Genomic DNA, 57,671 nt, shown 5'->3' with positions numbered 1-57,671 from the left:
TGGCACCGGCTCGTCGGCCACCATGACGACGGCCTCGAGCGCGGCACGGGCACCTCCCGGCAGCGCGTCGACGTCGAGACCCTCCTGCAGGCTCATCGCTCCTCCTCCTCGGTGTCGTCCGGCGGCGCGCCCGGACCTGCGGGTCGCAGGAGCCGGACCGACAGCTCCGCGAGGGGCCCCGCCTGCTCGAGGCCCACGTGCTCCTCGCGGTACAGCTCGAGGACCGCGAGGAAGCGTGCCACGACGACCGCTCGCGACCCGGCGTCGGCGACGAGCACGCGGAACGGCGTCGCCCGGCCGCCGGCGAGCGCGTCGAGCAGGTGCCGGCGCTGCTCGGCGACCGAGACCTCCGGGGCGTGGAGGTGCTCGAGCCCGACCGTGGGGACGGGCCGGGGCCGCAGGGCGTCGGCCGCGAGCCGCGCGAACTGCTCCGCGGGCATCGACCACACGAGGTCCGGCAGCAGGTCGGCGCCGAGCGGGTCGTCGCCGCGGCGACGCGGGTGGCGCCCGGCCTGCTCCTCGAGGCGGCGACCGAGGTCCGCCGCGGCGGTCCGGAACGCCCGGTACTGCAGGAGGCGGGCGAACAGCAGGTCGCGGGCCTCGAGCAGCGCGAGGTCCTGCTCGTCCTCGACGTGGGCGCCGGGCAGGAGACGGGCCGCCTTGAGGTCGAGGAGGGTGGCGGCGACGAGGACGAAGCCGCTCGCCTCGTCGAGGCTCCACTCCGTCATGCCCCGGATGTGGGCGAGGAACTCGTCGGTGACGCGGGCGAGCGCGACCTCGGTGACGTCGAGGCGGTGCTTGGCGATGAGGCCCAGCAGCAGGTCGAACGGGCCGGTGAAGACGTCGAGGTGCACCTCGAACCCGCTGACCCGCTCCTCGGGCTCGGGGGCCCCGGCGGTCACGGCGGGGCTGCTCAGGCGACGAGGCCCCGCGCCACGAGCTCGCGGGCGAGCTGGCGGTACGCCTGCGTGCCCGGGTGCGTGGGGGCGTACGTCGTCATGGGCTGCGACGCGGCGGAGGAGTCGGGGAACTTGACCGTGCGCGAGATGACGGTGTGGAACACCTTGTCGCCGAACACGTCGACGAGCCGCGCGACGACCTCGCGGCTGTGGAGGGTGCGCGGGTCGTACATCGTCGGGAGGACGCCGTCGATCTCGAGGCCGAAGTTGAGGCGGTCCGTCACCTTCTCGATCGTCTGCTGGAGCAGGGCGACACCGCGCAGGGCGAAGTACTCGCACTCGACGGGGATCAGCACCCCGTGCGCGGCGGTGAGCGCGTTGACGGCGAGCAGACCGAGGGAGGGCTGGCAGTCGATGAGGACGGCGTCGTAGTCGTCGAGGACGGGTCGCAGCACCCGCGCGAGCGCCATCTCCCGGGCGACCTCGTTGACGAGGTGGACCTCGGCGGCCGACAGGTGGATGTCGGTCGGGAGCACGTCGACGCCGGGCACGTCGGTGGTGCGCAGGACGTCCCGGACGTCGGTCTGCTTGTCGACGAGCAGCTGGTACAGCGACGGCTCGTCGTCACCGGGACGCACCCCGAGACCCGCGGACAGGGCGCCCTGCGGGTCGAAGTCGACGAGCAGGACACGACGGCCGTACTCCGCGAGCGCGGCACCGAGGTTCATCGTCGTCGTCGTCTTGCCGACGCCGCCCTTCTGGTTGCACAGCGCGATGACCCGCGCCGGCCCGTGGGACGCGAGCACGGGTGGCACCCCGAAGTCCGGCAGCGGGCGCCCGGTCGGGCCGAGGCCGTCGGTCCCCTGGGGGTCCTCCCCCGCCACTGCGTCGCTCGCGGTCGTCACAGCGGCGACCCTAGTCGGGCGCGGGGGGTGACCCGCACCTCCCACGCCGCCCGGCGCCCCCGCGCGGCTCAGCGGGCGCGCGGGTGGCTGGTCGCGTACACCTCGCGGAGGGCGTCGACCGAGACGTGCGTGTAGACCTGCGTGGTCGCGACCGAGGCGTGCCCCAGCAGCTCCTGGACCACCCGCACGTCGGCGCCCGCCTCGATGAGATGGGTGGCGAAGGAGTGTCGCAGCAGGTGCGGACCGACCGGGGGGCCTCCCGGCTCCGGCAGGCCGGCGGTGTCGGCGGCGCGGCGCAGCACCGCCCACGCGGACTGCCGGCTGAGCCGCCCGCCCCGGGAGTTGCGGAACAGGGCGCGCGCGTCGCTGCCGCCCAGGGCGGGCCGGCCGCGGACGAGGTAGGCGTCGAGGGCGGCGCGGGCGTGGCTGCCGACCGGGACGGCGCGCTGCTTGCCGCCCTTGCCGGTGAGCCGGACGACGTGGACGACCTCGCCGTCGGAGCCGACGACGTCGTCGACGTCCAGCTGGACGATCTCGGAGATACGGGCCCCGGTCGCGTAGAGCAGCTCGAGGAGGGCCCGGTCCCGCAGGCCGAGGGGGGTCGTGGTGTCCGGGGCCTGGACGAGGCGGAGCACCGCGTCGACCGCGATGGCCTTCGGCAGCCGGCGCGGCAGGCTGGGGGCGCGGACCTCGCGGGTGACGTCGGCGTCGACCGTGCCCTCGGCGAGCAGGAAGCGGTGGAGGCCGCGGACGGCCGCGAGGGCCCGGGCCGTGCTCGCGGCGGACAGGCCGACCTCGGTGCGCAGCCCGACGACGAACGCCGACACGTCGGCCTCCGTCACCTCGGCGGGCGCTCGGCGCCCGCTCCGTCGCACGAAGTCGCACCAGCGCCGGACGTCGCGCCGGTACGCCGCGAGCGTGTTCCCCGCGACGCCCCGCTCGACACCCAGGTGGGCGAGCCACGCCTCGGCCGCCGCGGCCAGCGCGTCGCGCACCTCGGGCGAGCCGGGTCCGGGGGACACGTCGGGCTCGGCACGGCGCGGTGGCACGACGGCCACCGGGTGCGCCCTCGTGCCCACGTCGACCCGCCCCGGCGCGCTCAGGCGAGCGCCTCCGCCACCTCGGTGGCCGGCATGCCGTGCGCGGCGGCGACGGGCTCGTTCGTCACGGTCCCGGCGTGCGTGTTGAGCCCGAGCGCGAGGGCCGGGTCCGCGCGCAGCGCCTCGCGCCAGCCGAGCGTCGCGATGGCCGAGGCGTACGGCAGGGTGACGTTCGTCAGGGCGTAGGTGGAGGTGTTGGGGACCGCACCCGGCATGTTCGCGACGCAGTAGAACACCGAGTCGTGGACGCGGAACGTCGGGTCGGCGTGGGTGGTGGGTCGGGTGTCCTCGAAGCAGCCGCCCTGGTCGACGGAGATGTCGACGAGGACGCTGCCCTCGCGCATGCGGGACACGAGCTCGTTGCTCACGAGCTTGGGCGCCTTGGCGCCCGGCACGAGGACCGCGCCGATGACGAGGTCCGCGGAGAGCACGGCGCGCTCGAGCTCGAGGGTGTTGGAGGCGACGGTCTGCACCCGGCCCTGGTAGATGCGGTCCGCGGCCCGCAGCCGGGACACGTCCCGGTCCATGAGGGTGACGTCGGCCTGCATGCCGACGGCGGTGGCGGTCGCGTTGAGCCCGGCGACCCCGGCGCCGATGACGACGACCTTGGCCGCGTACGTGCCGGACACCCCGCCCATGAGGACGCCGCGCCCGCCCGAGGCCCGCATGAGCGTGTGCGCGCCGACCATCGGCGCGAGCCGGCCGGCGACCTCGCTCATGGGGTACAGCAGCGGCAGCGCGCGGTCCGGGGTCTGGACGGTCTCGTAGGCGATGGCGGTGACCTTGCGGTCGACGAGCTCCTCGGTGAGGCGCCGGTCGGCGGCCAGGTGGAGGTAGGTGAAGAGCGTGAGCCCCTCGCGCAGCCGGTGGTACTCCTGCTCGACGGGCTCCTTCACCTTGAGCACGAGGTCGGCGCGTCCCCACACGTCGTCGGCGTCGTCGAGGATGGTCGCGCCCTCGGCCCGGTAGTCGTCGTCGCTGATCGACGAGCCGGCGCCCGCCCCGGACTGCACGAGCACCTCGCAGCCGTGGGTGCGCAGCTCGTGGACGCCCGAGGGCGTGAGGGCGACGCGGTACTCGTGGTTCTTGACCTCGGAGGGGACCCCGACGACGGTGGCGGGGCGCGCGGTAGCAGTCACGACGGAACTGTAGGGCCCGTACGGTGGCCCGGTGGAGGAGCCCACCGACGTGTCGCGGCCCGGCCCGCCGGCGGGCCCCGCCCCCGGGACACCGCTGCGCTGGTACGCCGACGTCCCCGCGATGCGGGCCCGGCAGCTGCTCGGCGACGCCCTCGTGGCCGGGTGGTGCGTGCTGTGGGTCGCGGTCGGCCTCGCGGTGCACGCCGCCGTCTCGGCGCTCGTGCCCCCGACCCGCGAGCTCGCCGCCGGAGCCGACCGCGCCGCCGGACAGCTCGGGCGCGGCGGCGAGGCGATCGGGCGGGTGCCCCTCGTCGGCGACGAGGCCGCCGCGCCCCTCGACGGTGCGGCCGACGCCGTCGCCGGGATCTCCGAGCAGGCGCTGCGCCTCGCCGACCTCGTCGGCGACCTCGCCGTCGCCCTCGGGGTCCTCGTCGCCGTCACACCCGTGGCCCTCGTCGTCGCCGTGTGGCTGCCGCTGCGGCTGCGCGCGGCCCGGCGCACGGGGGCCGCGCACGCGCTCCTCACCGCCGGCGCCGACCCCGACCTGTTCGCCCTCCGGGCGCTGGCGACCCGGCCCGTCCACGCCCTCGCGACCGTCTCCGGCGACCCCGTCGGCGAGTGGCGCCGGGGCGAGCCGGGGGTCGTCCGGGCGCTCGCGGCGCTCGAGCTGGAGTCCGTGGGCGTCCGGATGCCGCAGGGCCGCCGCCAGGTCGGCGGCGCCTCTGCCGGACCGTCGTGAGCGTCCCGTGAGGGCACCGTGACCGGACCGGAGTCGCGCCACCTCGCCCAGCACGTGGGCCGCGCGCCGGACGTCGTCCACCGCTTCGTCCGCGACCCGCGGAACCTGCCGCGCTGGGCCGCGGGCCTCGCCGGCGCCGTGGAGGCCGCGGACGACGGCTGGTGGCGGTGCGAGTCGCCGATGGGCCCGGTGCGTGTCCGGTTCGCGCCCGACAACGACCTCGGGGTCCTCGACCACACCGTCGTGCTGCCGGACGGGACCGCGACGCTCAACCCCCTGCGGGTGCTGCCGCACGGCGACGGCGCGGAGGTCGTCTTCACGCTGCGGCGCGCACCCGGACAGGACGACGAGGCGTCGCGGGCGGACGAGGCGGCAGTCCGGGCGGACCTCGCCCGCCTCGCCCGGCTCCTGGAGGCGGACGAGGTCGGGTGAGTCAGGGGTGGTGGACCGGGACCACCTGCTGGTACCGGTCGGCGCTGGGCGGCTCCCACGTCGCCGCGTCGGCGACCACCTGGTCGCCGGAGCGGATGTCCTTCACCTCGTCGGGATCTCCCGCGGCGCCGGGGAACCACACGAACGGAACCCCGAGGCGGTCCGCGTGGCGGATCTGCCGGCCGAACTTCGCCGCGGTCGGCGCGGTGTCGGACGGGATCCCCCGGGCGCGGAGGGCCCGGGCCACGGCGTCGGAGCGGGATCGGGTTGCCTCGTCGGACACCGCGACGAGGACCGCGGTCGGCACGGGCCGGCTGGCGCGGACCACGTCGTCGCGCAGCAGCCGCGACACCAGTCGGCTCACGCCGATGCTGAGGCCCACCCCCGGATGGCGGGTGGCGCCGTCGCTCGCGAGGTCGTCGTAGCGCCCGCCGGAGCACACGGACCCCAGGTCCTCCTGCCCGACGAGCTCGGTCTCGTAGACGCTGCCCGTGTAGTAGTCGAGCCCGCGGACGACCGACAGGTCGGCGACGACGGCGCCGGGGGCGACCTCCTCGGCGGCGTCGAGCAGGCGCTGGAGGTCCCCGACGGCCTCGTGGAGCGCGTCGGAGCCGGCGCCGTGCCGGGCGACCAGGTCCGTCAGCGCCCGGGCGGCGCCCGGCCCGGACACGCCCGCCATCTCGAGGACCGCGTCGACCTGCGCGGCGCTCGCTCCGGCGCGCTCCCGCAGCAGGTCCCCGACCGCGTCCGGCCCGATCTTCGCGAGCTTGTCGACCGCGGCGAGGACAGGGGGGACGTCGTCGAGGCCGAGGCCGCGCACGAGACCCTCGGCGACGCGGCGGTCGTTGACGCGCATGCGGACGTCGCCGACGTCGAGGGCGCGCAGCGCCTCGACCATCACGAGCGGGACGTCGACCTCGTGGTGCCGGGGCAGCGTGTCGCGTCCGACGACGTCGACGTCGGCCTGGACGAACTCGCGGAACCGGCCGTCCTGGGGCCGCTCGCCGCGCCACGAGCGCTGGATCTGGTAGCGCTTGAATGGGAAGACGAGGTGCCCGGCGTTCTGCAGCACGTACCGCGCGAGCGGCACGGTGAGGTCGAAATGGAGGCCGAGGGTGTCGTCGTCGGGGGCGCCGGCGTCCCCCGGCTCGTCGGCGTGCAGGCGCCGGACGACGTAGACCTCCTTGTCGATCTCGCCCTTGCGCAGCATCTGCGAGAGCGGTTCGACCGAGCGCGTCTCGATGCCGGCGAAGCCGTGGAGCTCGAAGACGCGGCGAAGCGTGTCGACGACGTGGACCTCGACGGCCCGTTCCGCGGGCAGCCACTCCGGGAAACCGGAGAGCGGGGCGATGCGCGCCATCAGAGGACCTGGCCGGCCGCGACGGCGCGGAGGAAGGGGTTGCGGGCCCGCTCGTCCGCGAGGGTCGTCGTCGGGCCGTGGCCGGGCAGGACGCGGGTCGCGTCGTCGAAGCGCGGCAGGACCTCGCGCAGGGACCGCGCCATGGCGACCGGGTCGCCACCGGCGAGGTCGGTCCGTCCGATGCTCCCGGCGAAGAGGAGGTCGCCGCTCATGAGCAGCCCCGCGCCGGGCTCGGGTGCGACGGCGAAGACCACCGAGCCCTCGGTGTGTCCCGGCGTGTGGTGGACGACGAGGTCGAGTCCGGCGACCTGCAGCGCGGCGGGAGCACCGGCCGGGGGCAGGTCGAGCACGTCCTCGGGCTCCTGCCAGCGCTCCTGCGGCCCGAACTGAGCCGCGAGCATGTGGCGGAGGCCGGGGTCGAGGGTCGCCAGCGGGTCGGCGAGCCGGTAGCGGTCGTCGGGGTGGACGTGGACGGCGACGGGCGTTCCCGCGCTCCTGCACACCGGTGTCACCGACCACACGTGGTCGGCGTGGCCGTGCGTGAGCAGCACCGCGGCGGGTCGCAGCCGGTGCTCGGTGAGGACCTCACGCAGCCGGTCGACGACCCCGAAACCGGGGTCCACGACGACGCACTCCTCACCCGCGCCGGTCGCGAGGACCCAGCAGTTCGTGCCGAAGGCGGTGGCCTCGACCGCGCGTACGAGCATGCGCGCCACCCTAGATGCCTATGCTGTCGTCCCTGTCCGCGGCAGGACGGGTGCCGTGCCCGTCGCCACGCCGACGGCCCACGGGAAGGACGCAGGGGACGGTGTCGTCGAAGCGCGAGCGCGAGCAGGAGCGCCGCCGCCAGGAGAAGTTCGAGCAGCGGGTCGCGGCCAAGGAGCAGCACCGGCGCGCGGCGACCCGGCGGAACGTCGTCGTCGCCGCGGTGGTCGCCGTCGTCGCCGCGGGCGCCGTCGTGGGCGCGAGCCTCCTCGGTGGCGGGGACACCGCCGGCGACCCGGTTGCGGCCGAGCCCACCGCCCCCTCGAGCGCCGACGCCCTCCCCTCCCCCGCCGAGGCGACCGTGGCCGCGCCCGTCGACGAGACGAACCCGTGCCCGCCCGGCCCCGGTCCCGTCGCGCAGCCCGTCGTCGTCGACGAGCAGCCGCCCCCGGCCGAGGGCCGCGTCGCCGTCACGCTCGCGACCACGTGCGGGGACATCGAGGTCGTCATGGACGGCGACGCCGCCCCGGAGGCCGTCGGCAGCTTCGTCGGGCTCGCGGAGGCCGGGTACTACGACTCCACGCCCTGCCACCGCCTCACCACCGCAGGGATCTTCGTCCTCCAGTGCGGCGACCCGACCGCCACCGGCCAGGGCGGACCCGGCTACTCCTACGGCCCGGTGGAGAACGCGCCGGCGGACGACGTCTACCCCGCCGGGACGGTCGCCATGGCGCGGGTCGGCGGCGACGGGGAGAGCATGGGCAGCCAGTTCTTCGTCGTGTACGAGGACTCGACGATCCCGTCCGACGCCGCCGGGGGCTACTCGGTCCTCGGGCAGGTGACGAGCGGCCTCGACATCGTCGAGCAGGTCGCGGAGGGTGGGCTCGCCGCCGACGGCACGGCCCCCGCCCGCAGCATCGGCATCACCAGCGTCACCGTGGAGGAGTCAGCGTGAGCACCGAGGACACCCGACCCGACGAGACCCTCGCCGAGCCCGGCACGGGCGCGCCCGAGCCGGCGACGGCAGGCGTCACCGAGCCGGGGACGACGGTGACGACCGAGCCCGAGGCCACCGAGCCCGAGGCCACCCAGCCCGAGCAGCCCGAGGCCACCCAGCCCGAGCAGCCCGACGCCACCCAGCCCGAGGCCACCACCGAGCCGGGCGCCGCGGCAGAGGCCGACGCCGCGCAGGCCGCCGAGCAGGCGCCCGAGCAGGCACCCGAGCAGGCACCCGAGCAGGCGCCCGAGCAGGCGCCCGAGCAGGCACCGGAGCAGCCGAGCGCGGCCGCCCCGCACGCACCCAGCCCCATCGACCTCGCCGCGCACCGGCACGCACCCAGCCCCGTCGCTCCGGCAGCGGATCCCGTCGCCCCGCTCGCCGTCGACGCGACGAGCTACGGCTGGGTCGACGAGGACGGCACCGTCCACGTCCGCGACGGCGAGGAGCAGCGTGAGGTCGGGCAGTACCCCGACGTGCCCGCCGACGAGGCGCTCGCCTTCTACGTCCGCAAGTTCGAGGACCTCGCCGCGCAGGTGCTGCTGCTGGGCCAGCGCCTGGACAACGGCACCGTGCCGGCCAAGGAGGCCCGCTCGGCGCTCGGTGGTCTCCGCGAGGCCGTGACCGAGGCCAAGGTCGTCGGCAACCTGCCCGCCCTGCGCACCGAGCTCGACCGGCTCGACGCCCTCGTCGCCGAGCGCAGCAAGGCGGAGGACGCCGAGCGTGCCGCGGCCCGCGCCGCCGCACTCGCCGAGCGCGAGCGGATCGTGTCCGAGGCGGAGTCCATCGCGGCCACACCCGCGGAGACGATGCACTTCAAGCACGCGGGCGAGCGGATGGCCGCGCTGCTCGACGAGTGGAAGTCGGCGCAGCGATCGGGCACGCGGCTCGACAAGCGCACGGAGGACCCGCTGTGGAAGCGGTTCGCCGCGGCCCGCTCGACCGTCGACCGGCTGCGGCGCGCGCACTTCGCGCAGGTCGGTGAGCAGCGCGCGGCGACGAAGGCGGCGAAGGAGAAGCTCATCGCCCGCGCCGAGGCCCTGCAGGACTCCACGGACTGGCGTGCGGCCAGCGACGAGTACAAGGCCCTCATGGACCAGTGGAAGTCGGCCGGTCGCCTGAGTCGCAAGGACGACGACGCCCTGTGGGCGCGCTTCCGCGCGGCGCAGGACGTGTTCTTCGAGGCGCGGTCGTCCGCCAACGCCGCACAGGACGAGGAGTACCGCGGCAACCTCGCGAAGAAGGAGCAGCTCCTCGCCGAGGCGGAGGCCCTCCTCCCCGTCAGCGACCTCGAGAAGGCGCGCCGGGCCCTCTCCTCGATCCAGGACCGGTGGGACGAGGCCGGCCGGGTGCCGCGCCGTGACCTCGACCGGATCGAGAACCGGCTGCGGGCGGTCATCGACAAGGTCCGGGAGGCGGACTCCGCCCGGTGGGGCAAGGGCAACAGCGAGGTCGTCGCGCGGGGCTCCGGGCTCGTCAGCCAGCTGGAGGACCAGCTCGCCGAGCTCGAGGCGAAGGTCGCCGCCGCCGAGGCACGTGGCGACGCGAAGGCCGCGTCACGGGCCGCACAGGAGCGGGACACCAAGCGCGCGTGGCTCGCCCAGGCGAGGAGCAGCCTCAGCGACCTGTCCCGCTGACCCGACGACCCACAGGCCGCTCCCGCGGCGTGTCGTCCCCAGCCCGGGTGTCGCCGGGACCGTGGACGACCCTCGGACGTCAGGGTGGCGCCGTGGACGTCCCCTGGTTGCGAGACCCCTGCCCGCCCGCCCCCTTCCTCGACCTCGGGATCCGGGTGCGCGCCGGGGTCGTCGAGGTCGTGCCCGGCGTGCTCGCCGCGGGCGGTCCGGGCTGGGCGGAGGGGCGGGCCGGGATCGCGCCGCGGGCGCGGGCGGTCGCGCTCGGCACGGCCCTCCGCGACGGCGTCCTCGTCCGGGTCACGGCCGCCTGGGTGTGGCTCGGTGACCCCGGCCTGCGCCCGGGACCGGTGCGGGTCGCCCCGGCGCCCGGCCGCCCGGTCACCACCGGGCGCGTCGGCTCCCGGCATCCCGCCCGTGCGCCCGTGCTGTCACCGGTGCGGTGGTGCAGCGGCGGCGCGTGGGTGCGGGTCGGTGGCGTGGCGGTGACGGACCCCACGACCACGGCGGAGGAGTGCCTGCGGCTGGAGCGCGGCGAGCGGGCGCGACTCGCCGTCGTCGGCCTCCTGCGCAGCGGCCTCACCGACGCGGCGGCAGTGCGCACGCGGCTCGACGCGCAGCGCGGCCACCGCGGCCGGACATCCGCCCTCGACCGGCTCGACCGGCTCGACGAGCACGCGGACGCGGCCCCCGGCGCGGCCTAGGGCCCGCTGACCTCGCGCTGCACCCCGCTCGTCACGCGGTACACGTCGAAGACGCCCTCCACGCGGCGGACCGCGTTGAGGACGTGGTCGAGGTGCTGGGTGTCCCCCATCTCGAAGGTGAACTTCGAGATGGCGACACGCTCGTCGCTCGTCGACACCGACGCGGAGAGGATGTTGACGTGGTGGTCCGACAGGGCCTTCGTCACGTCGGACAGGAGCCGGCTCCGGTCGAGCGCCTCCACCTGGATCTGCACGAGGAAGACGCTCGCCGACGTCGGCGCCCACTCGACGTCGAGGAGCCGCTCGGGCTCCCGCTCCAGCGCCGCGACGTTGCCGCAGTCGGAGCGGTGCACCGAGACCCCCTGGCCCTTCGTCACGAAGCCGACGATGTCGTCGCCGGGCACGGGCGTGCAGCATCGGGCGAGCTTCACCCACACGTCCGCCGCGCCCTTCACCACGACCCCGGACTCGCTGAAGCGGGGTCGGGCCACCCGTCGGCTCGGCGTCGTGACCTCGGCGAGGTCCTCCTCCGTGCCCTCGGCGCCGCCGAGGCTCGCGACGAGCTTCTGCACGACGGACTGGGCGCTGGTGTGCCCCTCCCCGACCGCGGCGTACAGCGCCGACACGTCGGGGTAGCGCATCTCCTGGGCGAGGGCGAGGAGCGTCTCGTGCGACAGCATCCGCTGCACCGGCAGGTTCTGCTTGCGCATGGTGCGGGCGATGGCGTCGCGGCCGGCGTCGATCGCCTCCTCGCGGCGCTCCTTGGAGAACCACTGCCGGATCTTGTTCCGGGCCCGGGGCGAGGCGACGAAGCCGGCCCAGTCCCGGCTCGGGCCGGCACCCGCGGCCTTCGAGGTGAAGATCTCGACGACGTCGCCGTTCTGCAGCGTGCTCTCCAGCGGCACGAGGCGGCCGTTGACCCTCGCCCCCATGCACCGGTGACCGACCTCGGTGTGCACGGCGTAGGCGAAGTCGACCGGGGTCGAGCCCGCTGGCAGGGACATGACGTCCCCCCGCGGGGTGAAGACGAAGACCTCCTGCGCGGCGACCTCGAATCGGAGGCTGTCGAGGAACTCGTCGGGGTCGCCGGTCTCGGCCTGCCAGTCCAGCAGCTGCCGCAGCCAGGCCATGTCCGTCGGGTCGCTGCCGGGCCTGCCCGCACGGGCGCCGCCCTTGCCGCCGGTGTCCTTGTACTTCCAGTGCGCGGCGACGCCGTACTCGGCGCGTCGGTGCATCTCGAACGTGCGGATCTGCACCTCTACGGGCTTGCCACCCGGCCCGATGACCGTCGTGTGGAGCGACTGGTACATGTTGAACTTCGGCATCGCGATGTAGTCCTTGAACCGCCCGGGTACGGGGGTCCAGCGGGCGTGCAGCGCGCCCAGCACCGCGTAGCAGTCGCGCAGGGTGTCGACGAGCACCCGGGCGGCGACGAGGTCGTAGATGTCGGCGAAGTCCCGGCCCCGCACGATCATCTTCTGGTAGATCGAGTAGTAGTGCTTCGGCCGGCCGGTGACCGTCGCCTTGATCTTGGCGGCGCGCAGGTCGGCGGCGACCTGCTCGCGGACCTTCTCGAGGTACTCCTCGCGGGCCGGCGCGCGCTCCGCGACGAGGCGGACGATCTCGTCGTACACCTTCGGGTAGAGCGCGGCGAAGGACAGGTCCTCCAGCTCCCACTTGATGGTGTTCATCCCGAGGCGGTGCGCGAGCGGAGCGTAGATCTCGATGGTCTCGCGGGCCTTGCGCTGCGCGGACTCGGCGCTGACGAACCGCCACGTGCGGGCGTTGTGGAGCCGGTCGGCGAGCTTGATGACGAGGACGCGGATGTCCCGGGCCATCGCGACGACCATCTTGCGGACCGTCTCGGCCTGGGCCGCGTCGCCGTACGTGACCTTGTCGAGCTTCGTCACGCCGTCGACGAGCTGCGCGACCTCGTCCCCGAAGTCGGTGCGGAGGTCGTCGAGGGAGTAGGCGGTGTCCTCGACCGTGTCGTGGAGCAGCGCCGCCGCCAGCGTCGACGTCGGCATCCCCAGCTCGGCGAGGATCGTCGCGACCGCCACGGGGTGGGTGATGTAGGGGTCGCCGCTCTTGCGCGTCTGGCCCGCGTGCGCCCGTTCCGCCACCGCGTACGCCCGCTCGAGCAGGGAGGTGTCGGCCTTCGGGTCCGCCGCGAGCACCGTCACGAGCAGCGGCTCGAGGATGGGGCTGACCTGGGTGCGGGAGAGGCCGCGGCGTCCCCAGCGGGACAGGATGCGGCCGGACCCGGACACACCGCCCGCTGCGGCGTACCCGGTGGGCGCCGGGGGCGCGCCGGGCGCGGTCGGGGGCGGCGCGGTCGCCGCGCTCGGCTCCTGCGGCGCGGGGCCCGGGTGCGTGGCCGGACCGGCCCCGGCGCCGTGCACCTCGGGCGCGCGCCCGTCACCGGCTCCCGGTCGGTCCTCCACGCGCACCTCCCGCGCCCGCGACGTCCCGGCCCGCGACGAGCCGGTCGTCCCAGTCTAGGAGCAGGCGGGCGTCCCGCTCGCCGCGCGCCCGGACCCCGGTCCGGACGCCGGGAGCATCAGCCGCGCTTGTCGCGCGGCAGTCGCCGCGGCTGCTGGCGCTGCCCCTGCTGCCGCGACTGCGCGAGGACCGCGGAGCGGGGGCCGGACCAGTCGTGCTCGGCGACGTCGACCGACGGGCCGGCGGGCGCGGCCACGGGCGTGCGCCCCTCGCGACGACGGAGGACCGCCGTGTCGTGGGCGACGATGCCCTCCTCGCGCTCCCGCAGCTGCACGAGCAGCGGGGTCGCGACGAAGATCGAGGAGAACGTCCCCACGGCCGTGCCGATCGCGAGGACGAGGGCGAGGTCGAGCAGCGTGCTCGCGCCCAGCAGCGCGACGCCGATGACGAGGACCGCGAGCACCGGCAGGATCGCGACGACGCTCGTGTTGATGGAGCGCACGAGCGTCTGGTTGACGGCGAGGTTCGCCCCCTCGGCGAACGTCTGGGTGTCGCCCTCGAGCGCCTCCCGCGTGTTCTCCCGCACCTTGTCGAACACGACGACGGTGTCGTAGAGGGAGTACGCGAGGACCGTGAGGAAGCCGATGACCGTCGACGGCGTCACCTCCAGGCCCGTGGCCGCGAAGATCCCGACCGTGAAGACCATGTCGAGGACGAGCGCGGCCAGCGCGGCCACGGCCATCTTCCACGTGCGGAAGTAGAGGGAGATGACGACGGCGACCAGGGCGAGGAACACGAGGAGGCCCTGCAGCGCCCGCACCGAGATCTGCTCGCCCCACGAGGCGCCGACGAACTGGGAGGTGACGGCGGAGGTCTCGACCCCGTACGTCTCGGCGAGCGCCTCCGCGACCGCCTCCGTGTCGGCGGTGCTGAGCTCCCCCGTGCGGACGCGGACGTTGTCGCCGTCGATGATCGTCGTCTGCACCTGGGTGTCGCCGACGACGCCCGTCACGGCGTCCTCGGCCGCGAGCGTGCTCACCTCGCCCGGGACCGCGCTCACGCGGAACTCGGACCCGCCGGTGAAGTCGATGCCGAGGTTGAGCCCGCGCAGGAGCAGCGCGGCGACGGCGAGCGCCACGAGGACGCCGGTGAGGACGTACCAGCGGCGGCGGTTGCGGACGATGCCGTAGGAGCGGGCGCCGGTGTAGAGGTCGTTGCCCCAGCGGTCGAACTTCACAGGACTGCCCCTTCGTTGGCGGCGGCCGCGGCGCGCTTGCGCTCGGCGACGGTGGTCCCCGTCGGCACGCCGCGCGTGCCGCTGCGGATGGCGTTGCGGGCGACGACCGAGCCGAGGTGCTCGGCGTCGAAGCCGGACAGCGTGTGCCCCTCGCCGAAGAAGCGGGTCCGCGACAGCAGCGTGACGACCGGCTTCGTGAAGAGCACGACGACGATGAGGTCGATGACCGTCGTGAGGCCGAGGGTGAACGCGAAGCCGCGCACCCCGCCGACCGAGACCGTGTAGAGCACGACGGCGGCGAGCAGCGACACGGTGTCGGAGATGAGGATGGTCCGCAGCGAGCGTTCCCAGCCCCGCTCGATCGCCACGGCGACGCTGCGCCCGTCGCGGATCTCGTCGCGGATGCGTTCGAAGAAGATGATGAACGAGTCGGCGGTGATGCCGATGGCGACGATGAGGCCGACGACGCCGGGCAGGCTCAAGCGGTAGCCCTGCCGCCAGGAGAACAGCAGCAGCAGCCCGTACGCCAGCAACCCGGCGATGGCGAGCGACGCGATCGTCACCAGCCCCAGGGCCCGGTACTGCACGAGCATGTAGACGACGACGAGACCGAGGCCGATGAGGCCCGCGAGGACCCCGAGGCGCAGTTGCTCGTCGCCCAGCGTGGCGGAGATCGACTCCGTCGACTCCACCGTGAACGACAGCGGCAGGGCGCCGTAGCGCAGCTGGTTGGCGAGGACCTCGGCGGTCTCCTGCGTGAAGTTGCCGGAGATCTGGGCCTGGCCGTTGGGGATGATGCCGTTCATCGTCGGGGCGGAGATGACGACGCCGTCGAGCACGATCCCGAAGCGGTTGCGGTCACCGGTCAGGTCGAACAGGCGCCGCGAGACGTCGGCGAACTGGTCGGTGCCCGTGCCGTCGAACTGCAGGTCGACGACGATCTGGCCGGTCGACAGACCGGTCTGGCCGGTGCCGAAGCCCCAGCCGGCGTCGGCGACGTTCTCGCCCTCGACCTCGACCGGACCGAGGACGTACTTCTCGAAGCCGTCCTGGCTGCAGACGACGAGGGGTTCGTCGTCCTGCGACTCCGACACGCGCGTCACCGCGCCGGTCTCCGGGTCCAGGCACGACAGCTGCTCGAACTCCGCGAGCACCTCGGGCGTGAGGTAGGCGGGGTCGGAGGCGTCGGTGGGCTCGACCGCGGGCTCGGCCACCGGCTCGGCTGTCGGCTCGGCGACCGGCTCGACCGGTTCGGCGGTCGGGGCGCCGGTCGGCTCCCCGGTGGGGGCGGCCGCGAGGGCGTCGGCGACGTCGCCGCGCGGCACGGCGCGGCCCTGGGCCGACGGCGCCACGGAGGGCTCGGCCGTCGCGTCCGCGGGACCGGCGGACGGGACCGCGGACTCCTCGGCGGCCGGGGCCGTCGCCTCGCCCACCGGTGCCGACGGGTCGCCGGACGGGGCCACGGAGGGCTCGAACAGGCTCGGGTCGACGCCCGTGCCGGCGAGCAGGACGGGGCGGAACTCCAGCTGCGCCGACGCCCGGACGAGGTCGAGGGTCTCCTCGTCGGCCTGCCCGGGGATGCTGACGACGATGTTGCTGCTGCCCTGACGCACCACCTCGGCCTCGGTGACGCCGGTGCCGTTGACGCGCTGGCGGATGATCTCGACCGCCTGGTCGATGGACTCCGACGGGATCTCGGCGCCCTCCTCCGCGACCGGGGTGAGCACGACCTGCGTGCCGCCCTCGAGGTCGAGCGCGAGCGACGGCGACCAGCGTGCGTCGTCGAGGAAGTAGCCGCCGGTCACGGTCCCGAAGACGAGCGCGACGATGACGGCGAGGAGGACGAGGGCGCGCCGTGGGCGCGACCGACGTGTGGTGGTGGTCACGGGTGATCTCTCGGTCTCAGGTCGTGGGGGTGGGCGGCTGCTCGTCGCCGGGTGTCTCGGCGGCGGGCTGGTCCGGCACGACCCGGACCACGGAGCCCCGCACCCACTCGGTGCGGTGACCGTCCTCGCTCGCGAGCGTGACGGTGTCGTCGGTGAGCGCGGCGACGGTGCCGAGCATCCCCGACGCGGTGAGGACCTTGCGTCCGACGGCGAGGGAGGACTGCACGTCGCGGACCTCCCGGCGCTGCCGGCTGAAACGGCTGAACTGCAGGACGAGGATGACCGCGAGCCCGAGGAGCAGGATCAGGGCAGGGTCCACAGCAGTCCTTCCGATCGGCCGGTGGCCCCTCCGGGCGCACACCGGCGAGCCCCCAGCGGCAGGAGCCCCGGAGGAGTCTAGGCGAGGCGGCCGCCCTCCCCGTACGCCCGCCAGAAGTCGTCGTCCGTGCCGGTGCCGTCGTCACCCGCCCGCAGCACACCGGTCGCGGGGACCGCGCCCACCTCCGCGCCCACCTCCCGGACGGGCGGGGTGAGCCCGAGGTGCTGCCATGCGGGGGGCAGCGCGACCCGGCCGCGCGGGGTGCGCGCGAGGAAGCCGCGCCGCAGGAGGAACGGCTCGCACACCGTCTCGACGGTCTCGGGCTCCTCCCCCACGGTGGTCGCCAGGGTCGACAGCCCGACGGGACCGCCTCCGAAGCGGCGGCACAGCGCGTCGAGGACGGCCTGGTCGAGCCGGTCCAGCCCCAGCTCGTCGACCCCGAACAGCGCGAGCGCCTCGCGGGCGTGGTCGAGCGTGACGACGCCCCCGTCGGCGACGTCGCCGTGCACCTCGGCGTAGTCGCGGACCCGCCGCAGCAGCCGGTTGGCGATGCGGGGGGTGCCGCGGCTGCGCCGGGCGACCTCGTGGGAGACGTCGGGCTCGAGGCGGATGCCGAGCAGGCGGGCGCTGCGGCGCAGCACCCGCTCGAGGTCGGCGTCGTCGTAGAAGTCGAGGTGGCCGGTGAAGCCGAAGCGGTCGCGCAGCGGGGAGGGCAGCATGCCCGCGCGGGTCGTCGCCCCGACGAGGGTGAAGCGCGGCAGCGGGAGCGGGATCGCCGTCGCGCCGGGGCCCTTGCCGACGACGACGTCGACGCGGAAGTCCTCCATCGCGACGTAGAGCATCTCCTCCGCGGCCCGCGACATGCGGTGGATCTCGTCGAGGAAGAGCACCTCGTGCTCGTCGAGCGAGGACAGGATGGCCGCGAGGTCGCCGGCGTGCTGCAGCGCGGGACCGCTCGTGACGCGGACGGGCACGCCCATCTCCGCGCCCACGATGTACGCCAGCGTCGTCTTGCCGAGCCCGGGTGGTCCCGCGAGGAGGACGTGGTCGGGGCTGCTGCCGCGGCGCCGTGCGGCCTCGAGCACGAGCCCCAGCTGCCGCCGCACGACGGGCTGACCGACGAACTCGGCCATCGCCCGCGGCCGGAGCGCGGCCTCCTCGGCGAGCTCGCCCGTGGCGGCCACCGGGTCGACCTCCCGCTCCGGCCCGCTCACGCCGGCGCCAGCCCGCGCAGGGCGGCCCGCAGGAGCACGGCGGCCTCGACGGTCTCCTCCCCCTCGGCGGGGACGACGCGGGCGACGGCGTCCTCGGCCTGCCGCTGCTGCCACCCGAGCCCCACGAGGGCCGTCACCACCTGCGCGGGGACGCCGTCCGGCGCCTGCGCGGGGGCGGGGAACGTGGCCGTCGTCGCCGCCCCGGCGCCGGTTCCCGCCGCTGGGCCGGAGGGCACCCCCAGCCGGTCGCCGAGCTCCAGCAGCATGCGCTGCGCCCCCTTCCGACCGATACCCGGGACCGCCGTGAGCGCCTTCTCGTCCTGGGCGGCCACCGCGGTGCGCAGCGCGTCCGGCGACAGGACCGCGAGGACCGCGAGCGCGAGCCGCGGCCCCACCCCGGAGACGCTCTGCAGCACCTCGAAGACGTCGCGCTCGTCGTCGTCGGCGAACCCGAAGAGCGTGAGGGAGTCCTCGCGGACGACGAGGGACGTCGCGAGGCGGCACTCCGCACCGGGTCGCAGGCCCGCGAGCGTGCGGGGGGTCGCCCGGGCGAGCACCCCGAGACCACCGACGCCGACGACGACCCGGTCGAGGTGGACCGCGAGCACGCGCCCGCTCACCTCGGCCAGCACGAGCACCTCCGCACGGGCACTACGACACCTGCGCCGACCTCTGCGCCCATTCCTGCGCCGACTCCTGCTGCACCGAACACGTGTACGAGGGTAGCGAGGGGCTCCGACGTCACGGGGAGGCGCGCCGCGACGACGCGCCCTGGCGGACGAGCTCGGCGTAGCGGCTGCGGGGGGCCGCGTCGGCGGCCGCCCGGCGCCGCACGTCCGCGGTCCCCCGCCACAGCTGGCACAGCGCGAGGGCGACGGCGTCGGCGGCGTCGGCCGGTCGGGGCGCCGCCGCCAGGCCGAGGATCCGCGCCACCATGAGCCCGACCTGCGCCTTGTCGGCGCGGCCGTTGCCGGTGACGGCCGCCTTCACCTCCGACGGGGTGTGCGTCGCGACCGCGAGGCCGACCTGCGACGCCGCGAGCATGACGACCCCGGCCGACTGCGCGGTGCCCATGACGCTGCGGACGTTGTGCTGGGCGAAGACCCGCTCGACGGCGACGACGTCGGGCCGGTGCTCGTCGAGGAGCGCGACGACCGCGGCGTGGACCGTGACGAGCCGGCGTGCGACGTCCTCCCCGGGGTCGGTGCGGACGACCCCCGCGTGGACGAGCCCGGCGCGCCGACCGCCCTGACCGTCGACGACGGCGACACCGCAGCGGGTGAGGCCGGGGTCGACTCCGAGCACGCGCACCGGGCCACTGTGCCCGGGGAGCCGGCGCGCACCGGGCAGGCGCGCCCGGCGGAGGGCAGGTCAGGCGGGCTCGAGCTCGGCGAGGACCTCGTCGGACACGTCGAAGTTCGCGTAGACGTTCTGGACGTCGTCGGAGTCCTCGAGCGCCTCGATGAGCCGGAACACCTTGGCGGCGTGCTCGGCGTCGAGCGGCACCTGCGTGGCGGGCACGAAGGAGGCCTCGGCGGACTCGTAGTCGATGCCCGCGTCCTGCAGGGCCGTGCGCACCGCGACGAGGTCGGTGGCCTCGCTCAGGACCTCGAACGTGTCGCCGAGGTCGTTGACCTCCTCCGCGCCGGCGTCGAGCACGGCGGCGAGGACGTCGTCCTCCGACAGCCCGCCGTTCTGGTCCTTGCCGACCACGACGACGCCCTTGCGGGTGAAGAGGAACGACACGCTGCCGGGATCGGCCATCGTGCCGCCGTTGCGCGTGACCGCGACCCGCACGTCGCTGGCCGCGCGGTTCCGGTTGTCCGTCAGGCACTCGATGAGCACGGCGACCCCGCCGGACGCGTAGCCCTCGTACATGATCGTCTGGTAGTCGGCGCCGCCGGCGTCCTCGCCGGAGCCCCGCTTGACCGCGCGGTCGATGTTGTCGTTGGGGACGGAGGACTTCTTCGCCTTCTGGATGGCGTCGTACAGCGTCGGGTTGCCCGCCGGGTCCCCGCCGCCGGTGCGTGCGGCGACCTCGATGTTCTTGATGAGCTTCGCGAAGAGCTTGCCGCGGCGAGCGTCGATGGCCGCCTTCTTGTGCTTGGTCGTCGCCCACTTGGAGTGACCCGACATACGCTGTGCCTCCTACCGTCCGTCGTGGGGGGCCTGCGTCGAGGCGACCGTCGCCTCCGCCGAGCGCACGAGCAGCCGGTGCACCCGGTCGTCGCCCGACAGCTCCGGGTGGAACGCGGTCGCGAGGAGCGGCCCCTGCCGCACCGCCACGATCGTATCCCCCTGGCCGGGGCCCGCCGTCGCGCCGGGCACCCGGGCGAGCACCTCGACGCCGGGTCCCACCTCCACCGCCCGGGGCGCCCGGATGAACACGGCGTGCACGGGGCCGCCCTCGACGCCGACCACGTCGAGGTCGCACTCGAAGGAGTCGACCTGCCGGCCGAAGGCGTTGCGCCGGACCGTCATGTCGATGCCACCGAGGGTCCGCTGGCCCGCGGCCGGGCCCTCGATCCGGTCGGCGAGCAGGATCATCCCGGCGCACGAGCCGAGCGCGGGCATCCCCCCGGCGAGGCGCTCCCGCAGCGGCTCGGCGAGGTCGAAGGCACGCACGAGCCGGTCGATCGTCGTCGACTCCCCGCCGGGCAGGACGAGCGCGTCGACCTCGTCGAGCTCGCCGGGCCGCCGGACGGTGCTGACGCGGGCGCCGCAGCGCTCGAGCGCGGCAAGGTGCTCCCGCGTGTCGCCCTGGACGGCGAGCACTCCGACGCGTGGGGCGTGGGACCCTCCTGCTGTGGCGTTCGCGACGTTCCTCACCATTGTCGGCCTCCTCGTCGGCACTGCGGTGCTCCTGCTGCGGCCGAGCACGGCGCTGCTGGTGGTGCGCTCGCTCGGCGACGACGCGCCGCCGGCGGCGGACGTGCGCCTGCTCGCGGGGACCGTCGTGACCGCGGTCGTGCTGCTCGCGGTGGGGACGGTCGCCCTCACCGGTGCCTCGGCGGCCGTCCCGCTCGTCGTCACCGCGGTCGTCGCCGTGGTGGGCGCCGAGGCGCTGGGCCGGGCACTCGACCGGCCCGAGGTGCGCGCGCGGCTGGTCCGGGCGGGCCTGGCGGCCGCCCGTCGCGTCTCCGGGCTCGCTACCAGCCTCGTTCGGCGAGCCGGTGCGGAGCCGGCAGCTCGGCGACGCTGATCCCGACCATGGCCTCCCCGAGGCCGCGCGAGACCTTCGCGACGACGTCGGGGTCGTCGTGGAACGTCGTCGCCTTGACGATGGCGGCCGCCCGCGAGGCGGGGTCGCCGGACTTGAAGATGCCGGAGCCCACGAAGACGCCGTCGGCGCCCAGCTGCATCATCATCGCCGCGTCGGCGGGCGTCGCGATGCCGCCCGCGGTGAAGAGGACGACCGGCAGCCGACCGGCCTGCGCTACCTCCCGCACGAGCGGCAGCGGCGCCTGGAGCTCCTTGGCGGCCACGTAGAGCTCGTCCTCGCGCATCGCCGACAGCCGGCGGATCTCGGCGCCGATGGTCCGCATGTGGGTGGTCGCCTGGCTGACGTCGCCCGTGCCCGCCTCGCCCTTGGAGCGGATCATCGCGGCGCCCTCGGAGATGCGCCGCAGGGCCTCGCCGAGGTTCGTCGCGCCGCAGACGAAGGGGACGGTGAAGCCCCACTTGTCGATGTGGTGGGTGTAGTCGGCGGGCGACAGCACCTCCGACTCGTCGACGTAGTCGACCCCGAGGCTCTGCAGGACCTGCGCCTCGACGAAGTGCCCGATGCGGGCCTTCGCCATGACGGGGATGGAGACCGCGCCGATGATCCCCTCGATCATGTCGGGGTCGCTCATGCGCGCGATGCCGCCCTGGGCGCGGATGTCGGCCGGGACCCGCTCGAGGGCCATGACGGCGACGGCGCCGGCGTCCTCGGCGATCCGGGCCTGCTCCGCGTCGACGACGTCCATGATGACGCCGCCCTTGAGCATGTCGGCCATGCCGCGCTTGACGAGGTCGGTGCCGGTGGTGCCGGTCGGGGCGGGACCGGTCGAGGGGGTGGAGGTGCTCACCCCCCGATGGTAGATCCGTCGTCCGGTGCGCTCGTCACGCCCTCCGGCGCCGACGGGGACGCCGGCGTCGGTTCGGGCGCGGGTTCCGGTGCCGGCACCGCCGTGAGGCGCGGGGCCGTCGCCACGGGGACGGGGGCGTCGCTCGGGGCGACGACCGCGGGCTGCGGCGGGTCCGCGTCGTCGCCGCCGAGCAGGCTGCACCCTGGCAGACCCACGGCGAGGAGCGCGGTCCCCGCGACGAGCCCGACCCGGGTCCGGCGTCGCGTCGTCAGGGGCACCCGGCGAGCCTAGGCGCGGACCGGGCGGGCGGTGGGACCTGCGACGAGGCGGGCGCCGCGTCGTCGAGCTCGACGGTGGGGCGGCGCCCGCGCCTCGCGAGGTCGTTGACGACCAGCCGGGTCCGTGCGACGCGGCTCGTGGCCCCGGCGAGCGCCTGCCGCACGGCCGGAGGCAGGTCGGGGTCGCGGGCGAGGACGCTCAACCGGTTCTGCGCGGCCAGGTCGGTCGGGTCGAGCGCGGCGCCGGCCGCCGCCGCGAGCGTCCGCAGCACCCCCGGCGTCCCGTCGTCCGCGTGCCGCGCCGTGAGCCGGACGGCGAGCGCCGCCCGGTCGGTCAGGGCGTCGTGCAGCGCCTGCCGCGCCCCGGCGGCAGCATCGCCGGGCGGTTGCAGGCGCAGGGCGAGGTGGTAGGCCTCCTCCCAGCCCGCGGCGACCGCGGGCCACGCGAACTCCTCGGCCCGCACCCGGGCGGCAGGCGCCCCCGCGCGGGCCGCCGCCGGGTCCTCGAGCACGCCGACGAGCGCCGCGGCGAGCGCGACCGGGTCCCCGACGGGGACGAGCCGCCCGCTGCCGGCGAGCACGTCCCGGAAGGCCGGGAGGTCCGAGGCGACGACGGACGTCCCCGCCGCCATCGCCTCGACGAGGACGAGCCCGAAGCTCTCCCCGCCGCGGTGCGGGGCGACGAGGACGTCGGCCTCCGCGACGAGACGGCGCTTGTCGGCCTCGGGCACGGCACCCGTCGCCTCGACCCCGGCTCCGAGGGGCAGCCGCGCCCCGTCGCGGGGCCCGACGACGAGCAGGCGCGCGTCGGGGACGGCGCGCCTCACGGCGGGCCAGGCCGCCAGGAGGACGTCGACACCCTTGCGAGGCTCCCCCGCCCGTCCGAGGACGACCGCGGTGGGCGCCCGGTCGTGGGTGGCCGGGGAGGTGTCGGCCGCCGCAGCCCACCCCGCGACGTCGACGCCGTTCGGCAGGACGAGCGCGTCACGGCCGAGGTGGTCGACGACGGTGCGGCGCGCGTGGTCGCTCACCGCGCTCAGGAGGTCGACACCGCGCAGGACGCCGCGCACGTGCCGGGCGGCCGTGCGCAGCGCGCGGGACCGACCGGCCGGGTGCGGGCTCATGGCGACGTGCACGGTCGCGACGACCGCGGGCGGACGCCTCGCGTGGGGGCCGGCGGCGGCGCGGTCCTGCGCGAGCCGCCGCAGGACGGAGTGCCCGATCCCCGGCGGGATCGGCTCGTGGACGTGGACGACGTCGAAGCCGCCACCGGCGACCCGGGCCGCAGCCTCCGACCGGGCGCCGGGTCCGAGGCCGAGGCGGGCCGTCGAGCCGTTCGTCGGCACCCCGACCGCCCGGCCGACCGGCCGCACCCGCTGCCCGGCCCGGTGTCCGACCAGGTCGCCCGGACCGGTGCCGGGTCGCGCCGAGCGGGGACCGACGACCTCGACGACGTGACCGCGGGCGGTGAGGGCGTCGGCGAGGCCGAGGACCTGCTCACGGACCCCGCCGACGGCGTCGAGGTCGTAGGGGCAGACGAGGGCGACCCGCAGGGGGCGGCTCACGGGCGTGGGCCCTCGAGGTCGGCGACGAAGACGCGCTGGAGCATGTGCCAGTCCGCTGCGGCGAGCCTGATGTCCTCCCCCAGCTCGGCCGCGACCGCGGCGGTCGCGGCCGCCACGGCCTCGGGTCCGTCGTCGGGGACGGGGACGGGTGGGTGGAACCTCACGTGCAGCCCGTACCCCGACGGGGAGCGGCTGCTCGGTCGGTACGTGATCCCCACGGGCACGAGCAGCGCCCCCGTGCGGGCCGCGAGGACCGCCGGGCCGCCGGCGACGCGGGCGGGCTCCCCGAGCAGCGGGACCGTGACCCCGCGGCGGCCGAGGTCGCGGTCGGCGAGCAGCGGCACGAAGCCGCCGCCGCGCAGCACCCGCTCGAGCTCGGCCGTCACCCCCGGCTCGTCGTGCGCGAGGACGCGGATGCCGATCGAGCGTCGGAAGGCGACGAAGCGCTCGTAGACCTCGGCGGGCCGCAGCCGCTCGGCCACGGTCACGACGGGGGCCAGCCGCAGCGCGGACCACGCCCCCGCGTGGTCCCAGTTGCCGAGGTGCGCGAGCCAGCACACGACGCCGCGGCCCTCGGCGAGCGCGGCACGGACGGGCCCGTCCCCCTCGCTCGTCACGTGGTCGACCACGCGCGCCTCGTCCCAGTCGGGCAGGCGGAAGGCGTCGACCCAGTAGCGGACGTAGGAGCGGACGGCCTCGCGGACGAGCGCCTCCTCGCTCGCCGGGTCGAGGTCGACGACGACGCGGCGCAGGTTCGACCGCAGCCGCACGACCCCACGTCCACCGCCGCTCGCGACGCGGTCCGCGACGACGTCCCCCCACCGGTACGCCCACCGCTCGGGCAGCAGCCGGACCAGCCGCCAGGCGAGCAGGTACGCGGCCGCGACCGCGCGGTCGCGGAGGGAGCCGTCCCCCTCGTGCGGGGGCGGCGTCACCGCCGTGGCGGGGCGGCGCCCGGCGCCGGCCCGGGGACGACGCGGGGGTCCGGTTCCGTCCCGAACGCCTGCAGGACGCGCACCGCCCGCTGGGCGGTCGTGACGACGCTCGCGAGGAGCAGGAGCGCGAGGACGCCGTGCAGCACGGCGACCGGCACCCCGAGGGCCTGCACCGACCACGTCGCGAAGATCCCGAGGGCGAGCCGGTCGCCGCGCTCCGCGATCCCGTTGCTCGCGTCCACGCCCATGCTCTCCGCCTTCGCCCGCGCGTACGGCACGAGCGCGCCGAAGCCCACGACGAGCACGGCGAGGACGAGGCCGGTCGTGTCGCCCTGCAGGTGGAACCAGATCGCGAGCGCTCCGAAGATGCTGGCGTCGGCGACCCGGTCGAGCGTGGAGTCGAGGAAGGCGCCCCACCGGGTGCTCCGCCCGGACAGGCGCGCGACGGTCCCGTCGAGGCTGTCGAACATCGCGAAGGCGAACAGCAGCCACGCCCCGAGCTCGAGGCGCCCCGCGGGCCAGAACACGAAGGCGCTGACGACGACCCCGAGGGTGCCGACGACGGTGACGACGTCGGGTCCGACGCCGAGCGCGACGAGGCCACGCGCGGGCACGAGCATGACGGCGCGGACCACGCCGCGCAGGCGACGGGCGATCACGTCCCGGCCGCCCCGTCGTCCCCCGCGTCGTCCCCCGCGTCCTCCCCCGCGTCGTCCCCCCCGTGGTCCCACGCGTCGGCGAGCAGCCGGCGGGTGTCGTCGAGCAGCACGGGGACGGCCTTGGTGCGCGCGACGATGGGGAGGAAGTTGCTGTCCCCGCCCCACCGCGGCACGACGTGCTGGTGCAGGTGCGCGGCGACGCCCGCACCGGCAACGGGCCCCTGGTTCATGCCGAGGTTGAACCCGTGCGGGTGCGACACCCGCCGGAGCACGTGCATGGCCGCGCGGGTGAGCGACGCGACCTCCGCCACCTCCGCCTCCGTGAGGTCGGTGTAGTCGGCGACGTGCCGGTACGGGCACACGAGCAGGTGACCCGGGTTGTACGGGTAGAGGTTGAGGACCACGTACGCGTGCGCGCCGCGGGCGACGACGAGGCCCTCGTCGTCCGCGAGGGTGGGCGCGCGGCAGAACGGGCACGCCCCGGCGGAGTCGTCGGCGGGCTTGTCCTGCCCGGCGATGTACGCCCACCGGTGAGGGGTCCACAGCCGCTCGAACCCGTCCGGGACACCGGCGACGAGCGCCGGGTCCTCGGCGGCGGGGGTCCCGTCCACCTCTCCGCTCACACGCCCGTTCACACCTGCACGCGGTCGCGGACCGCCTGCACCACGCGCGCCACCGCCGCGTCGACGGGCACGCCGTTCTCCTGCGAGCCGTCGCGGAAGCGGAACGACACCGAGCCCGCGGCCCGGTCGTCGTCGCCCGCGATGAGGAGGAAGGGCACCTTCTGCTTCGTGTGGGTGCGGATCTTCTTCGGCATCCGGTCGTCGGAGGCGTCGACCTCCACCCGGATCCCCTCGGCGCGCAGGCGGTGGGCGACGTCCTCCAGGTAGTCGACGTGGGCGTCGCTCACGGGGATGCCGACGACCTGAACGGGCGCGAGCCACGGGGGGAACGCGCCCGCGTAGTGCTCGGTGAGGACACCGAGGAACCGCTCGATCGACCCGAACTTCGCCGAGTGGATCATCACGGGGCGCTGGCGGCTGCCGTCGGCCGCGGTGTACTCGAGCCCGAACCGCTCCGGCTGGTTGAAGTCGAGCTGGACCGTCGACATCTGCCACGTGCGGCCGATGGCGTCACGCGCCTGGACGGAGATCTTCGGGCCGTAGAACGCGGCGCCGCCCGGGTCGGGCACGAGCTCGAGGCCGGTGCCCTCCGCGACGCGGCGCAAGGTCTCCGTCGCCTGCTCCCACGCCTCGTCGGAGCCGATGAACTTGTCGCCCTCGCCGCGCGTCGACAGCTCGAGGTAGTAGTCGTCGAGGCCGAAGTCGGCGAGCAGGCCGAGGACGAACCGGAGCAGCTTCTCGATCTCCTGCGGCGCCTGCTCCGCCGTGCAGTAGCTGTGGGAGTCGTCCATCGTGAGCCCGCGGACGCGCGTGAGGCCGTGCACCACCCCGGACTTCTCGAACCGGTACACCGACCCGAACTCGAACAGCCGCAGCGGCAGCTCGCGGTAGGAGCGCCCCCGGCTCCGGAAGATCAGGTTGTGCATGGGGCAGTTCATGGCCTTGAGGTAGTACTGCGAGTTCTCCAGCTCCATGGGCGGGAACATCGTGTCCGCGTAGTACGGCAGGTGCCCCGAGGTCTCGAACAGGTGCTGCTTGGAGATGTGGGGCGTGCCGACGTACTCGAAGCCCTCCTCGACGTGCCGTCGCCGGACGTAGTCCTCCATCTCGCGCTTGACCACGCCGCCGCGGGGGTGGAACACCGGGAGGCCGGAGCCGATCTCGTCCGGGAAGCTGAACAGGTCGAGCTCGGTGCCGAGGCGGCGGTGGTCGCGCCGCTCGGCCTCCGCGAGGCGGTCGAGGTAGGCCTGCAGGTCGTCCTTCGTCGGCCACGCCGTCCCGTACACCCGCTGCAGCTGCGGGTTCCTCTCGCTCCCCCGCCAGTACGCCGCAGCCGTGCGCATGAGCTTCCAGGCGTTGCCGAGCACGCGCGTGCTCGGCACGTGCGGGCCGCGGCACAGGTCCTTCCACGCGACGCTGCCGTCGCGGCGGACGTTGTCGTAGATCGTCAGCTCGCCGGCGCCGACCTCGGCGCCCGCCCCCTCCGCGGCCTCCGCCGCATCGGCGCCCGCGCTGCCCTTGAGCCCGATGAGCTCGAGCTTGTACGGCTCGTCGGCGAGCTCGGCGCGGGCCTCGTCGTCGCCGACGACGCGGCGCCGGAACGTCTGGCCCTCCTTGACGATCCGCTGCATCGCCTTCTCGAGCGCCTTCACGTCGTCCGGGGTGAACGGCTCGGCGACGTCGAAGTCGTAGTAGAAGCCGTCGCGCACCGGCGGGCCGATGCCGAGCCTCGCCTCGTCGCGCGTCGCCTGGACCGCCTGCGCCAGGACGTGCGCGCACGAGTGCCGCAGCACCGCGAGGCCGTCCTCCGACGCCACGTCGACGGCCTCGACCCGCTCGCCCGGGCCGGCCTCGCGGTGGAGGTCACGGAGCTCGGGGCCATCGGGGGTGTCGACGCGGACGACGACGACCTCGCGCGGCGGGTGCTCGGAGCCGGCGGCGCGGGCGACGAGCTCGCCGTACGTCGTGCCCTCACCGGTCGCCTGGGTGCTCTCGGTGCCGTCGAGGGAGACCACGGTGACGGGCAGGGTGCCGGCGGGTGCGCTCACCCCGCAGACGGTAGCGACTGGTCGGCCCCTGGCCCGACGCGGTCCGCGCGGCCCCGCCGGCGCCTCGTCACGTGACCGTGACAGGAACGTCACCGGCACGACCCGCGGGGGTCCGCTGGTCGGACGTCCGTTCATCCAGCGGACACACGGCCTCCCTACCGTCCGGTCACCTCTTCCCTCCGGGACCACCTAGGAGCACCCATGCCCGGTTCCACCCGCCGACCGCTGTCCGTCACCGGTCTCGTCGCCGCCACCGCGCTCGCCCTCGCGGGCGTCGGTGGTGTCGCCCTTCCCGTCGCCGCGCGTGACGCGGCCACGAGCGCCGTCGCCCCGCCCGCGCCGTCGCGACCCGCCCTCGCCGCCCTCGACCTCGAGACGGCGACGGCCGTCGACCTCCAGCAGCTCATGACGTCCGGCGGGGCCTCGAGCGAGCAGGTCGTCCGCGCCTACCTCGACCGCATCGCCCTGCTCAACACCGACGGACCGGGGCTCAACGCCGTCCGCTCGCTCAACCCCGACGTCCTCGCCGACGCCCGCGCCCGGGACCGCGAACGCCGCCGCGGCGACGTCCGGGGCCCGCTCCACGGTGTCCCGGTGCTCATCAAGGACAACATCGACCTCGCGGGCTCCCCCACCACCGCCGGGTCCATCGCCCTCGAGGACAGCTACCCCGCCGGCGACGCCCCGCTCGTCACGGCGCTGGAGAGCGCAGGCGCCGTGGTCCTCGGCAAGACCAACCTCAGCGAGTTCGCGAACTTCACCACCAGCGGCATGCCGAGCGGGTACAGCTCCCTCGGCGGCCAGGTCCTCAACCCCTACGACGCGAGCGTCACCCCGAGCGGGTCGAGCTCCGGCACGGGCGCGGGAATCGCGGCCGGCCTGGCGCCGATGGGCATCGGCACCGAGACGTCCGGATCGATCCTCAGCCCGGCGCAGGCGAACTCCCTCGCCGCCGTCAAGCCGATCGTCGGACTCATCAGCCGCACCGGCGTCATCCCGATCTCGGCGACGCAGGACACCGCCGGTCCCATGACGACGACGGTCACCGACTCCGCCCTCCTGCTGTCGGCGCTCGTCTCCGTCGACCCGGAGGACCCCGCCACCGCGGGTGCTGCCCCCTACGTCGACGTCGACTACGCCGCCGGCCTGTCCACGACGTCGCTCGAGGGCGCACGCCTCGGCGTTGTCGCCTCCTCGAACCCTCTGTTCACCGACGCGCTCGCGGCCCTGGAGGCGGAGGGCGCGACCCTCGTGCCCGTCACCGTGCCGAACACGTCGGCGCCCGGGATCCTCTTCGACGAGTTCGAGCGGGACATCGACGCCTACCTCGCCCGCCTGCCGGAGTCGGCGCCCATGGACAGCCTCACCGACATCGTCGCGTTCAACGAGGGCCGTCCGGAGATGAAGTTCGGGCAGACGATCCTCGTGGAGTCGGAGTCCCGGGACCTCACGGACCCCGCCCAGCTCGCGACGTACGAGGCGAACCGCGACCGCGGCCTCGCCGAGAGCCGGGCGAGCATCGACGGGGTCCTCGCCGCGAACGACCTCGACGCGATCGTGTCGCTGTCGGGCACCACAGGCGTCGGCGCGCGCGCCGGCTACCCCAGCGTCTCGGTGCCCGCCGGCTACTCCGCCGCCAACGGGCGGCCGAGCAACGTCGTGTTCCTCGGCACCGCGTGGTCGGAGGCGACGCTGCTGTCCCTGGCCTACGACTACGAGCAGGCGACGCTGCTGCGCCGTCCACCGTCAATCGTCAACCCGACGCTGTTCCAGTGCCTGGAGCCCGTCCGGCTCCGCGAGGCGAGCTGCGCGCCCTGACCGGCGCACCGTCGGCCGCCGTCACCACCGGGTGGCGGCGGCCGACCTACGCCCCGGGCAGCAGGCCGGTCCGCGCGAGGTCCGCGAACCAGCGGCCGCTGTCCTTCACGACCCGCTCCTGCGTGTCGTAGTCGACGCGGACGATGCCGAACCGCTTGGCGTAGCCGTAGCCCCATTCGAAGTTGTCGAGCAGCGACCACACGACGTAGCCCCGCAGGTCGACGCCGGCGGCGAGCGCACGGTGGCAGGCGGTGACGTGGCGGCGCAGGTAGTCGACGCGGTCGGCGTCGTGGACGGCCGGCCGTCCGTCGGGACCGGTGACGACCTCGTCGGGGAACGCCGCTCCGTTCTCCGTCACCATGAGCGCCTGGTCGGGGTAGGTGCGCGACAGGTGCCGCAGCACCTCCTCGAGCCCGGCCGGGTCGATGTTCCATCCCATGTCGGTGTACGGCCCGGGCGAGGCCGGGAACTCCACCCGTTCGTCGACGCCCGGCCACGGCGAGCCGCCGACGTCCTTGTGGCCGTCAGCGCGCTCGCGCGTCCCGGCCCCGTCCCACAGCCGCACGCGGGTCGTCGAGTAGTAGTTGACGCCGAGGACGTCGAGCGGCTGGCGGACGGTCTCCGCGTCACCGTCGCGGACGAAGGACCAGTCGGTGAGCGCCGCGGTGTCGTCGAGGACGTCCTGCGGGTACCCGCCGACGAGCATCGGCTGGAGGAAGACGCGGTTCGCGAGCCCGTCGACCATGCGGACCGCCTCCGCGGCGCCGTCGCCGACGCCCCGGAAGACGTGCATGTTGAGGGTGACCGACATCTCGGGGGTCCCTGTCGAGGTCTCCCGCAGGGCCCGGACCGCGAGGCCGTGGGCGAGGTTGAGGTGGTGGACGGCGGCGAGCGCCGCCGCGGGCTCGGTCCGACCGGGCGCGTGGGCCCCGGAGCCGTACCCGAGGTAGGCCGAGCACCACGGCTCGTTGAGCGTCGTCCACGTCGCGACCCGGTCCCCGAGCGCCGAGCCGAGGACGCCCGCGTACTCCTCGAACGCCTCCGCCGTCGCCCGGACCGGCCAGCCGCCGGCGTCCTCGAGGGGCTGCGGCAGGTCCCAGTGGTAGAGCGTCGCGACGGGCCGGATGCCGCGGGCGAGGAGCCCGTCGACGAGGCGGGAGTAGAAGTCGAGACCGGCGCGGTTCACCGGCCCCCGCCCGGTCGGCTGGACCCGGGGCCACGCGACGGAGAACCGGTACGCGCCGAGACCGAGGGAGGCCATGAGGTCGAGGTCGGCCTCGAGGCGGTGGTAGAGGTCGGCGGCGACGTCACCCGTGTCGCCGGCCCACACCTTCCCGGGCGTGCGGCTGAAGGTGTCCCAGATGCTCGGCCCGCGCCCGTCCTCGGCCGCCGCGCCCTCGACCTGGTAAGCGGCGGTCGCGGAGCCCCACACGAAGCCGTCGGGGAACTGCAGGCCGCTGCCTCTGTAGTCGTCGCGGGAGTCGTCGCTCACAGCACCACCCTGCCCGCGACGGCGTCGACCGGCTCGTCGCCGGGCCGGGAGGCGGAGAAGGCGGTGACGGGCTCGCTCGTCACGGTCGTCGTCCCGTCCTCCGTGACCACGGTGAAGACGGTCTCGACCCCCGTGACCGGTGAGGTGACCCGCGCACGGCGGACGGCGGGCGACGTGCCGTGGACGGTGACGACCGCGCCGTCGGCGTAGTCGTGCTCGGGCGTGTCGTCACGGGCGCCCGTCACGAGCACGGCGCCGTCGCGCACCCACAGCGGGACGCTGTCGAAGCCGTGCCGCTCCCGGCGCCACCCCGGCCCGGCCGTCTCGCCGGTGAGGAGGTTCGTCCACTCCCCCGCCGGCAGGTAGTAGGTCACGTCGCCGTCGGCGCTCATCACGGGCGCGACCAGGAGGTCGGGCCCGAGCATGTACTGCCGGTCGAGGTGCTCCACGGCGGGGTCGTCGGGGAACGCCAGCACCATGGGTCGCATGACGGGCAGGCCCTGCTCGTGCGCCAGCCGCCCCGCCTCGAACAGGTACGGCATGAGCCGGAGCTTGAGCCGCGTGAAGGCGCGCGTGACGGAGACCGCGCTCTCCGGGTCGGCCTCCGGGCGGGCCTCGGCCTCGTCGAACGCCCACGGCACGCGGTAGCTCTGCGAGCCGTGGAGTCGCGAGTGGCTCGACAGCAGCCCGAACGCGAGCCACCGCTTGAAGACGCCCGGGTCCGGGGTGCCCTCGAATCCGCCGATGTCGTGGCTCCAGAACCCGAACCCGGACAGCGCGAGCGAGAGCCCGCCGCGCAGCGACTCCGCCATCGACTCGTAGCTCGAGGAGCTGTCCCCGCCCCAGTGCACGGGCAGCCTTTGGCCGCCGGCCGTCGCGGAGCGGGCGAAGAGCACCGCCCGGTCGCGACCGTGCTCCTGCTCGACCGCCTCGAAGACGGCCCGGTTGTACAGGTGGGCGTACCAGTTGTGCATCGCCTGGGGGTCGGAGCCGTCGTGCCACACGACGTCGGTGGGCACCCGCTCGCCGAAGTCGGTCTTGACGGCGTCGACGCCCTGGCGCAGCAGGCCGCGCACCTTGTCCTGGTACCAGGCGGTCGCCGCAGGGTCGGTGAAGTCGACGAGGCCCATCCCGGCCTGCCACATGTCCCACTGCCACACGCTGCCGTCGGCGCGGCGGACGAGGTAGCCGGCCGCAGCCGCCTCGTCGAAGAGCGCGGAGCGCTGGGCGACGTACGGGTTGAGCCACGCGCTCACCCGGAGGCCGCGCTCGTGGAGGCGGGCGAGCATGCCCTCGGGGTCGGGGAAGACCGCCGGGTCCCACTCGAAGTCGGTCCAGCGGAACTCGCGCATCCAGAAGCAGTCGAAGTGGAAGACCGACAGCGGCAGGTCGCGCTCGGCCATGCCGTCGATGAAGCCGCTGACCGTCGCCTCGTCGTAGTCGGTGGTGAACGACGTCGACAGCCACAGCCCGTACGACCACGCGGGCACCTGCGCGGGCCGGCCGGTCAGTGCGGTGTAGCGCCGGAGGACGTCGGCGGGGGTGGGTCCGTAGACGACGAGGTACTCCAGGGCCTGGCCGGGCACGGAGAACTGGACCTGCTCGACGGCCTCGCTGCCGACCTCGAACGACACGTGCTCGCGGTGGTTGACGAGGACCCCGTAGCCGCGGTTCGTGAGGTAGAACGGGACGTTCTTGTACGCCTGCTCGCTGCTCGTGCCGCCGTCGGCGTTCCAGATGTCGACGCTCTGGCCGTTCTTCACGAGGGGCCCGAAGCGCTCCCCCAGCCCGTACACGAGCTCGCCGACGCCGAGCTGGAGCTGGCAGCGGACGTAGGAGCGGTCGGGCGCGAGACCGGTGCCGCTCACGCCGGCGACGCCCGCGGGCTCGGCGGTGACCGTCGCGTCGGGGGCCAGGGACAGGTGCGCGAGGGACTTGTGCCCGCTGCGGGTGAGGAGCCGGTCCGCGGCCTCGAACGCGAGGTCCCACGGCGCACCGCGGGCGATCCGGGCCCGCAGCGGCCCCGCGTCGAGGACCCCGTGGGTGTCGTCGAGCTTCGCGGTGCCGCGCCCGCTCTCCGCCCCGACGAGGTCGAACCCGGCCGACGCCGGCCGGCCCCGGTGGTGCTCGGTGCGCACCCGGACGACGCCGTCCATGGGGCTGGAGAGCGTGACCGTGAGGACCGGCCGGTTGAGGGTGTCGCCCCGGCCCGTGACGACCCGCGTCGGCGCCGTCACGACGAGGGCCTCGCCGTCCTCGTTGCGGCCGACCTCGAGGGTGCGCGCCTCGGCGGCGAAGCCGGCGTCGACGCCGGGTCGCAGGTGCCAGAACCCGTCGGTGAACTTCATTACTTGACTGCTCCTGCGGTGATGCCCCGGGTGAGGGTGCGTTGGAAGAGGAGGAAGAAGACGAGCGTCGGGAGGAGGCCGAGCAGCGCGGAGGCGCTCGTCGTCGTGACGTCCATGAGCCGGTCGCCCTGCAGCACGGTGATCGCGACCGGGACCGTCTGCGTCTCGTTGCTCACGAGGAACGTGAGCGGGATGAGGAACTCGTTCCACGTCCAGATGAAGAAGAAGATCGCGAGGACGCTGAGCGTGGGGCGGGAGATCGGGAGCACGACGCGCCAGAGGATCTGCCAGCGGCTGGCGCCGTCGAGCGCGGCCGCCTCGAGGACCTCCTTGGGGAACGTGCCGTAGACGCTGGCGAGCAGGTAGGTGCCGAAGGCGCTCTGGATGACGGTGAAGATGATGATCACCGACCACACCGTGTTGTAGAGCCCGACCTCCTTGAACATGAAGTAGAGGGGGTAGAGCAGCACCTCCTGCGGGAGCATGTTGGCCAGCAGGATGAGCAGGACGATCCCCGTGCGCCCCTTCACCCGGCCGATGCCGAGGGCGAAGGCGTTGAGCACCGACAGCAGCACGGCGAGGACCGCGACGGAGCCGGAGATGAGGACGCTGTTCCACAGCTTCTCCGGGAAGTCCACCCGCTCCCAGAACGCGACGATCCCGTCGACGTAGAGGCTGCTCGGCAGCGAGAGCGGGCCCTCGCTGCTGTACTCCGCCGGCGACTTGAACGAGTTGACGAGGATGAGGAGGAACGGGACCGCGACGAGCAGCCCGACGAGCACGGCGACGGCGAGCGTCGCCCAGTCCGCGCCGGTGCGGCGGCGCCGCCGCCGGGACCGGGGTCGCGGCGCCGGTTGCGAGCGTCGCTCGCTGGACGTGTGCTCGGGGGCGGTGACGACGGCGCTCATCGGGTCTCCTCCCGCTTCTCCAGCCGGGCCTGGACGGTGACGAACACGACGGCGAGGGCGGCGATGACGACCGTGAGGGCCGTCGCGATCGTCGCGCCGTAGCCGACCTGCTGGGACTGGAAGAACTCGCTGTACGCGTAGTAGGCGGGCACGACCGTCGACGTCCCCGGTCCGCCGCCGGTGAGGGCGTAGACGGGGCCGAACACCTTGAGCGCCGCGATGGCGCACGTGAGGACGACGACGAAGATCTCGGGCCGGATCATCGCGACGGTGATGGCGCGGAAGCGGTGGAACCAGCCGGCCCCGTCGAGCTCGGCCGCCTCGTACAGCTCGGGGTCGACGCGCTGCAGCGCCGCCATGAAGATGACGACCGGGTAGCCGATCTGCACCCAGACCAGGACGACCATGATGCTCGGCAGTGCGGTCGCGGGGTCGCCCAGCCAGTTCGCCTGCAGGGAGCCGAGCCCGACGGCCCCGAGGACCGTGTTGAGGGCCCCGTCCTGCGGGCGCAGGATCCAGCCGATGACGATCGCCGCGACGACCGACGGGAGGATCTGCGGCAGGTAGTACGTCGCGCGCAGGAAGCTCGCGACCCTCCCGCCGAACTTCCGGCCGATCAGGTCGAAGAGCATCGCGGCGAGGACGAGACCGAGCGCCGTGGGGACCACGACCATCGCGACGACCATCGCGACGGAGTTGCGGAACGACGTCCAGAACGTCGTGTCACCCGCGAGCTCGACCCAGTTCTCCAGGCCGACCCACTCCGGCGGGCGGATGCCGCGGTAGTCGGTGAACGTGAGGTAGACGTTCCACACGAGCGGCACCAGCACGATGACCGTCAGGAGCACGAGGCCGGGCACGAGGTAGGGCCAGTACGTGGCGCTGCGCAGGCCGGGGATGAGGCCCGTCGCGGCCCCCGCCCGCCCGCCGCGCGGGGCGGCGGGCGGACGGGCGGTGCCGGGGGGCGCGGGGGCCGTCGTCATGGTCGGGACCGCCTCACCCGGTGATGTCGGCGACGCCGTCGCGGTACTGCTCGCCGAGCTGCTGCTGGACCTCGTCCGGGCTCGAGGTGCCGTTGAGCAGCTCCTGCAGGCCGGCGTTGAGGTCGTCGTAGAACGTGGCCGTCGGCCAGTCCGGGTAGAAGGCGATGCCGTCGCGCTCGTTGAGGGTGTTGAAGTTCGCGATGAGCTCGGCGCTCTTCTCGTCGGTGATGTCCGACGGGTCGGCCGCGACGGGGACCCCGCCGTTGTTGCCGATGAGGGCCTGGATCTCCGGCCGCATCGTGATGTCGATGAACTCCTGCGCGAGCTCGGGGTTGCGCGCCTCGGTGGGGATCACCCACATGTTGCCCGCGGACCCCGGCGCCATGTCGGCGGGGAAGAGGAACGTGCCCCACTCGAAGTCGGTGATCTCGGTGGCGAAGCGGTTGTGCCACCACGAGCCGGAGTAGAACAGCGGGTGCTCGCCCCGGATGAAGGCCGTGCCGGCGTCCTCCGCGGTGAGCCCCGTGGCGTCGGTCGAGATGTAGCCGGCGTCCGTCCAGTCCTTCACGGTCTGCGTGGCGTACGAGATGGGCTCGTCCTGCCAGTCCACCTCGCCGGTGTAGAGCTGGTACCGGTCGACGAAGTCGCGGTCGGCCTGCGTGAGCGCCAGCTGGTACCAGAGCTGGCCGAGCGGGTACTCCGCGGCGGCCTCGGCGAGCGGCGTCGTGCCCTGGTCGGCGAAGGTCTGCAGGACCTGCTCGAGCTCCTCGAGCGTCGTCGGCACCTCGACGCCGGCCTCCTCGAACGCGTCGACGTTGTAGTAGACCTCGACGAACTCGCCGTAGTTGGGCACGCCGTACCAGGAGCCGGAGCCCATGATCCCGTTCTCGTCGTAGCGAGCGGTCGTCTGCAGGGCGGGGGCGAGCTGGGAGTCCCAGCCGTACTCGGCCACGGCGTCGTCGAGCGGCATCAGCAGGCCCTGGCTCGACAGCAGGCCGGCGGTGGCGTTGCCCTTGTTGTACTCGAGGATGTCGGGCGCCTCGCTGGAGTTGAGGACCTGGCTCGCGGTGGTGCGGATCTGCTCGAAGCTGCGGGGCTCGAACTCGACCGTGGCGCCCGTCTCCTCCTCGAAGACCCGGATCGCCTCCTCCCACGCGATACCCATCGCGCTGGTCTCGCTCTCGAAGTGCCACAGGCGCAGCACCTGGTCCTCGGCGGCGGCGGCCTCGCCGCCCTCCCCGGAGCCGCAGGCGGTGACGGCGAGCGCCCCGGCGACGGCGAGCGCCACGGCGGCGGTGGCTCGGACGTTCCTCATGTGGTCCTACCTCCTCGTAGGTGACGCCGTGGCGTCACGGGTGACGCGTCGACCGGTTGTCGAAGCGCTTCGATAATGGGCGTGCGAATGAGTGGTGGGCAGGTGGTGGGTGGCGTCGGCTCAGGGAGCCGCGTCGAGTGCTCCGCGCTCGCGCACGGAGCCGTGGGAGACGTACGTGGGGGCGAGCAGCTCGACGGTCGGTGCGACCGTCCCGTCGAGCTGCTGCATGACGAGCTCGACCGCCCGGTCGCAGCTGCGCTCGGGCACGAGCGGGATGACGTCGAGGGGGACGGGCAGCGCGGACGTGTCGAACGTCGAGGCCGCGGACACCACCGACACCCGCTCGGGTGCCGGCACCCCGCGGACGGCGAGCTGGTCGAGCGCGGTGCGCTGCGCGCCCTCGTCGCAGTGCATGACGAGTCCGGTGAGGTCCCCGGCCGGGCCGAGCAGGTCGTCGACCGCGTCGCGCACGTGCTGCTCGCCGCGCTCCGGGGTGGCGAGCCGCGCCTCGACGCCGCGCGCTGCGGCGTGCGCGAGGAAGGCGTCGCGGATGCGGGGCGGGAAGTTCGACCCCCGCTCGTAGGTGGAGCCCGGGTGGCCGAGGAGTCCCAGCACCCGGTGACCCGCGTCGACCAGGCGGTCGACGGCCAGCCGCGCGGCGGCCTCGAAGTCGAGGTCGACGCACACGAGGCCGTTCGTGTCGTCGGGGACACCGACGACGACGGCGGGGACACCGAGGCGGCGGACGAGCTCGGCGCGCTCGTCGTCGCGCGTGACGTCGAGCACGACGACGCCGTCGACGAGCCGGCTGCCCGTGACCCGGTCGAGCCCGCCCGTCGCCTCGTCCCGCGTCAGGAGCAGGACGTCGTAGTCGTAGCGGCGGGCGGCTGCCGCCGTGGCGGCGACGAAGGCCATGTGCGCCGGGGCGTACGTGTCGGGGCGGACGGGCTCGGTGACGGCGAGGATGAAGGTCCGTCGCCCCGCGAGCATCCGGGCGCCGGCGTTCGGCCGGTACCCCAGCTGCTCGACGGCGGCCTCCACCCGGCGGCGCGTCGCCTCCGTGACCGCCCGCTTGCCGCTGAGGGCGTAGGACACGGTCGAGATGGAGACCCCCGCGGCTCGTGCCACGTCGTGGATGCTCGTCATCGTCGACCTCGTCGTCGTGGCCGGGTTGTGCGAAGCGTTTCGACAGTACGACACGCGGAAGCGTTTCGACAACCCCTTGGCGCCGATCGGCGAGCAGACTGCCTCCCATGACGATCGGAGCGATCCCCGCCGGGGGCGGCGACGTCGGTGGACCGGCCGGCTACAGCTACCGGCTCGTGGTCGTGCGCGGAGAGCGGGACGCGGTCCTCGCGCGGGCGTCGGCGCTCGGTTTCTCCGGCTGGGTGGGCCCGCAGGAGGGCGAGCACGTCGTGCTCGTGCCCGCCGGGCGCGGCCCGACCGTCGCCTCGGACGCCGCCGACCTCGAGTCGTTCGCCGCCTCCCTGGCCGCCGACCTCAACGGCTCCCCCACGACCGTGCTCGCGGCCGAGGTGGTGCGGGACAGGCTCCTCGAGCTGCTGTGCCACGTCGACGGCGGTCCGCTGCTGCGCTACCGCAGCGACCCGTCCGTCGTCGACGACGAGGCGTTCGACGAGCCGGTCGGCCAGCACCACGCCGACGCGCTCGCCGCCGCTTTCGGACGCCCGAAGTTCGCCGACGCCGTGCGCGAGGAGCTCGGCGAGACGCTCGACCCCGAGCAGCACATCGAGTCCGAGCGCCTCGACCACGTGCTCGGCCGGCTCGGGGTGCCGACGTGGGGGGTGTCGGCGTGGCGGCTGCCGAAGTACGTGCCGTACGGACCGGACACCCGTGAGCTCGTGAGGCTGCGGGCGGGGCGCCGCGGGTTCTCCGTCAGGGGCGCGCTGGAGGAGCGGCTGCGCGGGTGGTCGGACCGGCTGCGCCGACGGGCGCCGGGTCCGCGCCGCGACGTCGACATGGGCGGCCCGGCCATGCCGGACGAGATGTTCTGGTGAGGGTGGGCGGTACTGGACTCGAACCAGCGACCCCGTCGGTGTGAACGACGTGCTCTACCAACTGAGCTAACCGCCCCTCGGCGGCCCGGTCACGACCGCCGTGGAGCATCGTAGGGGATGCCGCAGGGCTCACTGCACGCCCGGCAGCCCTCCCACGAGATCGGCGACCGGCGCGGGGGTCCAGCCCGGGAGCCCGGTGACCGCCAGCGATCCCCACAGCACCAGCGCGAGCGCGACGACCGACACGGTGACCGTGAGGGCGGCGAGCGCGGCCTTCCGGCCCCGCGTGCTGTGGCTGTACGCCTTACGGGCGGCGATGAGGCGGACCCACAGCCCGTGGCGGATCCGGTGGGCCCAGCGGAACTCCGTCGAGAGGATGGCGAGGGCGAGGAACACCGTCGCCCAGCCCTGACCGGGGCCAGGGATCATGACGACGCCGGCGACGAGGAGGACCCCGCCGAGCACGCCGACCCCGATCCGCCACGAGAGCCGGCCGGCGGGCGTGCGCCGCACCCGCGCCCGGACGGCCCGGGTCCGGGCGACGAGGCGCCGCCAGCGACGACGCGCGCGAGCGGCGCGCGCGTGACGCGGGTGGTTCTCGTCGTGGTGCTGGTCGTGATGGTGACCGTGGTGCTGGTCGTGGTGGTGACCGTGGTTCTCGTCGTGGTGCCCGGCTCCGGCGACCGGGACGCCGTCGTGCTCGCCCGTCAGCACCTCGTCGAACGGGGCGTCGAAGGCGGTGTCCACCGTCGGCGGGACCGGCGTCTCGGCGGTCGGGCTCGTGAGCCGGCCGGCGCGCGGGACGCCCGGTCGCGCGCCGGTTCGCGCGCGGCGCTCGCGTCCCGGCGTGGTCGCACCGGGTCGTCCCTCAGGCCCCACCCGACCAGCGTATGCGGGAGGTGACCGAGGGTGCGCACCGCCCGCAGGCGGGTGGTGCCGTCGCGTCCGAACGGGTGACCACCCGGCGCGGCGTATGTTTGCGGGTCACGGGACCGGGGAATGTGTTGCTCACGCAGCGAACGCCCGCTGAGACCGGCCGCCGGCCCCCGGCAGCCCAGCCTGGAGGAGAGACCCGTGGTCGAGAAGCACAAGGTCGACGTGGACGTCGAGGTCACGCTCCGCCTCGTCATGCCCGACTCGGGTCCCGTCCCGCTGCCGGTGTCGCTGCGCTACTCGGCCGGCGACCCCTACGCCGTGCGCGCCCTCTTCCGGGGCGGCGACGGAGAGACGTCCGTCGAGTGGGTCTTCGCCCGCGACCTCCTCGTCGAGGGCCTCGAGAAGGCGACGGGCCTCGGCGACGTCCACGTCTGGCCCTCCCGCGGCACCGACGGCGACATCGTCGTCATCGCGCTCTCCTCCCCCGACGGCCGCGCGGTCCTCCACGCCGACGCCGCCGACCTCCGCCGCTTCGTCGGGAGCACGCTCTCGGTCGTCCCGGCCGGTGAGGAGCAGCTGCACCTCGACCTCGACGACGTGGTCGCGCGCCTCACGGCCTGAGGGGTCGTGTCCGGGCACCGGATCCCGCCGACCTGCTGGTTTGGCCTGTCCGGACCCCTGGGCTAACCTTCTGAGCACGCCGGGGGCGACCCCGGCAGTGCGGACGTAGCGCAGTTGGTAGCGCATCACCTTGCCAAGGTGAGGGTCGCGGGTTCGAGTCCCGTCGTCCGCTCGGAGCCGTCCCGCACGGTGGCACCCGCACCGCGGGTGCGGCACGTGGTGGAGTGGCCGAGAGGCGAGGCAACGGCCTGCAAAGCCGTGTACACGGGTTCGAATCCCGTCTCCACCTCTCACGCACGGGCGATTGGCGCAGTGGTAGCGCGCTTCCTTGACACGGAAGAGGTCACTGGTTCGAACCCAGTATCGCCCACCGGACGACACGGCCCCTGACCTGCAGCATCTGCAGGGCAGGGGCCGTCGTCACGTTCGCCACCACGCTCAGACCGGCGGATCGGCGGCCAGGGCGGAGAGGGCGTCGAGCTGCTCGGTGGTGAGGTCGACGTCGGCGGCCGACGCGTTGGCGCGGACCTCCTCGGCGGTCTCCGCCCCGACGATCACGGACGCGACGGCGGGGCGGGACAGCAGCCACGCGAGGCTGACCTGGTGCAGGGCCAGCCCCCACTCGCGGGCGAGGCGCTCGACCTGCCGGGCGACGGCGATCTCGTGCGGAGCGAACCCCGGCCCGCCGAAGCGGGCGTCCCCGGCGGTCTGGCGCTCCAGCACCGACAGGCTCGCCAGCAGTCCGCCGTGCAGGGGCGCGTACGGGACGAGAGACACGCCGAAGCGGGTGCACGCCGCGCTCAGCTCGGTCTCCGGGCTGCGGTCCAGCAGGCTGTACTTCACCTGCGCCGCGACCGGGGTGGACACGAGCCGGCGGTCGTCGGCGATCCACAGCGCCTCCGTCACCTGCCATGCGGGGTAGTTGGACAGGGCGACGTGGCGGAGCTTGCCCTGCCGGATGAGGTCGTCGTACACCGCGAGGGTCTGCTCGAGCGGGGTGTCCGGGTCGGGGAAGTGGGCGTAGTACACGTCGATGCGGTCGGTGCGCAGCCGGCGCAGGCTCTGCTCGACCTGGCCGACGATATAGCGGCGGGACAGGCCGGCGTCGGGGTCGAAGCGCCGCTCGCCGCACTTCGTGGCGAGCACCACGGCGTCACGGTGACCCTCGAGGGCGCGGCCGAGGATCTCCTCGGCGGACTCACGCTGCGACGCGGGAGGCGCGCCGGGCCGGTCGAAGGTCGGCGTGGAGCCGTAGACGTTCGCGGTGTCGAAGAAGTTCACCCCCAGCTCCAGGGCCGACCCGACGACACCGTCGGCGTCCTCCGCGGTCGGCGCCACCCCGAACGTGGCGGTGCCCAGGCACACCTTCGACACCCGCATCCCGCTGGGACCCAGCACCGAGTACCTCATGGCGAGCCCTTTCCGTCGTGGTGACCAACCCGTCAAAAGTAACCGTTCGGTTCCATTTCTGCAAGGAGCGTGCGACGATTCCCGCGTGAGCACGAGGGGCCCGTACCGCACAGGACGTCGGCGGCGTGAACAGCTGATCGACGTCGCGGTCGGGGTCTTCGCCGAGCTCGGCTACGCCGGAGGCTCCATCCGGGACATCGCCGACCGGGCCGGCGTGTCCCACTCGACCCTGATCAAACACTTCGGCAGCAAGGAGAACCTCCTCGTCGCCGTCCTCGCGGAGTGGGACAGGCGCACGGTCCAGGCCGGTCTCGCCGACGTCGACGGGCTCGCCTACTTCCGGCGCCTGCCCGCCGTCATGGCCGCCCACCGTCACAACCGCGGCCTGCTCGAGCTCTTCACCACGATCGCGGCCGAGGCGTCCGCCCCCACCCACCCCGCGCACGCCTTCATCGCGCAGCGCTACACCCGCAACCTCGCCACCCTCGCCGGTCACCTCCGATCCGCCGTCGACGCCGGGGATGTGGCGCCCATGACCGACGCCGACATCCAGACCGAGGTGCGGCTGCTCACCGCGACCCTGGACGGCATCGGGCTGCAGTGGCTCCTCGACCCGTCGACGGACCTCGAGGCGTGCGTCTCGGCCTACGTCCACCGTGCCATCGCCGCTTGGCAGCGCGCCTGACCCACCATCGCCCCGCCCGCGATCGAGGCGGGTGGCAGGGAGGACGGTCCGACGCGCTGCCCGCGGCGCCCGTCGTCTACTGTGCCGTCGTCCCCTGGCAACCTCGCGCGCTCCCTGCTGGCCCGGCGCGCCGAGCAGCAGCGACGGTCGGAGGTGCCGCATGGCCGTGCCGCCCGAACGGCGCACCCGCCGGGAGCGCTCGGGTGACCGGCACGGCGACCAGGTCATCGACCTGCGGGCGGCTGCGGCGTCGCGCGGGCGGACGGCCGCTCGCGGCAGCGCACCGGACCCGGGCGACCTCGACCTCGCCGCGGCCGACCCCGCCCTGCGCGACGCCGTCCGGACGTACGGCGGCGAGGAGGCCCTCCCCGGGCTCCACGAGCTGGGTCGGCACTGCGGGGCACGCGCCACCCGTGAGCTCGCCGCCGAGGTCGAGCGCTCCCCCGCGCGCCTCGACGCGTACGACGACGCGGGCGAGCGCGTCGACCGCGTCGTCCACCACCCCGGCTGGCGCGCCCTGCTCCGCGACGGGGCCCAGGCCGGGCTCACCGGGCGGCCGTGGGCCTCCGGGGAGCCGCACGCCCACCTCGAACGCGCCGCGTCCCTGCTGCTGTGGGCGCAGGTGAGCGGATCGGCCGCCGCGCAGGCGGCGACGCACCACGCGGCCACCGCGGCGGTCGTCGGTGGTCCCGCCGCCGCGTCGTGGCTGCCGCGCCTCGCGAGCCGCCGGGTCGACGTGACGTCCCGGCGCGGGTCGGCAGCACGCGCGACCTCCGCCGGGCTGGCGCTCAGCGAGCAGGGCGGCAGCGACACCCGGGCCGCGACCACCAGGGCGGTCACCGAGCTCGGAGGGCCCCTCGACGGCGGCCCCACGTGGCGGCTGTCCGGGCGCAAGTGGTTCGTCGGCAACGCCGACGCCGACGTCCTCGTCGTGTCCGCCGCCACGGACGACGGTCCCGGCACGTTCCTCGTGCCCCGCTCGCTCCCGGGGACGGGGGACGACGGCCTGCGGCTGCTGCGGCTGCGACACGGCCGCGCCCGTCGCGCCTGGGTCGTCGGCGACGTCGAGCTCGACGACGCGTGGGCGGTCCGCCTCGACGACGAGAACGCCCCGGGCGGCGAAGCACTCGCCCGCGTCGCCGCGACGCAGCACCTCGACGGGACCGTCCTCGCTGCGGCGGCCGTCCGCGCCGCCCTGTGGCGCGCCGGACACCACGCACGGCGCAGCGCCCGCCCCGGCGGCCCCCTCGACACCGCTCCCCTGCTCCGCACCGTCCTCGCCGACCTCGCGGTGGAGTCCGAGGCCGCGACGCTCCTCGCGCTCCGCCTCGCCGCCGCCACCGACGGCACCGAGGCCGACGCCGCCCTGCTCCGCCTCGCCGGGCCGGTCGCGGCGTCGTGGCTGTCGCGCCGCGCCCCGCAGGTCACCCTCGAGGCGCTCGAGCTCGCCGGCGCCGCCGCGTGGGACGAGACCGGCGTCCTCGCCCGCCTCCACCGCGACGCGGGCGCCGTCCTCGCCGGGGCGACCGCCAACGGGCTCGCCGTCGACGTCGTCCGCGTCGTCGCCGGCGACCCGGACGCCGTCGCGGCCTTCATCGGCGAGTGCGACACCGCCCGGGGGCACAGCCCGCGCCTCGACGCCGGCCTCGACGCCCTCGCCGACCTCCTCCGCACCGCGGCCAGCGAGGCGCAGCAGGACCCGGCGGCTGTCGAGGCCGCTGCGCGCTGGCTCGTCGAGCGGATGGCGCTGGCCCTGCAGGCGTCCCTCGTCGCCCGCCACGCCCCCGACGCCGTCACCGAGGCCTGGCTCGGCGGGCGCCTCGAGAGCCCCGGCACCCGCGGCCTCGGGACCGCGCCGCTCGGCGTCCGGCAGACCGCCGTCGTGCTCGACCGGGCGCTCGGCGCCACCTGACCTGCGCCGGGCGCGCCGGCCCGCGCGCCCGGGAGCGGCAGGGCGCCGGACCGTGTTGACTGGGCATCCCGCGCCCTCCCCGGTGCGGGGGAAGGACGTGTTCATGGACGTGTGGCCCGGATCCCCGTACCCGCTGGGCGCCACCTACGACGGCACCGGAACCAACTTCGCCGTCTTCAGCGAGGTCGCGACGAAGGTCGAGCTCTGCCTGCTCGACGACGCCCGCCGGGAACGGGAGCGCATCGCGATGCCGGAGGCCGACGGCTTCGTGTGGCACTGCTACCTGCCGGGCGTGCAGCCGGGACAGCGCTACGGCTTCCGCGTGCACGGGCCCTACGAGCCGCACCGGGGCCTGCGCTGCAACCCGAGCAAGCTGCTGCTGGACCCGTACGCGAAGGCCATCGAGGGCATGACGGACGGCGACGAGTCGCTGTTCAGCTACCGGTTCGGCCGGGACGAGAACAAGATCCAGCGTCTCGACTCGCGCCTCCACACCATGCACTCCGTCGTCGTCAACCCGTTCTTCGACTGGGGCAACGACCGGCCGCCGCACCGGCAGTACCACGAGACCGTGATCTACGAGGCCCACGTCAAGGGCATGACGCAGCAGCACCCCGGCATCCCGGAGTCCATCCGCGGCACGTACGCCGGCATGGCGCACCCGGTCATGATCGACCACCTGCTCGACCTCGGGATCACCGCCGTCGAGCTCATGCCGGTGCACCAGTTCGTGCAGGACAGCCACCTGCAGGACCGGGGCATGCGCAACTACTGGGGCTACAACACGATCGGCTTCTTCGCGCCCCACAACGAGTACTCCGCCACGGGCCAGCGCGGCCAGCAGGTGCAGGAGTTCAAGGGGATGGTGAAGGCCCTCCACGCGGCCGGCATCGAGGTCATCCTCGACGTCGTCTACAACCACACGGCCGAGGGCAACCACCAGGGCCCGACGCTGGCCTTCCGCGGCCTCGACAACGGCGCGTACTACCGCCTCGTCGACGACGACAAGAAGTTCTACTACGACACCACGGGCACCGGGAACAGCCTGCTCATGCGGCACCCGCACGTCCTGCAGCTGATCATGGACTCCCTGCGCTACTGGGTCATGGAGATGCACGTCGACGGTTTCCGCTTCGACCTCGCCGCCACCCTCGCCCGCCAGTTCCACGAGGTCGACCGGCTGAGCGCGTTCTTCGACCTCGTCCAGCAGGACCCGGTCATCAGCCAGACCAAGCTCATCGCCGAGCCGTGGGACATCGGCGAGGGCGGCTACCAGGTCGGCAACTTCCCCCCGCTGTGGACGGAGTGGAACGGTCGCTACCGCGACACCGTCCGCGACTTCTGGCGCGGTGAGGCAGGCTCCCTCGGCGAGTTCGCGAGCCGCATCACCGGCTCCAGCGACCTCTACGCGCACTCGGGCCGCAAGCCGATCGCGAGCATCAACTTCGTCACCGCCCACGACGGCTTCACGATGCGCGACCTCGTGTCGTACAACGAGCGCCACAACGAGGAGAACGGCGAGGGCGGCAACGACGGCGAGAGCCACAACCGCTCGTGGAACTGCGGCGTCGAGGGCCCGACCCAGGACCCCGGCGTCGTCGCGCTGCGCGAGAAGCAGCACCGCAACTTCCTCGTCACGCTCCTGCTGAGCCAGGGCGTCCCGATGCTGCTGCACGGCGACGAGGTCGCCCGCTCGCAGGGCGGCAACAACAACGGCTACTGCCAGGACAACCCCACGACGTGGATGGACTGGGAGCTCGACGACTGGCAGGAGCTCCTCCTGGAGTTCACCCGCCGCCTCGTCGCCATGCGCAACGGCCACCCGGTGTTCCGGCGGCGGCGGTTCTTCTCCGGCGACACCGACCCCGGCGACGACGCCCTCGGCGACATCGAGTGGCTGCGCCTCGACGGCGCCCGGATGACCGACGGGGACTGGAACGTCGGCTACGCCCAGAGCGTCATGGTCTTCCTCAACGGCGAGGCCATCGAGGAGCCGGACGCGCGCGGCGAGCGGATCGTCGACGACTCCTTCCTCATGCTGTTCAACGCCTCCGCCAACGACCTCAGCTTCACGCTGCCCGGCCAGGCGTACGGCAAGCGCTGGCACGTCGTCGTCGACACCTCCGACCCCTCGCACCTGCCGCCCCGCACGCACTCGTACACCACTGGGTACGCGGAGTCCCGTCGTCTCTCGAGCGAGCGGGACGCCGCCCGCCTGCCGCAGCTGCGCCCGCACCAGGTGTGCGACGTCGCGTCGCGGTCCGTCGTCGTGCTCCGCACCGACCAGCAGGACCGCCGGTGAGCGCCCCGCAGGTGACAGGGGCCGACCGACAGGTCCTCAGCACGTACCGGCTCCAGCTGCGCCCGGAGTTCGGCTTCGCCGACGCCCTCGCCGTCGTCGACCACGTCGACCGGCTCGGCGTCTCCCACGTCTACCTGTCCCCCGTCCTGCAGGCGACGCCCGGCAGCACCCACGGCTACGACGTCGTCGACCACTCGTGCATCAGCACCGAGCTCGGTGGCGAGGCGGGGCTGCGCGCGCTCGCCGACGCCCTCCACGCCCGCGGCATCGGGCTCGTCGCGGACGTCGTCCCCAACCACATGTCGGTGCCGACCCCGCTGTGGCACAACCGCGTCATGTGGTCGGTGCTCCGCGACGGTCCCGGCTCCCCCTACGCACGCTGGCTCGACGTCGACTGGACCGTGCCCGCACGGGCCCTGCTCGTGCCGGTCCTGGGCTCGCGCATCGGGGACGTCCTCGACGCCGGGGAGCTCTCGGTCGAGACCGCCGAGGTCCCCGCCGGCCCCGACCGGCCCGCCGCGGAGACGGTCACGGAGTCCGTCCTCCGCTACTACGACCACGTCCTCCCCGTCCGCGACGGCACCGCCGACCTGCCCCTGCCGCAGCTCGTCGACCGCCAGTGGTACCGGCTCGCGTACTGGCGGGTCGCGGACGAGGAGCTGAACTACCGCCGGTTCTTCGACGTCGACACCCTCGCCGCCGTCCGGGTCGAGGACCCCGATGTCTTCGAGGCGACGCACCGGGTGCTCCTCGACCTGTACGGCGAGGGCGTCCTCGACGGCTTCCGCATCGACCACCCCGACGGCCTCGCCGACCCCCGCGGCTACCTGCGGCGCCTGCGCGACACCGCCCGCGCCGCCCGGGAACGCGCCGGCGGCGGCGCGGTCGAGCCGTGGGTCGTGGTCGAGAAGATCCTCGAGGGCGAGGAGCGGCTGCCGGAGGACTGGCCGTGCGCCGGCACCACCGGCTACGACACGCTCCGCCGCATCACCGGCGTGCTCCTCGACCCGTCGTACGAGGCCCCGCTGTCGCTCCTGCAGGCCGAGCTCGGCGGCGGGCTCGGCGTCGGCGACTTCCACCAGACCGTCGAGGCCTCGAAGCGCGAGGTCGTCGAGCTCACCCTCCACGCCGAGGTGCAGCGACTCGTCGACCTGCTCGTCGACATCTGCGCCGACGACGTCCACCTCCGCGACCACACCCGGCGCGGGCTCCACGAGTCCGTCGTCGAGCTCCTCGTCGCGATGGACCGCTACCGCGCCTACGTCGTGCCCGGCGAGCCCGCCGACGCGGAGGCCGTCGCCGTGGTGTCCGAGGCCGCGCACCGGGCGAAGGAGCACCTGCCGGAGGACCGGCACGCCACCGTCGACCTCGTCGTCGACCTCGTGCTCGGCGGCGACCTCGTCGGTGCCGCGGACGGCGGCGGGGACGGCGGCACCGCGGGCCGGGCCCGCCGCCGCGAGCTCGTCGTGCGGTTCCAGCAGACGTGCGGCCCCGTCATGGCGAAGGGCGTGGAGGACACGGCCTTCTACCGCTGGCACCGCTTCGTCGCCGTCAACGAGGTCGGGGGCGACCCCGCGCGCACCGTCCTGTCGCCCGAGGAGCTCCATGCCTTCGCCGAGCGGACGGCGGCGACGTGGCCCGCGACCATGACGACGCTGTCGACGCACGACACCAAGCGCAGCGAGGACGCGCGCGCCCGGCTGCTCGCGGCGGTCGAGGACCCGGAGCGCTGGGCCGAGCAGGTCCGCAGCTGGCACGAGGCCGCGGCCCCGCTGCGCCAGGGCGACCTCGTCGACGGCGGCACCGAGCTCCTGCTGTGGCAGACGCTCGTCGCCACCTGGCCGATCGACGAGGAGCGGCTCACCGGCTACCTCACGAAGGCGGTCCGCGAGGCCAAGACCCGCACGACGTGGACGACGCCGGACGAGGCGTACGAGACCGCGGTCCTCGACCTCGCCCGCGGCGTCCTCGCCGACGAGCAGCTCGCCGCGGCCGTCGCGTCCTTCGTCGACGGCATCGCGGCGCACACCCGCGTCGTCACGCTGTCGCAGAAGGCGCTGCAGCTCCTGCTGCCCGGCGTGCCCGACGTCTACCAGGGCACCGAGCTCGTCGACCGCTCCCTCGTCGACCCCGACAACCGGCGCGCCGTCGACTACGACGACCGTGCCGCGCGGCTCGCGCACCTCGACGGCGGCGGGGCACCCCGGGACCTCGACGACGAGAAGCTCCTCGTCACCAGCCGCGCCCTCCGGCTGCGTCGCCGGCGGCCGGGGGCCTTCCGCGGGCCGGCCGCCGGGTACGCACCCGTGCCGACGTCGACGGGCAACGCGCTCGCGTTCGCCCGCGGGTCGCTGGAGGCGCCCGACGTCCTGCTCGTCGCGACCCGCCGACCCGGCGAGCTCGACCGGCTCGGCGGCTGGGGTCGCCACACGATCGCCCTCCCCGAGGGGACGTGGACCGACGTCCTCACCGGGCGCGGGCACGACGGCGGCACGCGGCAGCTCGAGGAGCTCCTCGACCGGCTGCCCGTCGCGCTGCTCGAGCGCGCGTGAGGGTGCGCACGAGGGTGTGCGTGGGCGTGCCGACCCCGCAGCGGCTCTGGCAGGGTCGAACCCGATGAGCCACACCTTCGCCGTCTGGGCGCCGGACGCCGGCACCGTCGACCTCGTCCTCGTGCGGGAGGCGACGGGCCCCGACGACGGGCACCGCACGACCCGCGCGATGACCCGTGCGGACGGGGGGTGGTGGCACCTCGCGGTGAGCGCGGCCGGCCACGGCAGCGACTACCTGTTCTCCGTCGACGGCGGCGACCCGGTGCCGGACCCGCGCTCGGCGTGGCAGCCGTTCGGCGTGCACGGCCCGAGCCGGCTCTACGACCCCGCCCGGTTCCGCTGGTCCGACGACGGGTGGCGCGGCCGGGACGTCCGCGGCGCGCTGCACTACGAGCTCCACCTCGGCACGTTCACGCCCGAGGGGACGCTCGACGCGGCCGTCGGGCGCCTCGACCACCTCGTCGACGTCGGCGTCGAGGTCGTCGCCCTCATGCCCGTCGCCGCCTCACCGGGGCGCTGGGGCTGGGGCTACGACGGGGTCCACCTGTTCGCCGTCCACGACCAGTACGGCGGCCCGGAGGCCCTCCAGCGCTTCGTCGACGCCGCCCACGCCCGGGGCCTCGCCGTCAGCCTCGACTGCGTCTACAACCACCTGGGGCCGAGCGGCAACTACACCTCCGTGTTCGGGCCGTACTTCACCGACAGGCACGAGACGCCGTGGGGCCAGGCGGTCAACCTCGACGGCGACGGCTCCTCGGAGGTCCGCCGCTGGATCTGCGACAACGCGCTGCGCTGGTTCCGCGACTTCCACGTCGACGCGCTGCGCCTGGACGCCGTCCACGCCCTCGTCGACGACTCCGACCACCACGTGCTCGCCCAGCTCGCCGACGAGACGGCGGCGCTCGCCGACGGGCTGCGCCGGCCGTTGTCGCTGGTCGCGGAGTCCGACCTCAACGACGCCGTCATGGTGACGCCGACCGCGCAGGGCGGGCTCGGGATGACGGCCCAGTGGGACGACGACGCCCACCACGCCCTCCACGCCCTCCTCACCGGCGAGCGGCAGGGCTACTACGACGACTTCGGGTCCGGGGAGGTCCTCCGCACGGTCTGGCGGGAGGCGTTCTGGCACGCGGGCCGCTACTCCCCGTTCCGGGGCTCCGAGTGGGGCAGCCCGGTGCCGGCGGGGACGTCGGGGCACCGCTTCCTCGCCTACGCCTCGAACCACGACCAGGTCGGCAACCGGGCCCTCGGTGACCGGCCCTCGCAGACCCTGTCCCCCGGCGAGCTCGCGGGCTCCCTCGCGCTCGTCCTCACGGCCCCCTTCACGCCGATGCTGTTCATGGGCGAGGAGTGGGGCGCGACGACGCCCTTCCGCTTCTTCACCGACCACGAGGACCCCGCGCTCGCGCAGTCGGTGCGCGACGGTCGGCGCCGGGAGTTCGCCGAGCACGGCTGGGACGCCGACGCCGTCCCGGACCCGCAGGACCCCGGCACGCGCGAGGCCTCCGTGCTCCGTTGGGACGAGCGCGACGAGCCCGTCCGCGCGGGGCTGCTCGCGTGGACCCGCGACCTCGTCGCGCTGCGGGGCCGTGAGCCCGACCTCCGCGACGACGACCTCGGCGAGGTCGATGTCGAGGTCGGCCCGCCGGACGAGTCGCGCGACGACGGACGCCCCGAGTGGCTCGTCGTCCACCGCGGGACCTGGCGGGTGGTCGTCGTCCTCGCCGCCGCGGCGCGGGCGGACGACGCCACCCCGGTGCCGCTGCACGGCACCGGGGGCGTGGAGCGTCACTGGGGGCCGACCTGGACGGAGGGGCGGACGCTTCGGCTCCAGGGCCCCGGCGCCGCCCTCGTCCGGATGTACTGAGGCGGCGACGCAGTCAGTCGTGCCGCTTGGACGCGCCCGGGGCGCCCGGCGTGTGCTCGGTCGTCCCGTGCTCGTACTTCGCCTCGTCCTCGGGGTCGCGGACCGTCGCGGCGCCCGGCGCGCCGGGTGTGTGCTCCGTCGTGCCGTGCTCGTAGGCGAGCTCCTCGGACGTGAGTGCCGCGCCGGAGGTCCGGACCGCGGTGCCGTCCGCCTCCTCCTCCACGACCGTCGTCCCGCCCGCACCCGGTGTGCCGGGCGTCGCGCGCGCGCTGCCGGTCTCGGCGCTCGGTCCGGAGCGGCCCGGCGTCCCGGGCGTGTGCGCGGTCGTCCCGTGCTCGTAGGAGGACGGCGTCGTCTCCTGCAGGTCGTCGCGCCACCGCGTCTCGGCGGTGCCGTGGAGCTCGTTCTCGCGCTCGCGTTCCTCGGGTGTCAGGTTCTCGTCGTGGTGGCCGTGTTCCTTCTCGTGCCTGCCCATGGCTCCTCCTCGGATAGGCCGTCCTCGAGAGGTTCCCGGTGAGCGCGAGGGCAAACCGCGGCCGGTCAGCGCTCGGCGGGGCTCGCCTCCCGCGCGAGGGCCGTGAGGCGGCTGAGCGCGCGCAGGTACTTCTTGCGGTACCCGCCGCGCAGCATCTCGGTCGTGAACAGGTCCGTCAGCGGGCGACCCCCGGCGACGAGCGGCAGGGAACGGTCGTAGAGCCTGTCGGCGAGGACGACGAGGCGCAGGGCGACGTTCTGGTCCGGCACCGGGCGCACGTCGCGCCAGCCGACCGCGGCCACCCCGTCGAGCATCGCCCCGTACCGGCTGGGGTGGACGTCGGCGAGGTGGTCGCACAGCGCCGGGAAGTCGTCGACGACGGCACCCGGGCGGGCGGCGAGGGCGTCGAGCTCGGCCTCGTCGGCGGGACCGGGTGCCTGGGGCGCGCCCCGGTGCCGGTAGTCCTCCCCGTCGACCGTCGCGACCTCGAACAGCCGGCCCAGCGCCTGGATCTCGCGGAGGAAGTCCTCGGCCGCGAAGCGGCCCGCGCCGAGGGCGTCGGGCAGCGTGTTCGACGTCGCCGCCAGCCGCGTCCCGGAGTCCGCGAGCTCCCGCATGAGCCGCGCCATGAGCACGGTGTCACCGGGGTCGTCGAGCTCGAACTCGTCGACGCACACGAGGTCGGCGCCCGCGAGGGCGTCGACGGCGCCGCGGAAGCCCAGTGCCCCCGCGAGGTTCGTGTACTCGACGAACGTGCCGTAGTGCCGGCGGCCCGCCGCCGCGTGCCAGGTGGCGGCGAGCAGGTGGGTCTTGCCGACGCCGAAGCCTCCGTCGAGGTAGACGCCGCGAGGCGTGGCGTCGTCGGTGCGCCGGCCCAGGAGGCGCGCGAGACGTCCGCCCCGTGCCCCGGTGGCGCCCGTCGAGGCGGCGAACGCCTCGAGGCGGGACCGGGCCGCCGCCTGGCTCGGCTCGGCCGGGTCCGGCACGTACGTGTCGAAGCGCGCGCCGGCGAAGCGGGGCGGCGGCACGAGGTCGTCGAGCAGCCGGCCGCGGTCGAGCGCCGGACGGCGGTCGACGAGCCGCTCCGCCTGCCCGTTCACGACCGCCCAGGCTACGGGAGCACCTGCAGCGCTCCGTCGCGCAGGCCGACGGGCAGCGGGTCGACGATGTCGAAGGCGTGGACGCCCTCCGGCTCGGTGTTGCGGAACCCCACGAACGCCCACGAGCCGTCGCGCCGCCGCACGAGCGGGGCGGCGAACAGGTGGGGCTCGGCGTGGAGCGGCACGGCGGCGTCCACGTCCCACGGACCGAGGACGGACGGCCCCGTGAGCGACCACGTGCAGTAGCGGCCGGACCGCTCGATGCGCTCCTGCGTCATCTCCTGCGGGTGGCACGTGAAGACGAGGACCGGCGTCCCGTCGACGACGTGGACCTGGAGCACCTCGAGCTGGCCGAAGCCCGTGCCCGGCGCCGACAGCGGCGGGCCCACCTCCCACGTCCGCATGTCCGCGCTGCGGGCGTGGGCGACGACGCCGTCGTCGTTGCGCCGTCCGCCGCGGGCTCGTGCCGTCACGAGCATGTGCCAGCCGTCGCCGTCCGGGTCGCGGAACACGAACGGGTCCCGCCACGTCTCGCTCGCGGTCTCGTGCTCGTCGATCGTGCGGTACCAGCGGGTGTCGATGTCGACCACCGGCGCGTCACCGACCCGCCGCCACGTCACGAGGTCGTCGGACTCCGCGAGCCCGACGCGCTGGTCCCTGAGGCCGTACCCGCGCGAGGAGATCGCCGTGTAGTACAGCCGCCACACCCCGTCGTCGCCGCGGACCGTCGAACCCGTCCACAGCGCGACGTCGTCCCAGCCGCCGGCCCGTGGGCCGAGGGCGTCGGGGAGCACCTCCCACGAGACGAGGTCCGTCGAGCGGGCGTGGCCGATGGTCGCGGCCGTGTGCCGGCGGCCCGGGTCACCGAGCGCCCGCGGGGCCTGCAGGTAGAAGAGGTGGTACGCCTCGCCGTCGTCCGCCACCCAGCTGTCCCACACCCACCGGTCGTCCAGCTGCAGCGCCACGGGAGGCATCGTGTCGTCCGGCGCGTGGGAGGGGAAGGGGCGCGCCGACGCGCGTGTTGGCAGGCTGTACCGCCGTACGGCGCACCGCCCACCCGACCGACCTAGGAGGCCACCGTGCCCGTGGAGCACGACACCGACCCGAAGCTCGCCGCCTACGCCCACCCCGAGCGCCTCGTCACGACCGGCTGGCTCGCGGACCGGCTCGGCTCCCCCGGCCTCGTCGTCGTGGAGTCGAGCGAGGACGTCCTGCTGTACGACACCGGCCACATCGAGGGCGCGGTGAAGATCGACTGGCACACCGAGCTCAACGACCCCGTCACCCGCGACTACGTCGACGGCGAGGGCTTCGCCGCCCTCATGCGTGCCAAGGGCATCGCCCGCGACGACACGGTCGTCATCTACGGCGACAAGAACAACTGGTGGGCCGCGTACGCCCTGTGGGTGTTCAGCCTGTTCGGTCACGAGGACGTCCGTCTCCTCGACGGCGGTCGCGCGAAGTGGGAGGCCGAGGGCCGGGCGTGGACGACGGATCCCGCGCAGCCGAAGGACGTCGACTACCCGGTCGTCGAGCGTCGCGACGAGGACATCCGCGCGTTCATGGACGACGTCAAGGGCCATCTCGGCAAGCCGATGGTCGACGTCCGCTCCCCCGAGGAGTACACCGGCGCCCGCACCCACATGCCGGCCTACCCCGAGGAGGGCGCGCTGCGCGGCGGCCACATCCCGGGCGCGCAGTCGGTGCCGTGGGCCCGGGCGGTCGCCGACGACGGCGGCTTCAAGGCCCGTGAGGAGCTCGAGGCGATCTACCAGCAGGAGAAGGGCCTCTCCCCGGACGACGACGTCATCGCGTACTGCCGGATCGGGGAGCGCTCGAGCCACTCGTGGTTCGTCCTCACCCACCTGCTCGGCTTCCCCAAGGTCCGCAACTACGACGGGTCGTGGACCGAGTGGGGCAACGCCGTGCGCGTCCCGATCGTCAAGGGCGACGAGCCGGGGTCCGTGTGACGGGGTCCCTGCCCGGGGGCTTCGACGCCGTCGTCGAGGAGTTCCAGGCGCTCGAGGAGCGCGAGCGCCTGGAGCTCCTCCTCGACTTCGCCAACGGCCTGCCCGAGCTGCCGGAGCACCTCCGGCAGCACCCGGAGCTGCTCGAACCCGTCCCCGAGTGCCAGTCGCCGGTCTTCGTCCACGTCGACGTCGACGGCAGCGGCGCCGAGGCGGCAGTGCACGTGCACCTCAGCGCCCCGAAGGAGGCGCCGACGACGCGTGGCTTCGCCGGCATCCTCGCCGAGGGCATGCGCGGCCTCGACGCCGCCGGTGTCCTCGCGGTCCCCGACGACGTACCGGGCCGGCTCGGCCTCGACCGCGCCGTGAGCCCCCTGCGGCTGCGCGGCATGTCGGGGATGCTCCACCGCATCCAGCGCCAGGTCCGGGAGAAGGCGGGTGTCTGAGGACGACCTCGACCTGCTCGTCGGAGACGGGGCGCCGCGGCGGCTGGGTCGCTCCGACACGGCCGCCCTCGCCGACCTCTACGCCTACCCGGACCGGCCGTGGGTCCGCGCGAACATGGTGGCGAGCCTCGACGGCGCCGCGACCGACGGCGAGGGCCGCTCCGGCGGCATCAGCAGCAGCGTCGACAAGGCGGTGTTCCGGGTGCTGCGCGGTCTCGCCGACGTCGTCCTCGTCGGCGCCGGCACGGCTCGCGCGGAGGGCTACGGGCCCGCCTCGCCTCAGGAGTGGGCCGCGGCCGGGAGGGCGGCCGCGGGCCGGCGTCCCGCGGCCGTCGTCGCGCAGGTCACGCGATCGGGACGCGTCGAGACCGGTCGGGGCATGTTCGACGAGCCGGGTCGCGCGCTCGTCGTCATGCCCGACGGCGACCGCGAGGCGCTCGACCGGGCGCGGGCGGCCGCCGGGGAGGACGCGGTCGTGCTCGCGGGCCACGTCGACCGCGGCGGGGCCGACCTCGCCATGGCCGTGTCCGCGCTCGCCGAGCGCGGGCTCACCCGGGTCCTGTGCGAGGGCGGGCCGGCGCTGCTGGGGGCGCTGGCGGCTGCGGACCTGCTCGACGAGCTGTGCCTCACGACGAGCCCGGCGCTCGTCGCCTCGGACGCCTCACGCGTCGTGACGGGGGACCTGCCCGAGCCGCGCGGGATGGTGCTCGCGCACCTGCTGCACGCGGAGTCGTCGCTCCTGGCCCGCTGGGTCCGCGACCGGGGCTGAGCGGCTCAGCGGGGCGGCTCAGCGGGGCGGCTCAGCGGCCGACGCCGAGAACCTCTCTCAGCCAGGAGGCGACCTCGCGCTCCCACCGGGCGGGGTCGACGTTCCACTCCTGGCAGTGCCGCGCACCTCGGAACGACACGAGCCGGACCAGGTCGGGCCGGGCCTGCGCGAGGGCGCGGCTCGGTCCCGACGGGACGAACTCGTCGTCGTCGGAGTGCACGACGAGCATCCGGTGACGAAGCTCGTTGGCCCGCGCGACCCAGTCGAAACGCTCGAGCTCGACCGGGCCCTCGACGCCGAAGAGCCGGTCGGCCTGGCGTCCGCTCAGCAGCTCGAGCCCGAGCCGGGCGACCCAGACGGGGATGCGGTTGACCCGCGCCTGGTGGTCGAGGACGTCCGCCCACGACACGACGGGCGCGTCGAGCACGGCGCCGCGCACCACGTGCTGCAGGCGCGAGCGGGACAGCAGCTGCAGGACGATCGCGCCGCCCATTGACCAGCCGAACAGCACGACGCCCTTCGCGCCCCGGCGCAGCGCAAGCCGGATCGCGTGCTCGACGTCGGCCCACTCGGTGTCGCCGAGGTGGTAGCGCCCGCCGGGCAGCGCAGGCGCGTCCGCGTCGTTCCGGTAGGACGGGACCACGGCGGTGACACCGAGCCGGTGGAGGACCGGCAGGGCGCGCAGGCACTCCTCGCGCGTGGCGCCGCGACCGTGGACCAGCACGGCCCACACGTCCGCCGTCGGCACGTCCTCCGACGGCGGCACGACCCACGCGGGCAGCGGCCCCACGTCGCCCTCGAGGACGACGTCCTCGTGCGGGAGGCCGAGCGCGCGGGTCGGCTCGCCCGCGAGGTAGTACGGGTTCCACCGCGCGGGACCGACCTTCATCGGCCCGTCGACGTCGACGAGCTCGCGCGTGACGGTCGGCCCGTCGGCCCGGAGCACCTCCCCGAGGCGCGCGTGGCTCGTGCCGCCGGCCAGGCGCAGCCCGAAGCGGCCGCGGGCGACGGTCTCGTCCGTCGCACGGATCGTCACCGTCCCGGGGCCGACGCTGAGCACCTCCGTGTCGTCCGGCTTGAGCCGCTCCGGGGTGAGGACGCGGCGGACGAAGTACGCGGCGAGCGCGCTCACGAGACCGGAGACGAGGAGGCCCGTGGTGATCGCCGTCCCCGTGGCCACCAGGGGCGCCAGCCAGCGGCGGGGGCGGCTCGTCTCGTGCTCGGTGTCGGGGTGGCGTCGCGTCACGGCGTCATCCTCCCAGGCGGGCCCTGCCGGAACAGGGCACCCCGGGGGTACGTTGGTGCCGTCGAGGACGCCGGTGGCGCGCCTGCGACGCGCGGGCGGCCCGGTCCGGAGAAGGGGTTTGCATGGTGGGTCAGGGACGCAGCACGCACGAGACGACCGGGACGTCGGACGTCCCGCGGGTCTACCCCAAGGGGCGGACCGACGAGGAGTGGCGGGACCGGCTGACCCCGCAGGAGTACCAGGTGCTCCGCCGCGCCGGCACCGAGCGCGCCTTCACGGGCGAGTACACGGACAACCACGACGTCGGCGTCTACTCCTGCCGCGCGTGCGGCACGGAGCTGTTCCGCAGCGACCAGAAGTTCGAGAGCCACTGCGGCTGGCCGTCGTTCTTCTCCCCGCTCGCCGGGGACCGCATCGAGGAGATCCGCGACACGACCCTCGGCATGGTCCGCACCGAGGTGCGCTGCGCCGCGTGCGGGTCGCACCTCGGGCACGTCTTCGAGGGCGAGGGCTACGACACCCCGACGGACCTGCGGTACTGCATCAACTCGATCTCCATGAGGTTCGAGCCCGCGAGCTGAGGCGCTGTCCACAGGGTTGTGACAGGGCCTGGCGGGTGTCGGTGCCCGCCGGTATCCTCGTACACATGTTCGACGACCTGGATCCGACGC

The 57,671-nt window shown here is 74.6% G+C and carries 53 protein-coding genes and 4 tRNA genes (1 of these 57 running past the window's edge); 21 read left to right on the top strand and 36 right to left on the bottom strand.

What is annotated here, in order from left to right; all coding sequences use genetic code 11:
• The 5 genes from scpB to ald all read right to left on the bottom strand — a co-directional run.
• On the bottom strand, positions 1–96 hold the beginning of the coding sequence (gene scpB / locus WAB14_RS06550; protein WP_340268622.1) for an SMC-Scp complex subunit ScpB. 573 nt of this gene lie to the left of the window's left edge; 96 of the gene's 669 nt are visible here — the first part of the coding sequence; the start codon lies at positions 94–96; its stop codon lies beyond the left edge, outside the window.
• Positions 93–902: a segregation and condensation protein A gene (locus WAB14_RS06545; protein ID WP_340268620.1), complete on the bottom strand. Its 810-nt coding sequence runs from the start codon at positions 900–902 to the stop codon at positions 93–95. Before WAB14_RS06545 ends, scpB begins: the two co-directional genes overlap by 4 nt.
• An 11-nt stretch (positions 903–913) precedes the next feature.
• Positions 914–1,804: a ParA family protein gene (locus WAB14_RS06540; protein ID WP_377003142.1), complete on the bottom strand. Its 891-nt coding sequence runs from the start codon at positions 1,802–1,804 to the stop codon at positions 914–916.
• A gap of 68 nt (positions 1,805–1,872) precedes the next feature.
• On the bottom strand, positions 1,873–2,853 hold the full coding sequence (locus WAB14_RS06535; protein WP_377003167.1) for a site-specific tyrosine recombinase XerD: 981 nt from the start codon (positions 2,851–2,853) through the stop codon (positions 1,873–1,875).
• Between the two features lie 50 nt (positions 2,854–2,903).
• Positions 2,904–4,043: an alanine dehydrogenase gene (gene ald, locus WAB14_RS06530; protein WP_340268618.1), complete on the bottom strand. Its 1,140-nt coding sequence runs from the start codon at positions 4,041–4,043 to the stop codon at positions 2,904–2,906.
• A 31-nt stretch (positions 4,044–4,074) separates the two neighbouring features.
• On the opposite strand from ald, the gene WAB14_RS06525 reads away from it, so the two are divergent.
• Entirely contained in the window at positions 4,075–4,782 is a 708-nt protein-coding gene (locus tag WAB14_RS06525; RefSeq protein ID WP_340268616.1) for a hypothetical protein, read from the top strand.
• A gap of 18 nt (positions 4,783–4,800) precedes the next feature.
• Positions 4,801–5,214: an SRPBCC family protein gene (locus WAB14_RS06520; RefSeq protein ID WP_340268614.1), complete on the top strand. Its 414-nt coding sequence runs from the start codon at positions 4,801–4,803 to the stop codon at positions 5,212–5,214.
• 1 nt (position 5,215) lies between these two features.
• On the opposite strand, the gene hisS is transcribed toward WAB14_RS06520, so the two are convergent.
• Together hisS and WAB14_RS06510 are read right to left on the bottom strand one after the other, a co-directional pair.
• Complete coding sequence (gene hisS / locus WAB14_RS06515) at positions 5,216–6,574, bottom strand: histidine--tRNA ligase (protein WP_340268612.1); 1,359 nt, start codon at positions 6,572–6,574, stop codon at positions 5,216–5,218.
• Complete coding sequence (locus WAB14_RS06510) at positions 6,574–7,281, bottom strand: MBL fold metallo-hydrolase (protein ID WP_340268610.1); 708 nt, start codon at positions 7,279–7,281, stop codon at positions 6,574–6,576. Before WAB14_RS06510 ends, hisS begins: the two co-directional genes overlap by 1 nt.
• A gap of 101 nt (positions 7,282–7,382) precedes the next feature.
• Here WAB14_RS06510 and WAB14_RS06505 point away from each other — a divergent pair, with 101 nt between their 5' ends.
• From WAB14_RS06505 to WAB14_RS06495, 3 genes are all read left to right on the top strand, one after another.
• Positions 7,383–8,234, top strand: a complete 852-nt coding sequence (locus tag WAB14_RS06505) for a peptidylprolyl isomerase (protein ID WP_340268608.1) — start codon at positions 7,383–7,385, stop codon at positions 8,232–8,234.
• Positions 8,231–9,913, top strand: a complete 1,683-nt coding sequence (locus WAB14_RS06500; protein WP_340268606.1) for a DUF349 domain-containing protein — start codon at positions 8,231–8,233, stop codon at positions 9,911–9,913. The genes WAB14_RS06505 and WAB14_RS06500 overlap by 4 nt, the downstream gene beginning before the upstream one ends.
• Before the next feature lie 92 nt (positions 9,914–10,005).
• A complete protein-coding gene (locus WAB14_RS06495) occupies positions 10,006–10,614 on the top strand; it encodes a hypothetical protein (RefSeq protein WP_340268604.1) in 609 nt (202 codons plus the stop codon).
• Here the strand turns inward: WAB14_RS06495 and WAB14_RS06490 are convergent.
• The 9 genes from WAB14_RS06490 to pdxT form a co-directional block, all read right to left on the bottom strand.
• Entirely contained in the window at positions 10,611–13,058 is a 2,448-nt protein-coding gene (locus WAB14_RS06490; RefSeq protein ID WP_377003147.1) for a RelA/SpoT family protein, read from the bottom strand. The two genes, WAB14_RS06495 and WAB14_RS06490, sit on opposite strands and share 4 nt — an antisense overlap.
• Before the next feature lie 116 nt (positions 13,059–13,174).
• Positions 13,175–14,293 carry a protein translocase subunit SecF gene (secF, locus tag WAB14_RS06485; protein ID WP_340268602.1) on the bottom strand — a complete coding sequence of 373 codons (1,119 nt, stop codon included), beginning with the start codon at positions 14,291–14,293 and terminating at the stop codon, positions 13,175–13,177.
• Positions 14,290–16,179 (bottom strand): protein translocase subunit SecD, encoded by a 1,890-nt coding sequence (gene secD / locus WAB14_RS06480; protein WP_340268600.1) that lies wholly within the window; start codon positions 16,177–16,179, stop codon positions 14,290–14,292. The genes secF and secD overlap by 4 nt, the downstream gene beginning before the upstream one ends.
• Positions 16,180–16,195: 16 nt before the next feature.
• Positions 16,196–16,498 carry a preprotein translocase subunit YajC gene (yajC, locus tag WAB14_RS06475; protein WP_340268598.1) on the bottom strand — a complete coding sequence of 101 codons (303 nt, stop codon included), beginning with the start codon at positions 16,496–16,498 and terminating at the stop codon, positions 16,196–16,198.
• Between the two features lie 77 nt (positions 16,499–16,575).
• Positions 16,576–17,712, bottom strand: coding sequence for a Holliday junction branch migration DNA helicase RuvB (gene ruvB / locus WAB14_RS06470; RefSeq protein ID WP_340268596.1), 1,137 nt, complete (start codon positions 17,710–17,712; stop codon positions 16,576–16,578).
• Positions 17,709–18,344 (bottom strand): Holliday junction branch migration protein RuvA, encoded by a 636-nt coding sequence (gene ruvA, locus WAB14_RS06465; RefSeq protein ID WP_340268594.1) that lies wholly within the window; start codon positions 18,342–18,344, stop codon positions 17,709–17,711. Before ruvA ends, ruvB begins: the two co-directional genes overlap by 4 nt.
• A 109-nt stretch (positions 18,345–18,453) precedes the next feature.
• Positions 18,454–19,023: a crossover junction endodeoxyribonuclease RuvC gene (gene ruvC, locus WAB14_RS06460; protein ID WP_340268592.1), complete on the bottom strand. Its 570-nt coding sequence runs from the start codon at positions 19,021–19,023 to the stop codon at positions 18,454–18,456.
• 60 nt (positions 19,024–19,083) lie between these two features.
• A complete protein-coding gene (locus WAB14_RS06455; RefSeq protein WP_340268590.1) occupies positions 19,084–19,848 on the bottom strand; it encodes a YebC/PmpR family DNA-binding transcriptional regulator in 765 nt (254 codons plus the stop codon).
• Between the two features lie 12 nt (positions 19,849–19,860).
• Positions 19,861–20,544 carry a pyridoxal 5'-phosphate synthase glutaminase subunit PdxT gene (gene pdxT, locus WAB14_RS06450; protein WP_340268588.1) on the bottom strand — a complete coding sequence of 228 codons (684 nt, stop codon included), beginning with the start codon at positions 20,542–20,544 and terminating at the stop codon, positions 19,861–19,863.
• Between pdxT and WAB14_RS06445 the strand changes: the two genes are divergently transcribed.
• Positions 20,519–20,914, top strand: a complete 396-nt coding sequence (locus tag WAB14_RS06445) for a hypothetical protein (protein ID WP_340268586.1) — start codon at positions 20,519–20,521, stop codon at positions 20,912–20,914. The two genes, pdxT and WAB14_RS06445, sit on opposite strands and share 26 nt — an antisense overlap.
• On the opposite strand, the gene pdxS is transcribed toward WAB14_RS06445, so the two are convergent.
• From pdxS to thrS, 7 genes are read right to left on the bottom strand one after another with little or no spacing between them, the layout of a single operon-like run.
• Positions 20,862–21,782: a pyridoxal 5'-phosphate synthase lyase subunit PdxS gene (gene pdxS, locus WAB14_RS06440; RefSeq protein WP_340268584.1), complete on the bottom strand. Its 921-nt coding sequence runs from the start codon at positions 21,780–21,782 to the stop codon at positions 20,862–20,864. The genes WAB14_RS06445 and pdxS overlap by 53 nt on opposite strands.
• A complete protein-coding gene (locus tag WAB14_RS06435; protein ID WP_340268582.1) occupies positions 21,779–22,060 on the bottom strand; it encodes a hypothetical protein in 282 nt (93 codons plus the stop codon). Before WAB14_RS06435 ends, pdxS begins: the two co-directional genes overlap by 4 nt.
• On the bottom strand, positions 22,051–23,625 hold the full coding sequence (locus WAB14_RS06430; protein ID WP_340268580.1) for a glycosyltransferase family 4 protein: 1,575 nt from the start codon (positions 23,623–23,625) through the stop codon (positions 22,051–22,053). The genes WAB14_RS06435 and WAB14_RS06430 overlap by 10 nt, the downstream gene beginning before the upstream one ends.
• Positions 23,622–24,560 carry a phosphatidylinositol mannoside acyltransferase gene (locus WAB14_RS06425; protein WP_340268578.1) on the bottom strand — a complete coding sequence of 313 codons (939 nt, stop codon included), beginning with the start codon at positions 24,558–24,560 and terminating at the stop codon, positions 23,622–23,624. Before WAB14_RS06425 ends, WAB14_RS06430 begins: the two co-directional genes overlap by 4 nt.
• Positions 24,557–25,219, bottom strand: a complete 663-nt coding sequence (gene pgsA / locus WAB14_RS06420) for a phosphatidylinositol phosphate synthase (RefSeq protein ID WP_340268576.1) — start codon at positions 25,217–25,219, stop codon at positions 24,557–24,559. The genes WAB14_RS06425 and pgsA overlap by 4 nt, the downstream gene beginning before the upstream one ends.
• Positions 25,216–25,842: an HIT family protein gene (locus tag WAB14_RS06415; protein WP_340268574.1), complete on the bottom strand. Its 627-nt coding sequence runs from the start codon at positions 25,840–25,842 to the stop codon at positions 25,216–25,218. Before WAB14_RS06415 ends, pgsA begins: the two co-directional genes overlap by 4 nt.
• Before the next feature lie 8 nt (positions 25,843–25,850).
• On the bottom strand, positions 25,851–27,890 hold the full coding sequence (gene thrS / locus WAB14_RS06410) for a threonine--tRNA ligase (protein WP_340268572.1): 2,040 nt from the start codon (positions 27,888–27,890) through the stop codon (positions 25,851–25,853).
• Between the two features lie 201 nt (positions 27,891–28,091).
• Between thrS and WAB14_RS06405 the strand changes: the two genes are divergently transcribed.
• Positions 28,092–29,708, top strand: a complete 1,617-nt coding sequence (locus WAB14_RS06405; RefSeq protein WP_340268570.1) for an amidase family protein — start codon at positions 28,092–28,094, stop codon at positions 29,706–29,708.
• 46 nt (positions 29,709–29,754) lie between these two features.
• On the opposite strand, the gene WAB14_RS06400 is transcribed toward WAB14_RS06405, so the two are convergent.
• From WAB14_RS06400 to WAB14_RS06375, 6 genes are all read right to left on the bottom strand, one after another.
• Entirely contained in the window at positions 29,755–31,200 is a 1,446-nt protein-coding gene (locus WAB14_RS06400; RefSeq protein ID WP_340268568.1) for a GH1 family beta-glucosidase, read from the bottom strand.
• Entirely contained in the window at positions 31,197–33,548 is a 2,352-nt protein-coding gene (gene yicI, locus WAB14_RS06395; RefSeq protein ID WP_340268566.1) for an alpha-xylosidase, read from the bottom strand. The genes WAB14_RS06400 and yicI overlap by 4 nt, the downstream gene beginning before the upstream one ends.
• Positions 33,548–34,456 carry a carbohydrate ABC transporter permease gene (locus tag WAB14_RS06390; RefSeq protein WP_340268564.1) on the bottom strand — a complete coding sequence of 303 codons (909 nt, stop codon included), beginning with the start codon at positions 34,454–34,456 and terminating at the stop codon, positions 33,548–33,550. Before WAB14_RS06390 ends, yicI begins: the two co-directional genes overlap by 1 nt.
• Positions 34,453–35,439, bottom strand: a complete 987-nt coding sequence (locus WAB14_RS06385; RefSeq protein WP_340268562.1) for a carbohydrate ABC transporter permease — start codon at positions 35,437–35,439, stop codon at positions 34,453–34,455. The genes WAB14_RS06390 and WAB14_RS06385 overlap by 4 nt, the downstream gene beginning before the upstream one ends.
• Before the next feature lie 13 nt (positions 35,440–35,452).
• Positions 35,453–36,754 carry an ABC transporter substrate-binding protein gene (locus WAB14_RS06380; RefSeq protein ID WP_340268560.1) on the bottom strand — a complete coding sequence of 434 codons (1,302 nt, stop codon included), beginning with the start codon at positions 36,752–36,754 and terminating at the stop codon, positions 35,453–35,455.
• A 120-nt stretch (positions 36,755–36,874) separates the two neighbouring features.
• The gene (locus WAB14_RS06375; RefSeq protein WP_340268558.1) at positions 36,875–37,900 is read right to left on the bottom strand and encodes a LacI family DNA-binding transcriptional regulator; all 1,026 of its coding nucleotides are present in this window, start codon (positions 37,898–37,900) and stop codon (positions 36,875–36,877) included.
• A gap of 107 nt (positions 37,901–38,007) precedes the next feature.
• Here WAB14_RS06375 and WAB14_RS06370 point away from each other — a divergent pair, with 107 nt between their 5' ends.
• A complete protein-coding gene (locus tag WAB14_RS06370) occupies positions 38,008–38,772 on the top strand; it encodes a hypothetical protein (protein ID WP_340268556.1) in 765 nt (254 codons plus the stop codon).
• A 3-nt stretch (positions 38,773–38,775) separates the two neighbouring features.
• Here the strand turns inward: WAB14_RS06370 and WAB14_RS06365 are convergent.
• Both WAB14_RS06365 and WAB14_RS06360 read right to left on the bottom strand, forming a co-directional pair.
• Positions 38,776–38,848: transfer RNA gene (locus WAB14_RS06365), tRNA-Val, on the bottom strand.
• 53 nt (positions 38,849–38,901) lie between these two features.
• Complete coding sequence (locus tag WAB14_RS06360) at positions 38,902–39,651, bottom strand: TIGR02611 family protein (protein WP_340268555.1); 750 nt, start codon at positions 39,649–39,651, stop codon at positions 38,902–38,904.
• 195 nt (positions 39,652–39,846) lie between these two features.
• On the opposite strand from WAB14_RS06360, the gene WAB14_RS06355 reads away from it, so the two are divergent.
• The 4 genes from WAB14_RS06355 (at position 39,847) to WAB14_RS06340 (ending at position 40,639) form a co-directional block, all read left to right on the top strand.
• Positions 39,847–40,269, top strand: coding sequence for an SsgA family sporulation/cell division regulator (locus WAB14_RS06355; protein WP_340268553.1), 423 nt, complete (start codon positions 39,847–39,849; stop codon positions 40,267–40,269).
• Positions 40,270–40,368: 99 nt separating this feature from the next.
• Positions 40,369–40,441: transfer RNA gene (locus WAB14_RS06350), tRNA-Gly, on the top strand.
• A 46-nt stretch (positions 40,442–40,487) separates the two neighbouring features.
• A tRNA-Cys gene (locus WAB14_RS06345) sits at positions 40,488–40,558 on the top strand.
• Between the two features lie 9 nt (positions 40,559–40,567).
• Positions 40,568–40,639: transfer RNA gene (locus WAB14_RS06340), tRNA-Val, on the top strand.
• Positions 40,640–40,707: 68 nt separating this feature from the next.
• Here the strand turns inward: WAB14_RS06340 and WAB14_RS06335 are convergent.
• Entirely contained in the window at positions 40,708–41,667 is a 960-nt protein-coding gene (locus WAB14_RS06335) for an aldo/keto reductase (protein WP_340268551.1), read from the bottom strand.
• Between the two features lie 97 nt (positions 41,668–41,764).
• Here WAB14_RS06335 and WAB14_RS06330 point away from each other — a divergent pair, with 97 nt between their 5' ends.
• From WAB14_RS06330 to treZ, 5 genes are all read left to right on the top strand, one after another.
• Complete coding sequence (locus WAB14_RS06330; RefSeq protein ID WP_340268549.1) at positions 41,765–42,364, top strand: TetR/AcrR family transcriptional regulator; 600 nt, start codon at positions 41,765–41,767, stop codon at positions 42,362–42,364.
• Between the two features lie 160 nt (positions 42,365–42,524).
• On the top strand, positions 42,525–44,276 hold the full coding sequence (locus WAB14_RS06325; protein ID WP_340268547.1) for an acyl-CoA dehydrogenase family protein: 1,752 nt from the start codon (positions 42,525–42,527) through the stop codon (positions 44,274–44,276).
• 103 nt (positions 44,277–44,379) lie between these two features.
• Positions 44,380–46,578 (top strand): glycogen debranching protein GlgX, encoded by a 2,199-nt coding sequence (gene glgX / locus WAB14_RS06320; RefSeq protein WP_340268545.1) that lies wholly within the window; start codon positions 44,380–44,382, stop codon positions 46,576–46,578.
• Entirely contained in the window at positions 46,575–49,130 is a 2,556-nt protein-coding gene (gene treY, locus WAB14_RS06315; RefSeq protein ID WP_340268543.1) for a malto-oligosyltrehalose synthase, read from the top strand. Before glgX ends, treY begins: the two co-directional genes overlap by 4 nt.
• Before the next feature lie 64 nt (positions 49,131–49,194).
• A complete protein-coding gene (gene treZ / locus WAB14_RS06310; protein ID WP_340268541.1) occupies positions 49,195–50,997 on the top strand; it encodes a malto-oligosyltrehalose trehalohydrolase in 1,803 nt (600 codons plus the stop codon).
• 13 nt (positions 50,998–51,010) lie between these two features.
• Here the strand turns inward: treZ and WAB14_RS06305 are convergent, their stop codons facing one another.
• The 3 genes from WAB14_RS06305 to WAB14_RS06295 form a co-directional block, all read right to left on the bottom strand.
• A complete protein-coding gene (locus WAB14_RS06305; RefSeq protein ID WP_340268539.1) occupies positions 51,011–51,472 on the bottom strand; it encodes a hypothetical protein in 462 nt (153 codons plus the stop codon).
• A gap of 65 nt (positions 51,473–51,537) precedes the next feature.
• Positions 51,538–52,572 carry a cell division protein ZapE gene (gene zapE / locus WAB14_RS06300; RefSeq protein ID WP_377003162.1) on the bottom strand — a complete coding sequence of 345 codons (1,035 nt, stop codon included), beginning with the start codon at positions 52,570–52,572 and terminating at the stop codon, positions 51,538–51,540.
• Positions 52,573–52,583: 11 nt separating this feature from the next.
• Positions 52,584–53,537, bottom strand: coding sequence for a glycoside hydrolase family protein (locus tag WAB14_RS06295; protein WP_340268537.1), 954 nt, complete (start codon positions 53,535–53,537; stop codon positions 52,584–52,586).
• Between the two features lie 114 nt (positions 53,538–53,651).
• Here WAB14_RS06295 and WAB14_RS06290 point away from each other — a divergent pair, with 114 nt between their 5' ends.
• Genes WAB14_RS06290 through WAB14_RS06280 form a run of 3 tightly spaced genes read left to right on the top strand, consistent with a single transcriptional unit; the run spans position 53,652 to position 55,754 of the window.
• Complete coding sequence (locus WAB14_RS06290) at positions 53,652–54,542, top strand: sulfurtransferase (RefSeq protein WP_340268535.1); 891 nt, start codon at positions 53,652–53,654, stop codon at positions 54,540–54,542.
• Complete coding sequence (locus tag WAB14_RS06285; protein WP_340268533.1) at positions 54,539–54,985, top strand: SufE family protein; 447 nt, start codon at positions 54,539–54,541, stop codon at positions 54,983–54,985. The genes WAB14_RS06290 and WAB14_RS06285 overlap by 4 nt, the downstream gene beginning before the upstream one ends.
• A complete protein-coding gene (locus WAB14_RS06280) occupies positions 54,978–55,754 on the top strand; it encodes a dihydrofolate reductase family protein (protein WP_340268531.1) in 777 nt (258 codons plus the stop codon). Before WAB14_RS06285 ends, WAB14_RS06280 begins: the two co-directional genes overlap by 8 nt.
• A 31-nt stretch (positions 55,755–55,785) precedes the next feature.
• On the opposite strand, the gene WAB14_RS06275 is transcribed toward WAB14_RS06280, so the two are convergent.
• Complete coding sequence (locus WAB14_RS06275; RefSeq protein ID WP_340268529.1) at positions 55,786–57,000, bottom strand: alpha/beta hydrolase family protein; 1,215 nt, start codon at positions 56,998–57,000, stop codon at positions 55,786–55,788.
• Between the two features lie 122 nt (positions 57,001–57,122).
• On the opposite strand from WAB14_RS06275, the gene msrB reads away from it, so the two are divergent.
• Positions 57,123–57,581, top strand: coding sequence for a peptide-methionine (R)-S-oxide reductase MsrB (gene msrB, locus WAB14_RS06270; protein WP_340268527.1), 459 nt, complete (start codon positions 57,123–57,125; stop codon positions 57,579–57,581).
• Positions 57,582–57,671 lie beyond the last annotated feature (90 nt).

The organism is Aquipuribacter nitratireducens, assembly GCF_037860835.1.
GTDB classification, from domain to species: Bacteria; Actinomycetota; Actinomycetes; order Actinomycetales; family JBBAYJ01; genus Aquipuribacter; species Aquipuribacter nitratireducens.
The sequence above is the reverse complement of the archived record's forward strand: the minus strand, read 5'-3'. Positions and strand labels throughout refer to the sequence as shown.

What these genes read in the sequence shown, in the direction of transcription:
- hisS (WP_340268612.1), bottom strand. Translation starts at nt 6,574, where the DNA reads ATGGCGCGCATCGCCCCGCTCTCCGGTTTCCCGGAGTGGCTGCCCGCG.
- WAB14_RS06510 (WP_340268610.1), bottom strand. Translation starts at nt 7,281, where the DNA reads ATGCTCGTACGCGCGGTCGAGGCCACCGCCTTCGGCACGAACTGCTGG.
- WAB14_RS06455 (WP_340268590.1), bottom strand. Translation starts at nt 19,848, where the DNA reads ATGTCGGGTCACTCCAAGTGGGCGACGACCAAGCACAAGAAGGCGGCC.
- pdxT (WP_340268588.1), bottom strand. Translation starts at nt 20,544, where the DNA reads ATGGTGAGGAACGTCGCGAACGCCACAGCAGGAGGGTCCCACGCCCCA.
- WAB14_RS06405 (WP_340268570.1), top strand. Translation starts at nt 28,092, where the DNA reads ATGCCCGGTTCCACCCGCCGACCGCTGTCCGTCACCGGTCTCGTCGCC.
- yicI (WP_340268566.1), bottom strand. Translation starts at nt 33,548, where the DNA reads ATGAAGTTCACCGACGGGTTCTGGCACCTGCGACCCGGCGTCGACGCC.
- WAB14_RS06390 (WP_340268564.1), bottom strand. Translation starts at nt 34,456, where the DNA reads ATGAGCGCCGTCGTCACCGCCCCCGAGCACACGTCCAGCGAGCGACGC.
- WAB14_RS06385 (WP_340268562.1), bottom strand. Translation starts at nt 35,439, where the DNA reads ATGACGACGGCCCCCGCGCCCCCCGGCACCGCCCGTCCGCCCGCCGCC.
- WAB14_RS06380 (WP_340268560.1), bottom strand. Translation starts at nt 36,754, where the DNA reads ATGAGGAACGTCCGAGCCACCGCCGCCGTGGCGCTCGCCGTCGCCGGG.
- WAB14_RS06375 (WP_340268558.1), bottom strand. Translation starts at nt 37,900, where the DNA reads ATGACGAGCATCCACGACGTGGCACGAGCCGCGGGGGTCTCCATCTCG.
- WAB14_RS06370 (WP_340268556.1), top strand. Translation starts at nt 38,008, where the DNA reads ATGACGATCGGAGCGATCCCCGCCGGGGGCGGCGACGTCGGTGGACCG.
- WAB14_RS06325 (WP_340268547.1), top strand. Translation starts at nt 42,525, where the DNA reads ATGGCCGTGCCGCCCGAACGGCGCACCCGCCGGGAGCGCTCGGGTGAC.
- glgX (WP_340268545.1), top strand. Translation starts at nt 44,380, where the DNA reads ATGGACGTGTGGCCCGGATCCCCGTACCCGCTGGGCGCCACCTACGAC.
- treZ (WP_340268541.1), top strand. Translation starts at nt 49,195, where the DNA reads ATGAGCCACACCTTCGCCGTCTGGGCGCCGGACGCCGGCACCGTCGAC.
- WAB14_RS06305 (WP_340268539.1), bottom strand. Translation starts at nt 51,472, where the DNA reads ATGGGCAGGCACGAGAAGGAACACGGCCACCACGACGAGAACCTGACA.
- msrB (WP_340268527.1), top strand. Translation starts at nt 57,123, where the DNA reads ATGGTGGGTCAGGGACGCAGCACGCACGAGACGACCGGGACGTCGGAC.